General features: G+C 40.2%; 52 protein-coding genes, 1 tRNA gene and 1 pseudogene (1 of these 54 running past the window's edge). 26 read left to right on the top strand and 28 right to left on the bottom strand.

Annotated features, from left to right (window positions below; translation table 11 throughout):
- The first annotated feature begins 174 nt into the window (after nucleotides 1-174).
- From H6G74_RS09020 to H6G74_RS09030, 3 genes are all read left to right on the top strand, one after another.
- Nucleotides 175-840: a CHAT domain-containing protein gene (locus H6G74_RS09020; protein WP_313888472.1), complete on the top strand. Its 666-nt coding sequence runs from the start codon at nucleotides 175-177 to the stop codon at nucleotides 838-840.
- Nucleotides 828-1,250: a hypothetical protein gene (locus H6G74_RS09025; RefSeq protein WP_190967348.1), complete on the top strand. Its 423-nt coding sequence runs from the start codon at nucleotides 828-830 to the stop codon at nucleotides 1,248-1,250. Before H6G74_RS09020 ends, H6G74_RS09025 begins: the two co-directional genes overlap by 13 nt.
- An 80-nt stretch (nucleotides 1,251-1,330) precedes the next feature.
- Entirely contained in the window at nucleotides 1,331-2,680 is a 1,350-nt protein-coding gene (locus H6G74_RS09030) for a hypothetical protein (RefSeq protein ID WP_190967349.1), read from the top strand.
- A gap of 174 nt (nucleotides 2,681-2,854) precedes the next feature.
- On the opposite strand, the gene H6G74_RS09035 is transcribed toward H6G74_RS09030, so the two are convergent.
- The 5 genes from H6G74_RS09035 to H6G74_RS09055 all read right to left on the bottom strand — a co-directional run bounded on the left by H6G74_RS09035 (nucleotide 2,855) and on the right by H6G74_RS09055 (nucleotide 7,951).
- Entirely contained in the window at nucleotides 2,855-3,340 is a 486-nt protein-coding gene (locus H6G74_RS09035; protein ID WP_062294807.1) for a DUF3368 domain-containing protein, read from the bottom strand.
- Complete coding sequence (locus H6G74_RS09040; protein WP_190967350.1) at nucleotides 3,333-3,584, bottom strand: UPF0175 family protein; 252 nt, start codon at nucleotides 3,582-3,584, stop codon at nucleotides 3,333-3,335. The genes H6G74_RS09035 and H6G74_RS09040 overlap by 8 nt, the downstream gene beginning before the upstream one ends.
- A gap of 184 nt (nucleotides 3,585-3,768) precedes the next feature.
- Nucleotides 3,769-5,637, bottom strand: a complete 1,869-nt coding sequence (glmS, locus tag H6G74_RS09045; protein ID WP_190967351.1) for a glutamine--fructose-6-phosphate transaminase (isomerizing) — start codon at nucleotides 5,635-5,637, stop codon at nucleotides 3,769-3,771.
- Between the two features lie 825 nt (nucleotides 5,638-6,462).
- Nucleotides 6,463-6,708, bottom strand: a complete 246-nt coding sequence (gene psaC, locus H6G74_RS09050; protein WP_012411495.1) for a photosystem I iron-sulfur center protein PsaC — start codon at nucleotides 6,706-6,708, stop codon at nucleotides 6,463-6,465.
- 301 nt (nucleotides 6,709-7,009) lie between these two features.
- The gene (locus H6G74_RS09055; protein ID WP_190967352.1) at nucleotides 7,010-7,951 is read right to left on the bottom strand and encodes a Rieske 2Fe-2S domain-containing protein; all 942 of its coding nucleotides are present in this window, start codon (nucleotides 7,949-7,951) and stop codon (nucleotides 7,010-7,012) included.
- Between the two features lie 131 nt (nucleotides 7,952-8,082).
- On the opposite strand from H6G74_RS09055, the gene H6G74_RS09060 reads away from it, so the two are divergent.
- A complete protein-coding gene (locus H6G74_RS09060) occupies nucleotides 8,083-8,841 on the top strand; it encodes a TetR/AcrR family transcriptional regulator (protein WP_190967353.1) in 759 nt (252 codons plus the stop codon).
- A 252-nt stretch (nucleotides 8,842-9,093) separates the two neighbouring features.
- Here H6G74_RS09060 and H6G74_RS09065 read toward each other — a convergent pair whose 3' ends face one another.
- The 7 genes from H6G74_RS09065 to H6G74_RS31125 form a co-directional block, all read right to left on the bottom strand.
- On the bottom strand, nucleotides 9,094-10,524 hold the full coding sequence (locus H6G74_RS09065; RefSeq protein ID WP_190967354.1) for a sensor histidine kinase: 1,431 nt from the start codon (nucleotides 10,522-10,524) through the stop codon (nucleotides 9,094-9,096).
- On the bottom strand, nucleotides 10,521-11,234 hold the full coding sequence (locus tag H6G74_RS09070) for a DUF4079 domain-containing protein (RefSeq protein WP_190967355.1): 714 nt from the start codon (nucleotides 11,232-11,234) through the stop codon (nucleotides 10,521-10,523). The genes H6G74_RS09065 and H6G74_RS09070 overlap by 4 nt, the downstream gene beginning before the upstream one ends.
- A 152-nt stretch (nucleotides 11,235-11,386) precedes the next feature.
- Nucleotides 11,387-11,854: a DM13 domain-containing protein gene (locus H6G74_RS09075; RefSeq protein ID WP_190967356.1), complete on the bottom strand. Its 468-nt coding sequence runs from the start codon at nucleotides 11,852-11,854 to the stop codon at nucleotides 11,387-11,389.
- Between the two features lie 350 nt (nucleotides 11,855-12,204).
- Entirely contained in the window at nucleotides 12,205-14,850 is a 2,646-nt protein-coding gene (locus H6G74_RS09080) for a chloride channel protein (RefSeq protein ID WP_190967457.1), read from the bottom strand.
- A 136-nt stretch (nucleotides 14,851-14,986) separates the two neighbouring features.
- On the bottom strand, nucleotides 14,987-16,636 hold the full coding sequence (locus H6G74_RS31725; protein ID WP_190967357.1) for a B12-binding domain-containing radical SAM protein: 1,650 nt from the start codon (nucleotides 16,634-16,636) through the stop codon (nucleotides 14,987-14,989).
- 281 nt (nucleotides 16,637-16,917) lie between these two features.
- Entirely contained in the window at nucleotides 16,918-19,017 is a 2,100-nt protein-coding gene (locus tag H6G74_RS31120) for a WD40 repeat domain-containing protein (protein ID WP_242051189.1), read from the bottom strand.
- 134 nt (nucleotides 19,018-19,151) lie between these two features.
- A complete protein-coding gene (locus tag H6G74_RS31125; RefSeq protein WP_242051190.1) occupies nucleotides 19,152-20,573 on the bottom strand; it encodes an NB-ARC domain-containing protein in 1,422 nt (473 codons plus the stop codon).
- 465 nt (nucleotides 20,574-21,038) lie between these two features.
- Here H6G74_RS31125 and H6G74_RS09095 point away from each other — a divergent pair, with 465 nt between their 5' ends.
- The 3 genes from H6G74_RS09095 to H6G74_RS09105 all read left to right on the top strand — a co-directional run bounded on the left by H6G74_RS09095 (nucleotide 21,039) and on the right by H6G74_RS09105 (nucleotide 22,199).
- A complete protein-coding gene (locus H6G74_RS09095; RefSeq protein WP_190967358.1) occupies nucleotides 21,039-21,437 on the top strand; it encodes a hypothetical protein in 399 nt (132 codons plus the stop codon).
- A 259-nt stretch (nucleotides 21,438-21,696) separates the two neighbouring features.
- On the top strand, nucleotides 21,697-21,936 hold the full coding sequence (locus tag H6G74_RS09100; protein ID WP_242051191.1) for a hypothetical protein: 240 nt from the start codon (nucleotides 21,697-21,699) through the stop codon (nucleotides 21,934-21,936).
- Between the two features lie 83 nt (nucleotides 21,937-22,019).
- Complete coding sequence (locus tag H6G74_RS09105; protein ID WP_190967360.1) at nucleotides 22,020-22,199, top strand: hypothetical protein; 180 nt, start codon at nucleotides 22,020-22,022, stop codon at nucleotides 22,197-22,199.
- Between the two features lie 385 nt (nucleotides 22,200-22,584).
- On the opposite strand, the gene H6G74_RS09110 is transcribed toward H6G74_RS09105, so the two are convergent.
- Complete coding sequence (locus tag H6G74_RS09110; RefSeq protein WP_190967361.1) at nucleotides 22,585-23,256, bottom strand: hypothetical protein; 672 nt, start codon at nucleotides 23,254-23,256, stop codon at nucleotides 22,585-22,587.
- Between the two features lie 309 nt (nucleotides 23,257-23,565).
- Between H6G74_RS09110 and H6G74_RS09115 the strand changes: the two genes are divergently transcribed.
- From H6G74_RS09115 to H6G74_RS09125, 3 genes are all read left to right on the top strand, one after another.
- Nucleotides 23,566-24,651, top strand: coding sequence for a tocopherol cyclase family protein (locus H6G74_RS09115; RefSeq protein WP_190967362.1), 1,086 nt, complete (start codon nucleotides 23,566-23,568; stop codon nucleotides 24,649-24,651).
- 32 nt (nucleotides 24,652-24,683) lie between these two features.
- Nucleotides 24,684-24,757, top strand: a tRNA-Arg gene (locus H6G74_RS09120).
- A 278-nt stretch (nucleotides 24,758-25,035) separates the two neighbouring features.
- A complete protein-coding gene (locus H6G74_RS09125; RefSeq protein WP_190967458.1) occupies nucleotides 25,036-25,590 on the top strand; it encodes a YdcF family protein in 555 nt (184 codons plus the stop codon).
- A gap of 56 nt (nucleotides 25,591-25,646) precedes the next feature.
- On the opposite strand, the gene H6G74_RS09130 is transcribed toward H6G74_RS09125, so the two are convergent.
- Nucleotides 25,647-25,940 (bottom strand): DUF2288 domain-containing protein, encoded by a 294-nt coding sequence (locus H6G74_RS09130; RefSeq protein ID WP_190591543.1) that lies wholly within the window; start codon nucleotides 25,938-25,940, stop codon nucleotides 25,647-25,649.
- A 334-nt stretch (nucleotides 25,941-26,274) separates the two neighbouring features.
- Between H6G74_RS09130 and H6G74_RS09135 the strand changes: the two genes are divergently transcribed.
- The 4 genes from H6G74_RS09135 (at nucleotide 26,275) to H6G74_RS09150 (ending at nucleotide 30,208) form a co-directional block, all read left to right on the top strand.
- The gene (locus H6G74_RS09135) at nucleotides 26,275-27,300 is read left to right on the top strand and encodes a multicopper oxidase domain-containing protein (RefSeq protein WP_190967363.1); all 1,026 of its coding nucleotides are present in this window, start codon (nucleotides 26,275-26,277) and stop codon (nucleotides 27,298-27,300) included.
- 191 nt (nucleotides 27,301-27,491) lie between these two features.
- Complete coding sequence (locus H6G74_RS09140) at nucleotides 27,492-28,532, top strand: ComEA family DNA-binding protein (protein ID WP_190967364.1); 1,041 nt, start codon at nucleotides 27,492-27,494, stop codon at nucleotides 28,530-28,532.
- 152 nt (nucleotides 28,533-28,684) lie between these two features.
- Nucleotides 28,685-29,119: a ferritin-like domain-containing protein gene (locus H6G74_RS09145; protein ID WP_190967365.1), complete on the top strand. Its 435-nt coding sequence runs from the start codon at nucleotides 28,685-28,687 to the stop codon at nucleotides 29,117-29,119.
- 141 nt (nucleotides 29,120-29,260) lie between these two features.
- Nucleotides 29,261-30,208, top strand: coding sequence for an FTR1 family iron permease (locus H6G74_RS09150; RefSeq protein WP_190967459.1), 948 nt, complete (start codon nucleotides 29,261-29,263; stop codon nucleotides 30,206-30,208).
- Between the two features lie 45 nt (nucleotides 30,209-30,253).
- Here H6G74_RS09150 and H6G74_RS09155 read toward each other — a convergent pair whose 3' ends face one another.
- The 6 genes from H6G74_RS09155 to H6G74_RS09180 form a co-directional block, all read right to left on the bottom strand.
- Entirely contained in the window at nucleotides 30,254-30,886 is a 633-nt protein-coding gene (locus H6G74_RS09155) for an SMI1/KNR4 family protein (RefSeq protein ID WP_190967366.1), read from the bottom strand.
- A 6-nt stretch (nucleotides 30,887-30,892) separates the two neighbouring features.
- Complete coding sequence (locus H6G74_RS09160; protein WP_190967367.1) at nucleotides 30,893-31,804, bottom strand: ABC transporter substrate-binding protein; 912 nt, start codon at nucleotides 31,802-31,804, stop codon at nucleotides 30,893-30,895.
- Between the two features lie 275 nt (nucleotides 31,805-32,079).
- The gene (locus tag H6G74_RS09165; RefSeq protein ID WP_190967368.1) at nucleotides 32,080-32,688 is read right to left on the bottom strand and encodes a molybdenum cofactor guanylyltransferase; all 609 of its coding nucleotides are present in this window, start codon (nucleotides 32,686-32,688) and stop codon (nucleotides 32,080-32,082) included.
- 342 nt (nucleotides 32,689-33,030) lie between these two features.
- A complete protein-coding gene (locus H6G74_RS09170; RefSeq protein WP_190967369.1) occupies nucleotides 33,031-33,219 on the bottom strand; it encodes a hypothetical protein in 189 nt (62 codons plus the stop codon).
- 59 nt (nucleotides 33,220-33,278) lie between these two features.
- Complete coding sequence (locus H6G74_RS09175; protein WP_190967370.1) at nucleotides 33,279-35,336, bottom strand: thioredoxin domain-containing protein; 2,058 nt, start codon at nucleotides 35,334-35,336, stop codon at nucleotides 33,279-33,281.
- 256 nt (nucleotides 35,337-35,592) lie between these two features.
- Nucleotides 35,593-35,748 carry a hypothetical protein gene (locus H6G74_RS09180; protein WP_190967371.1) on the bottom strand — a complete coding sequence of 52 codons (156 nt, stop codon included), beginning with the start codon at nucleotides 35,746-35,748 and terminating at the stop codon, nucleotides 35,593-35,595.
- 376 nt (nucleotides 35,749-36,124) lie between these two features.
- Between H6G74_RS09180 and clpP the strand changes: the two genes are divergently transcribed.
- From clpP to H6G74_RS09200, 4 genes and pseudogenes are all read left to right on the top strand, one after another.
- Nucleotides 36,125-36,730, top strand: a complete 606-nt coding sequence (gene clpP / locus H6G74_RS09185) for an ATP-dependent Clp endopeptidase proteolytic subunit ClpP (RefSeq protein WP_190967372.1) — start codon at nucleotides 36,125-36,127, stop codon at nucleotides 36,728-36,730.
- Nucleotides 36,731-37,289: 559 nt separating this feature from the next.
- Entirely contained in the window at nucleotides 37,290-38,783 is a 1,494-nt protein-coding gene (locus tag H6G74_RS09190; protein WP_190967373.1) for a tetratricopeptide repeat protein, read from the top strand.
- A 33-nt stretch (nucleotides 38,784-38,816) separates the two neighbouring features.
- Entirely contained in the window at nucleotides 38,817-39,644 is an 828-nt protein-coding gene (locus tag H6G74_RS09195) for a HEAT repeat domain-containing protein (RefSeq protein WP_190967374.1), read from the top strand.
- A 181-nt stretch (nucleotides 39,645-39,825) separates the two neighbouring features.
- A pseudogene (locus H6G74_RS09200) lies at nucleotides 39,826-40,029 on the top strand (AAA family ATPase); the annotation flags it as partial.
- Between the two features lie 414 nt (nucleotides 40,030-40,443).
- On the opposite strand, the gene H6G74_RS09205 reads toward H6G74_RS09200, so the two are convergent.
- A complete protein-coding gene (locus tag H6G74_RS09205; RefSeq protein WP_190967375.1) occupies nucleotides 40,444-41,049 on the bottom strand; it encodes a DUF4360 domain-containing protein in 606 nt (201 codons plus the stop codon).
- A gap of 694 nt (nucleotides 41,050-41,743) precedes the next feature.
- Between H6G74_RS09205 and H6G74_RS09210 the strand changes: the two genes are divergently transcribed.
- Nucleotides 41,744-41,992, top strand: a complete 249-nt coding sequence (locus tag H6G74_RS09210) for a hypothetical protein (RefSeq protein ID WP_190967376.1) — start codon at nucleotides 41,744-41,746, stop codon at nucleotides 41,990-41,992.
- A gap of 11 nt (nucleotides 41,993-42,003) precedes the next feature.
- On the opposite strand, the gene H6G74_RS09215 is transcribed toward H6G74_RS09210, so the two are convergent.
- Nucleotides 42,004-43,680: a DUF1565 domain-containing protein gene (locus tag H6G74_RS09215; protein ID WP_190967377.1), complete on the bottom strand. Its 1,677-nt coding sequence runs from the start codon at nucleotides 43,678-43,680 to the stop codon at nucleotides 42,004-42,006.
- 343 nt (nucleotides 43,681-44,023) lie between these two features.
- Here H6G74_RS09215 and H6G74_RS09220 point away from each other — a divergent pair, with 343 nt between their 5' ends.
- Entirely contained in the window at nucleotides 44,024-44,164 is a 141-nt protein-coding gene (locus H6G74_RS09220; RefSeq protein ID WP_190967378.1) for a hypothetical protein, read from the top strand.
- A gap of 258 nt (nucleotides 44,165-44,422) precedes the next feature.
- Here H6G74_RS09220 and H6G74_RS09225 read toward each other — a convergent pair whose 3' ends face one another.
- Nucleotides 44,423-44,560, bottom strand: coding sequence for a hypothetical protein (locus H6G74_RS09225; protein ID WP_190967379.1), 138 nt, complete (start codon nucleotides 44,558-44,560; stop codon nucleotides 44,423-44,425).
- A 337-nt stretch (nucleotides 44,561-44,897) separates the two neighbouring features.
- Between H6G74_RS09225 and H6G74_RS09230 the strand changes: the two genes are divergently transcribed.
- Nucleotides 44,898-46,103, top strand: a complete 1,206-nt coding sequence (locus H6G74_RS09230; RefSeq protein WP_190967380.1) for a histidine kinase — start codon at nucleotides 44,898-44,900, stop codon at nucleotides 46,101-46,103.
- A gap of 126 nt (nucleotides 46,104-46,229) precedes the next feature.
- On the opposite strand, the gene H6G74_RS09235 is transcribed toward H6G74_RS09230, so the two are convergent.
- Complete coding sequence (locus H6G74_RS09235) at nucleotides 46,230-48,023, bottom strand: protein kinase domain-containing protein (protein ID WP_190967381.1); 1,794 nt, start codon at nucleotides 48,021-48,023, stop codon at nucleotides 46,230-46,232.
- 250 nt (nucleotides 48,024-48,273) lie between these two features.
- Between H6G74_RS09235 and H6G74_RS09240 the strand changes: the two genes are divergently transcribed.
- Both H6G74_RS09240 and H6G74_RS09245 read left to right on the top strand, forming a co-directional pair.
- Nucleotides 48,274-48,429, top strand: a complete 156-nt coding sequence (locus H6G74_RS09240) for an element excision factor XisI family protein (protein WP_242051192.1) — start codon at nucleotides 48,274-48,276, stop codon at nucleotides 48,427-48,429.
- Between the two features lie 721 nt (nucleotides 48,430-49,150).
- Nucleotides 49,151-52,624, top strand: a complete 3,474-nt coding sequence (locus H6G74_RS09245) for a CHAT domain-containing tetratricopeptide repeat protein (protein ID WP_190967382.1) — start codon at nucleotides 49,151-49,153, stop codon at nucleotides 52,622-52,624.
- Between the two features lie 124 nt (nucleotides 52,625-52,748).
- Here the strand turns inward: H6G74_RS09245 and bcp are convergent, their stop codons facing one another.
- From bcp to H6G74_RS09260, 3 genes are all read right to left on the bottom strand, one after another.
- A complete protein-coding gene (gene bcp / locus H6G74_RS09250) occupies nucleotides 52,749-53,228 on the bottom strand; it encodes a thioredoxin-dependent thiol peroxidase (protein WP_190967460.1) in 480 nt (159 codons plus the stop codon).
- Between the two features lie 235 nt (nucleotides 53,229-53,463).
- Nucleotides 53,464-53,889, bottom strand: a complete 426-nt coding sequence (locus H6G74_RS09255) for an NUDIX hydrolase (protein WP_190967383.1) — start codon at nucleotides 53,887-53,889, stop codon at nucleotides 53,464-53,466.
- A gap of 18 nt (nucleotides 53,890-53,907) precedes the next feature.
- Nucleotides 53,908-54,288: a hypothetical protein gene (locus tag H6G74_RS09260; protein WP_190967384.1), complete on the bottom strand. Its 381-nt coding sequence runs from the start codon at nucleotides 54,286-54,288 to the stop codon at nucleotides 53,908-53,910.
- A gap of 430 nt (nucleotides 54,289-54,718) precedes the next feature.
- Here H6G74_RS09260 and folD point away from each other — a divergent pair, with 430 nt between their 5' ends.
- From folD to H6G74_RS09275, 3 genes are all read left to right on the top strand, one after another.
- Complete coding sequence (folD, locus tag H6G74_RS09265) at nucleotides 54,719-55,594, top strand: bifunctional methylenetetrahydrofolate dehydrogenase/methenyltetrahydrofolate cyclohydrolase FolD (RefSeq protein ID WP_190967385.1); 876 nt, start codon at nucleotides 54,719-54,721, stop codon at nucleotides 55,592-55,594.
- A 133-nt stretch (nucleotides 55,595-55,727) separates the two neighbouring features.
- Complete coding sequence (crtE, locus tag H6G74_RS09270) at nucleotides 55,728-56,657, top strand: geranylgeranyl diphosphate synthase CrtE (protein ID WP_190967386.1); 930 nt, start codon at nucleotides 55,728-55,730, stop codon at nucleotides 56,655-56,657.
- Nucleotides 56,658-57,038: 381 nt separating this feature from the next.
- Entirely contained in the window at nucleotides 57,039-57,494 is a 456-nt protein-coding gene (locus tag H6G74_RS09275) for a divergent PAP2 family protein (protein WP_190967387.1), read from the top strand.
- A 55-nt stretch (nucleotides 57,495-57,549) separates the two neighbouring features.
- On the opposite strand, the gene H6G74_RS09280 is transcribed toward H6G74_RS09275, so the two are convergent.
- Nucleotides 57,550-57,671: the 3' portion of a hypothetical protein gene (locus H6G74_RS09280; RefSeq protein ID WP_190967388.1), read on the bottom strand. It continues 532 nt past the right edge of the window; 122 of the gene's 654 nt are visible here — the last part of the coding sequence; its start codon lies beyond the right edge, outside the window — the gene reads right to left on this strand; the stop codon is at nucleotides 57,550-57,552.

A 57,671-nucleotide genomic window follows, 5' to 3' on the forward strand; every position in this document is an offset into this window, starting at 1 on the left:
TTAAAACTGTTGTAATACTTACACAGTCTATGTTTTCAGCCTGAGCATCATTAAAATATAGTTACTAAAATTTACTAAACTTTATTACTCACCATAAAAATACCGGAAGAACCAAATTTACTTAGCATTGAACATCCCAGCAGTACAGATTATCCCTCATTAGACTTCGCCGAAATCGAATCGGAAGCTATCAGCCGAATGTTCCCCAACCCTACACATCTGCATTCCAAACAAGCCACACAAAAAGCACTCATAAATGCTTTGCCCCAAGGCTACAATATTTTTCACTTTACAGGACATGGTGTATATAACTTTCAAAATCCGGCGTTATCTTTTTTAGCATTAGCAGGTGAAGAAAAGTTAACTCTAGCAGATATCCACGGCTTTAAATTGCAAAGCTACCAACTCGTCACTTTAGCAGCTTGCGAAACTGCAATCACCGGAAATCATACCATCACCACAGAATATGTAGGGCTTGTCAGTGGCTTTATGGGTTGCGGTGTGGCTCATGTCGTCAGTACCTTATGGACAGTAGAATCAGCCGCTAGTGCTTTGGTGATGATTCAGTTTTACCAACTGCTGCAACAAAATAAACCAGAAACTATCGCCTTGGCTGAAGCTACCCAATGGTTGCGAAATGTCACCAATGCAGAACTAGCACAATGGTATGCAGCGCAAATTGCTAAACTTCCTGAAAATCAAGGACTCCTTTACAATTTCTGGTCACGCCATTTAAATAAACTTAAGAATAACCCAGAACCTAGTAAACAACCCTATAATCACCCTTATTTCTGGGCAGCTTTTACCATTACTGGCAACTTTTCATTATGCAACCATTAGAAGCATCAGAACTAAAAGCCTTTATTTTTGCACTCTCCCAACTTGATTCACCATTACCAAATCATATTCAGGCGCAACTACAGACAATTAATATTCCTGACGATATCGATCAACTATATGCGATCGCCATCAGTCACCCTTCCCTAAAAGCAGCCTACGAACGAGTATATGACAATATAGATGCGATCGCTCAATTCCGCAGTAAAGGTGTGGAAAGTTTACCTCAATATAAACCAGATTCCATAAATACAGAAATTGAAAATGCTTCGAGAGAAGTTGAAGAGCAGCTAGTCAAATTTGAGCAAGAAGTTGATCAAAATAAATTAGCAGTAATAGCCAAGCAAATTTTTCAGGCGTTAAATCCTGTAAAAACAGCGAAAGAAGTCATTAACACCATTCTTTCTTTATGAATAGAATAGACTTCTTGCAAAAGTCATAATTCTAGCGTCTTTCTTTGCGTCTTTGCGCCTTTGCGCGAAACAAAAACATTATGAATCAAAATTATCAATTAATTTATCCAACCCTCGATTTATTTCTTTATGATCTCAAAACTGGTTTGGGACAGGATGAAGAAAAACTCGAACAAAATCGTCAACTTTTTTGGCAAAAAATTTATGGTAATCAGTTAGATAGTAAACAGCTTGCAGAACTAACCCAAGCAGAAACAGATAGTTTAGATTATATTGAATTACTAGGTAATAAAAAATATGAAATTTTTCCCAGTCCTTTAAATGGTTATTACTATCCCGTCCAACTGGGAGACACTTACGCACTGCAAGTAGACTGTACTGCTAACTATATATCCGATTACAAATACTCTCCACAATCCATTGATTGTTTGCATAATTTACAAACAGAAATTCTGACTAAAATCAATCATCAAAATGGCAAACTTGGTCAAAGTTGGTTAATTTGGGGTCAGTTAGCTATAGATAATCAAGATCCCCAAGCCACAGCTCAAGAATGTTTTGCCCAATTAAAATTACATCCGCAGCAAAATTGGCAGAAGGATTTTATCGGTCAAGGCAAGTTTTTTGGTGGAACTATATTTGAACTGCAACGACTTCCAGCAAAATCACAAAACTTGCATGATAGTTATCATCTATTAATTTGTTTGTTTCCCTATCAAATTAAAACCGATGCAATTAGAGAAATTAGTAGCAAGTTATCTCCTCAATTACTCCAACTTTTAAGATACCGCCATAAAATCCATTGGGCTAATTCTCAAAGTCGGGAAATTAAAGATAATTTAAAACAAGCAGCTAAACTAGCACAAGCTATTGTGAATAATCTGAATGCTAACTTGAAAAAACCAGATATTAAAATTAATGAATTAGAAACCTTCCTCAAAAACACACCAGAAATTTTATTAAAATATACTAATAACTTAGCGTATTTAGATGACCAAAGACGCACAATAGAAGTAAATATCAATAATTATCAAAAACGTTACCAAGAACTTATAAAGTTAGATAGTAATAGTGATTGGGAATTTTTGCAAGTATTCAGTAACTATGCTAAAGAAAAGTTTTTAGCCCAAATCGAAACTGACCAAGCTAACTTTAGCCCTGGTTTAACATTAATGGAAAATTACATTAAGACCATCCAAGGTATTATCGCTATTGAGCAAACTAAAAGCGATCGCAACTTAGAAAATCTTATCGGTAGTGTTGGTATCGGGTTAGCCATCAGCCAAATTGCATCTTCAATATTAGTCAGTCAATATCCACCACAAAAAGAAACACCATTTTTCCTGACAACAGTCTTTGGCGGCAGCGTTGTTGCTGGAGTGCTTACCAGTATAATCGCCTGGATATTATTTAAAAAAATTCGCCGCTAATAACTCTTTCTTGTGCGCTATCGCTTCCTACCCTGCGGAAAGGCTTACGCCTACGTAATGACAAGTGTTTAATCGGACTTGATATAACTGGTTGAGCAATTTGTATTCCTCAAACAATTAATCTCTCGTAATTAATAAGATTAAGCAGTTAAACAATTTAAACGCACTCTCTGTTTACTCCCCTACTAATGCCAATGCTTGATTGATTACTCGGTCAGACAGATACATTCCACAGAGACGCAGCTGTTCAACCACAGGACGCGCTGCTGGAATTACCCCTCGTTGTTTGGCAGTGAGAACGATGCCTAGAGTTCCCCGTACTGGGATTCCCAAAGCTACTGCACAATAACGGGCTGCTAAATCATCAAGTATTACCTCTGTGCCAGTATTTACATAAGCCCAAGTTAACACAGCCGATTCACCAGCACCTAAATCCCAGCTTTGAATAATTGCGGGAACGGATGGTGTCGCAACCTCTACCAGCCAAGAAGTAGTTGCTAACGCCATTGCAGTTACATCCGTCTGCCCGTATGCTTGAATTTCACTGGCTACAGCCTGGGGGACAATAATTTCTGGACTGACTATCTGCAATAGGTCGAGAAAGCCACCCTTGGTTAAAAAAATCAGTGGAGAGGTGTTGATTGCAGGACGTTCAGCCACGGTTTAACTCTTGTTGCAAATCATCAAAGTCTACGGTAAACACATCTACTTGCTCACGGGTAAGGGCTGCAAGAAAATCACGGCGATTTAAACCTGCAATTTGAGCAGCTTTTTCCTGGGAGACTTCACCCTTTTGATACCAATAGATAGCAGCAGCCAACCGCATATCACGCACAAATTCATCTGGGGGAAGACGGCGGGCTGAGAATACTTCTTCGGGTAAGTCTAGATTTACTCTGGTCATAGGTTTCTCCAGTTAATTAAAATCCAAGACCTTTCTTTCTTGCTATTACAACTCAGTGTTGGTGTTGACACAGCATTATTGTAGACAATGCCCAAAAAAATAATTCTGGATGTAATATAATAATCACATCCAGAAATAATCTTATCTACTCTACAAATATTACTTAAAGAAAACCAAAATTAATTTATTCCACAGTTACTGATTTTGCCAAATTTCGAGGCTGGTCAACGTCCAAACCGCGACGGGCGGCGATATGATAAGCCAATAGTTGCAGAGGTACAACTGTAAGTATTGGCGATAGTAATTCATCCACTGATGAAACGGGGAGTAAATCATTAAAGATTTCCGCCGCTTCGCCATCTTTTACAGGTGTTACACCAATCAACCGCGAATCTCTGGCTTTGGCTTCTTGGGCGTTGGAAATTACCTTTTCATACACATTACCAGGAACTGCGATCGCCACTACCGGAACTTTCGCATCTAATAATGCAATGGGGCCGTGTTTCATTTCGCCAGCCGGATAACCTTCGGCGTGAATATAGCTAATTTCTTTTAATTTCAAAGCCCCTTCTAAAGCAATGGGGAAGTTAATTCCTCTCCCTAAAAAGATGAAATCTTGGGTATCAGCAAATTCATGGGCTAAATGTTCTGTTAAACGTTCTTGACTTGCCAATGTTTCTTCAATTTCTTGAGGAATTTGTCGCAGTCCGTTAATAATTTGCTTTATAGTTTCTTTGGGAATTGTTTGATGACGGGCAGCTAAATCTAATGCCAAAGCATAAAATGCCATCAATTGGGCAATAAATGTTTTTGTTGCTGCTACGCCAATTTCTATCCCTGCTAAGGTACTAATAATATTAGGAACCATGTGACCAAGGCTACTTTCTGGGCGGTTGGTAATCCCTAAAAGTCGCGCTTGATATTTCGCCTCTTGGCCTTGGCGGCGTTCTTTTTCCATTGCTAAAGCTGCCAAAGTATCAGCAGTTTCACCAGATTGGGTAACACCAATAATTAATGTATTTGGTGTTAGTGGTGATGGTGCATAGCGATATTCCGAAGCGTAGTGTACTTGGGTGGGAATTTCTGCTAATTGTTCTAATAAATGTTTGCCAACTAAGGCAGCGTGCCAACTTGTACCACAGGCGACGATGTGAATTTGTTCTAAATCTGCGTAGAGTGATTCAGACAAGCCGAGGTTAATAGGCGACACAGACGCATCAGTTGAATTATCAAAATATGCTTCTAAATTAGCTCTTACTACTCCTGGCTGCTCATAAATTTCTTTGAGCATGAAGTGTTTGAATCCCTGCTTTTCTACCATTGTGGGACTCAAGTTGAGCATCCGGGGTTGTTTTTTCAACCTCTCGCCAGCAAAGTTATAAATTTCTACGCCTAATGGTGTGAGGCGGGCAATTTCCCCATTTTCTAAGGGTAATACGGCACGGGTATATGCAACGATCGCCGGGGTATCGGAAGCACAGAAAAATTCACCCTGTCCAAATCCAATTACTAAAGGTGCTTGTTGACGCACCACAATTAATTCATCTGGATAGTCAGCCGAAATAACTGCGATCGCAAATCCACCTTCTAGCTGATTAGCAGCTTGACGAACTGCATCTAAAAAATTTAACTCTCGATTTTTTAATAATTCTGCAATCAGATGGGGAATTACTTCTGTATCAGTTTCCGAACGAAACTCATGTCCTTTTTGTTTTAAGTCTTCCCGTAACTCGCGGTAATTTTCCACAATCCCATTTTGAACTACCGCAATGCGTAGTGCTGTATCCAAATGGGGATGAGCATTGTACTCTTCTGGTTTACCATGAGTAGCCCAGCGAGTGTGACCAATGCCAATTTGAGCCGGATTTTCTAGCTGTTCGAGTTTAGAACGTAAATTATGTAGTTTTCCTTTCGCTCTAACACAATTAACTTCACCTTCCCAAATTGTGGCGATTCCCGCAGAATCGTAGCCTCTATACTCTAGTTTTTCCAGTCCAGACAGTAAAATTTCTGTTGCTGCTTGAGTGCCGATATACCCGACGATTCCACACATTGCTCACACCATTTTGGTTTTAGGATTATTAAATCCAGTATAGATGTTGGCAAAAGGGGTGTATGGCTATAGGGGTATAGGAGGAGAAATACATTAAACTCAGCCAAAATTAAATAACTAGCCCACTCAATCTCATTACAAGTCCGTTTTATACCTAACTACGAGTGCTGCTTTGTCCTGTGCGTAGTTCTAATAAATCTGGTGTAGCAAAAAAGCCAAAGTAAATAGCGATCGCAGCAGTAATTCCATGAAGCCAGACACCATTCCCAAAAAGGTTTTAGAGGATGTTTGAAAAGTATTGGGCGAATAGAATTCGGTACTACACAAGCAAAGTCCACACTTCGACAAGCTCAGTGACCGCCTACGTGGACTAACACAAAATCAAGGTTTTCAAACCTACGTAGGTGGGTTTCGTCTGTGTAGCCGCGATTTCCAATCGCCCTTTCCAAACATCCTCCTATATCTGTTAACAAAACCGACAAATAACAAATAATGACTCCACAGAAAACGCAAAAATGATTTTGGAGGGGGCTTGGGGGACGCAACCGTCCCCCAATCGGGGGCGTGGGGGAGAATCCCCCAAATCTTGTTCCTTATCTGATAGGTAGAGGAGAAATTGAGAAATCAACTCTCATCACCTTAACTGAACCTAAGTTCTCACAAAAAAAAGGAGCAACTTGCTCCTTCTGCCACTAAGGTATGTTTATGGTTTTTGAAGTGTTTACCCTAGTAAGGTGGGCATAACCCACCCTACAGTGCTAAAAAAGCTTGCTATGGAGACACTTAATTGAGAGTCTGATGAGAAATTTTAGAATAAATTCCGCATCAATAAGCTAGACCCATGCTGCGAGTTGTTTCAGCGCCCAGATAAACCCGGATGCTCAAAAAGTCGGTGGGGCAGGCAGTTTCACAACGTTTGCAGCCAACGCAGTCTTCTGTGCGGGGAGAGGAGGCAATTTGAGCGGCTTTACAGCCGTCCCAGGGTACCATCTCTAGCACGTCGGTGGGGCAGGCGCGAACACATTGAGTGCAGCCAATACAGGTATCGTAGATTTTTACGGTATGAGACATTGAAAAAAGGCTCCTTTCGAGTTCTCTTCTCTGCGAAAGAATCATAATCAAGGCATAGTTTACCGCAGTGGCTTATCCAGAGTAAGTAAAAGGCTACATAACTTTAAACAATGTAATAGGCACGTTTTAAAGTTAAAATTTGCGAAATTTCTCTGTTTCCTTATAAATCAGCTACAGAAGAGCAGCGTGTTTCCCTCATTTGTTAACTACCTTCAAGACTTGGTGTAAAGATATGTGAAGAACGCAACTGTCGAGGGTAGGAGCGCACAGATAATTTCAAACATTCAACCGGACTATCATATTACCAATCTTGATATAGTTTTTGAGCATGAAACATAATTTCCTCTTTTGGTAAGCGAATTTTGGGTGTTTGGCGAGGATAGGATGTTTCAATGGCGCGTGTATCTTGCTCAACAACAGTTGTGACTGCGCTCAACATTGAGCGTCTCAATAAAGGTAGCAAAATTGGGTGTTTGGGTTTGCTGAAGACCAACACAAAGGTTTTAGTGTTGGTTTCTGTTTCGGGATATAAGATATGCACCTGCAAAATTTCTCCTAGTAAAAAAGAGGTGCGAAAAGTTATCAGTGTGGGAAACGCATATTCTAAAATGCCAGTGTAGGTTTTAGGTGCGGTCAAAACAACAGGATTGCGGATGATATCATTCCAGGTGCTATCTTCACGCTCTAGTTCTTGGACAACTTTCACCCAATATCCTTCATGTTCAAATATCGGCACGCGATTAGCTTTAATGCCAAATAAGTCGCGGTGTGTGCCGCTTTGATGATTGTAGTCATAGTTAATTAACAAGTTATCTAAAAAAGTGCCGCAGATGCTTTTTTCCCCAGCTACACCAACAAAACTCATACCTGCACTCACTTTTGAGATGAGGTCTGGGACTGGAATTTTTGGAATATGACCAGCATAAGTCCAAATACAGTCATCTTTGATGATCAGTTCTAGGGGCGTGAGCAGTGATTGACCGGACTGATGCAACCTTCCTTGTCCATCAAATTCTAAGGCATGAAAGGGACAGGCAATTGTATTCCTTTCTTGACAAATCCAGCCATCAGATAAAGGTGCTTGCATGTGAGGACAAACGTTATCTAGGGCGAAAATTTCACCTTGCTGATTTTGCCAGAGGACATAATCTTGACCATTCAGCGCCACTTTATAAGGCTTGTTAATGCCCAGCATGGAACGGTGGGCAATTAACCAGGGTGCGCCAGGGAGAATGACTGCCATAAAAGCCTCCTAGTTAAAGTTATGTGAGACTATAGCGATCGCTATAATCTCCCAAGGTTTAAGGTAAATTGTGACAAAACTTTCATATTTGTATTCAAAATACGACAAATTATTCGTGTTTGTCAAGAATTATGGCTATAAGTAAACCTGATCTGATGCGCCGTCAACCCAAGCAAAAACGGAGTCAGCAAAGAGTTGAAAAAATCCTCAAAGCAGCAGCCGAAGTTTTTGCAGAGGTGGGTTATGAAGCTGCAACTACTCATCAAATTGCGGCGAAAGCAGAAACGGCTATTGGTTCGCTGTATCAGTTTTTTCCCGATAAACTCGCCATATTTCATGCACTCGAAGCTATACACATGGAACGGGTGACAGCAATTTTGAGCAAAATTATGCAGTCAACCGAGAAGCATCAGTCATTATCTGAGTTTATTGAGTTTACAGTGGATATCCACGCCCAATATTTTGCAGATCCCATCCCTCGCGTTGTCTATATTCAATATTTTGTCGCACCAGAATTATTTAAATTATTTGACGAAACCTTTGATAAGCAACTAATTCAACAATTCGCCGCCTTTTTTCGCCAGTGGAACCCAGACTTAACTTTAGAAAAAAGTGAACTCCTATCTGAAACAGTGCATCGAACTTATAACGCTTTGCTGTTGAATGCACTCAAACAGGATGAGAGTAAACGTCAAGCCCTTTACGCTGAACTCAAAACATTGTTAATTGCATATTTAACACCATACACTTTGCCGCATCAAGTAATGAAAGTAATGATATGCCCTCATTGTCAGTCATCACGGTTATCCAAAAATGGGCATCGTCACGGAAAGCAACGCTATCTCTGTAAAGATTGTGGTAAACAGTTTTTGGAAAGGTTGAGTTTGTAGTTATAGCTTTTTCCAGTCTACTGAGGTACAAATTTATCTGTTTCTATCTGCGTTCATCTGCGTCCATCGGCGGTTAATTATTCTTGCTTGTACTTCACTAGAATGAGAAATGCCATATACCAATTTAATGTGAAGTTGTTTGTGGAGATGGGGTGTACTTCGACCCTTCTCCTGCCGGAGACGCTACGCGAACGACAGGCTCAGGGCGGCGCTGCGCTCAGTAAGCAGGGTGAAAAGGAGACAAGGGCTTGTCTAATTTGATGAGTAAGCTGGTAGGGTAATTGTAAATATACTGCCTTCACCTAAACGCGATCGCACTGTTACATGACCATTCATACCTTCGACTAGGGTTTTGACAATGGATAGTCCTAAACCACAGCCACCTGTGGAACTGCTACGGGCTTCATCGATGCGGTAAAATCGCTCAAAAATCCGTGACTGATGTTGTAAAGGAATACCATAGCCTTGGTCGCAAATTTCGATAATGGCTTGGTCGGCTTGTTGATAAAATTTGATGGTTACAGGGGTTTCTGGCGCAGAATACTTAAAGGCGTTATCAACTAAATTAATTACAACTTGTTTGAGGCGGTTGTAGTCAGCTTTAGCGGCGATTGGCTGGTTAGTTGATTCAATGGTAATCTGGCGATCGCTATAAGTTTTCGCCATCACCACAACTTCAGTAATTAAGTCATTTAATGGGCAACTTTCGAGGCGAAATAGCAAATTACCACTATCTGCCCTGGCTAAATCAAGTAAATCTTGTAATAGTCGAATGGTGCGTTCGGCTTCGGCGGCGGCGGTGGCTAAGGCTTCTTGCTGCACTTCGGTTAAATTATGCTGTCGTCGCAAAACACTTTGTAAATAACCATGTACGATGGTCAGGGGTGTGCGTAATTCGTGAGATACATTACTGACAAATTGTCGCTCTTGCTCCCAAGATTGGAACAGCCGCGATAACATCATGTTGTAGGTTTGAGTTAATTCTCGAACTTCGCTAGGGGCATTTTCTAAATACAGTTGTGCTTGTCCTAAATCTCCCAGGGAAATGACTTCTGTCATTTGACTTAACTGACGTAGGGGTTGCAGGGAACGTTTAATGTAAAATGCGATCGCAACAGAAATAATTGTAATGGTGATAATACTGCCAATTCCCAAACTCTGCACAATCACTAAAAACATGCTTTGTTCTTGGGTGACATCCTGCACAACAAATAAGGTTCCCACAGTCTGACCTTGTAATCTCAAAGAATTGCCACACATCACAAAGTAGCTTTTACCCATTTCTTGCGCTATGGGTTTCATGGATGTATAAGTTAAATCCATTAACTCAGCTACTTTTTTTGACGGTAACTTATTTAAGTTATCTGACTTAGCTATTATCTGATTTTTAGGATTTTTCACCCATAAATATGTATTTGTAGTACTTAAATTATTAATCGCTCTTTGCAGCCCATTTTCTTCAGGTAAAATTTCTGTATAAAGCTCTACATAATAAGGTAAATGTTGGGTAATTTGTTGAATATTATTTTTATAATTATTAATTAAAAATTGCTGCATTTTCCAGCTTGTCCAGATAGCTAGGCTACCTAATCCTAAAGCCGAAACCGCAGCAATACCAATTGTCAATCGAACACGTAATGAGAAAGGATCAATGACCCGAAATATTTTCTGAATTTGGTTCACTTCGGTGCTTGAGGGTTGGGTGTTAGACAAGTTTTATTGACATAATCGCACTGATAAATATAAGGTTCTTGCCAACTCAAGGGAATTTCTAATAAGTCTCTTGTACCTGTTAATCCTTGTCCAATAAACAGTAAAAGAGCAACACAGTTTAATATTGTATGAATTACCCGCCAGCGATGAGACTTATAAATATCTTGCACAATTGCTAAGGAAAAAACCATCAGTAGGGATGCAGCAATGCCAATGTAGTAGTGTGACCAATACCATTCATTAGTCCGCCGATAAACTCCATCTTGACAGCCAAGAACTACTAAACCAATACCAGTTAAGGTCGCAAAAATCGCTCGCCATGTTTTATTTTTGGCTTGATAAAGTAGTACTAAAGAAGCAACAGTCGCCACAAACATTAATATGATAAAAATCACTTGGAAATTAGCAGTATTCCACAATTGCTTTTTGATAATATTTTTACCAATGGGATAGGCTAAACCGATTAATGTTAAGCCAACAACAGCACTGGTTAACCAATCACCCAATTGTTTATGCTCTTTACCAACGACTGGCGGAATTTTACTCTTACCTGCGGTTGAATTTTGTAAGCGTCGTTGACGAGTTTGCCAAGCAAAGTTAACAACATTCCCAATTAACGGAAAGACAAAAATAACTGCGATCGCTGGATGCAAAAGCCCAAGAAAATCTGCTGTTTCCATAAATCTTTTGTATTATAACTATTTTTAATTTGCAATGTGTTTAGTATTTAAAATTAAAAATTTTACCAAAAACATACTAAATATTACTCAACATTACAATCTGAAATATTCAAAGCTCAACCCATACAGTTAGTTATGGGTTGATATACTGTTTAACCCCCTAAACTGGCATAACCAAAAGTAGCATTAAATTTCCGACACCAAACCGCTACTGATCTATATCCAGACAAGTTAAGGTTTCCCGGTAAAGCATAGCTTTGACTACCGCTAAATCTTCTTAAGCGACCAACTAAAACGTAATCTTTTGCTTTTAAACCATAAATTTGGGGTGCAGCAGAACGATGTAGAATCACGTACACATCAGGGCCGCTACTGGTTTTAAAATTCCGACTAAATTGTAAATATCTGGTTCTGTTTCTGTTAACAATGCTAACTGTTCCGCGAGTTGCGTGTTCGCCATTACGAAAGTTAGCAGACTGACCTACAGCCGCAGCTAGTTGATTAATTGAAGTTTGAGCAACAGGTGTAGAAGTTGATGTCTGATATGCGGTTACTTCTTGAATAGAACCAAGACTAACAGTTGCAATCATTCCTAGGATAGCTAAAAGATTGAACTTCATATTGTTTACATCCTCAATTACTGCTATATGAGAGAAATTTATAGCTGTCTTTGATGATGAATATTAAATTACGCTGAGAATTAGCTAAAAATTTAGTTCAGCCATTTTTATCAGAATTTAATTCTAGTTAATTTCTCACTTAATTCTTAACAAAAGAAATAATAAGCTGATGCTCTTCTAGTAGGATAAGCAAAGTCTACACACTGCAAAATTTAGTGATTATTTGTGTCTTGTTGTTGACTTAACCAAACTTCTAACTCGGCATGTGAATTGGTATAACTCCCGATCATCTGCTTCTGTATTATGATTAATTCGCAAGTTTTGTTGCAAGTTATAAAGCAATTTTAGATTTAAGTATTAATTGCACCGCGTACTAAAATGACTGTACTCTCTACACTAGAGGCGATCGCTTCTGGAATATTACCTTGAATTGCCTGTTGTAGTAAGCCTTCGCGGGTAGCACCCAAAACTACGACATCAAACCCTTCTTGTTCCACTAAGTGAATTACACCTTCAGCTACGGAATCAGCATATACTGGTGTAGCGACAAATTCAGTACTAGATAAGTGACGATGACGCATCAATTGATGAATGGCTTTATCTAAAATTTGGATATCTGGTTTTGATTCTGATGGCTTGAATACTTGTGTTAAGTGAATTTCCGGGTCATTTCCTAATGTTACCAATGCTGGGATTAATTTCAGCGCAAATTTAGAATTAGGGCCTCCAGCCATTGGGATTAACCAACGGTTGAATTGGAGAGTGGGAGGAATTTTTGACAATTGATTATTGATGTTGGACTCTTGATGATTACCTAGTTTTACTAGTACTACATCACAGGTGGCTTGACGAATGATGGTATCTACAATATTGCCAAAAATTCGCCCTGGGGTGGATGTGCTACCTTTCCAACCCATTAAAATCAAGTCTATGTCACGTTCTTGGATTGTTTCTAAGATTGCTTGAGAAGCATCATGGGCGACGCGAATTTGTGTATGTAAGGGAATGTGCCATTTTTTCGCTAAGATTTCGGACTGTCGCAGTAAACGCCGACTTTTGGCAGTTCTGACTGGTGTTTCGGCTGGGGAACTGTGGCGCGATACTAATATGATTTGGACGCACTCTATTTCATAATGGCGTTCTTGGGCAATGACTGTAGCCATTTGTAGTAGAGTACCCACAGTCTCAGGATTAGCGATGGGGACTAATAATCTACCTCTACCAATACTGGGCGATCGCGTCTGATAAACTACATAAGATGGTTCTGCTTGTGGCGCTGGGGTGATGTTTTTACCGTTGAGATGGTCAGCTTCAGCACGAATAATATCGGCGCGGGTAATAATTCCAAGTAATTTTCGCTTATCTACTACAGGTAAACGACTAATTTGATAGCGGTCAAGTAAATACAATACATTACTCAAGTTATGTATTGGCGTGACCGTTATCGGCGCAGTGGTCATAATTTCTTTTAGTAAGGTATTGTTGGGCAAATTGCGATTAGACAATTTTGTTAAATCTGATTGGGTAACAATCCCAACTAATTTGCTATTTTTGACTACGGGAAAACCCCGGTGATGAGAACTGGAGAATGCTTGTTTTGTTTCTTCTAAAGTCATGTCTGCATCCAAAGTTTCCACTTGCTTTTGCATAACATCTTTAGCTGTTAATGTGGTTAAAATAGCTTCTGTGGGGGCGACTTTGCTCAGATTAATACCTTTTAATTGCAACAGTCGATCATAAAGTGAACCCGGCATGACTTTATCTGCAACTAAGTATGCGACTACAGCCACAATCATTAAAGGTAAAACCAAGTTAAAGTCTGTAGTCATTTCAAAGACAATCACAATTGCGGTGATGGGAACTTTAGAAACGGCGCTAAAAAATCCCCCCATTCCCGCCAAAGCATAAGTAGGTAGTGAACCTACTCCCAATAAATGACCTTCCCAAACACCAACAACATGCCCCAAGCAAGAACCTAAAATTAAACTCGGTGCAAATAATCCTCCCGGCGCACCAGAACCAAAGGCAATTAAAGTGAGGACAAACTGAGCAATAAATGCGATCGCCGCCACAGAACCGCTAGAACGGCTGGTAATTATATATTCCCGTAAGCCAGTATTATTCCGAAAATATTCTGGCAACATAGCTACGATGATTCCCGAAATCAAACCCGCCAAGGCAACTTTGAGCGGCAAACTAATATGTAATCTCTGATAAGATTTGATACTAAAAATTAAACCGTAATTAAATAACGCCCCTAATAAGCCAGCAACAATACCTAAGATTAAAAAAAATGGCATTTCTGGTAGAGAAAACTGACTTGAAGATTGGAGCATTTGCAGATTTAAGTGTAAACTGCGACCACCCAATAATCGTGAGACAACACCGCCAATAAATGAAGCGATAATGGCGGTTCCTAAAGTTATGCCAGATAAATCTTGCAGTAATTCTTCAATAATAAATATGACACCTGCTAAGGGGGCATTAAAAGCTGCTGCTAAACCTGCACCTGCACCCGCAGCTATCATCTGTCGCCGATGATCTGGGGAAGTGGGAACAAAGCGACTCATCCCCGCCGCTAAACTTGCACCAACTTGTACAGTCGGGCCTTGTCTACCTAAAGTTAACCCCGAACCAATGACAATCATGGCACTGAGTAACTTTACAGCTGCTACCCGCCAAGATAATTTTACGGGTACATTAGCTAAGTTAGCCTTGACTTGGGGAATACCACTACCAGAAGCTTCTGGCGCTAATCGTTGCACTAACCAGCCAGCCAGGTAGCCAAACACTAAACCTACTGCTGGTAATGCTATCCATGCAGGGAGAATATGGGAAGTTTGTACGCGCCATGCTCCCAACCATCCAGAACTGAATTTTAAGAATACCGCAGATAAAGCCGCTACAATCCCAATGATAGAAGCTTCCGCGATCGCTAAACCTTTTCTTGGCTGCCACCAACGACGTAAACGCTGACTCAGAGCAGGAAGCAACATCATATAAATTTAATAATTTATTTATGATTTCTATTCATAGTTATAACTTGAAAAGAGTATCTAATAAATTTAACCAGTTCCAAAATCCTTGTATGGCCGTGACACACCCTACGTATCTTTGCTCAATGCTCAAAAATTAAATGTTGGCAAAGTCTCCTATAGGTGCGATCGCATATCTTCCTTGTTCATCTTGAGTGACTAAACCTAATGCGATTAAATCTCGATCAATAAATAACTTTGTCGCTTTACCACCTGCGTCAATTTTATGATTAATTAACTGCATTGCATAGCAAATTGTATCGTAAACTCTTTGAGGATTCACCGCAGTTGTAATTGGTTGAAATCTACTCACCGATTCACATAATCGATACACACCGCGTTCTTGAAATTGGGGATAGCCATAATAATTGACGGCGCGTGGTAAAAAATATCCAGCAGTAATTGGCTTTGTTCCTGACGGACGCACACAGGCGTAACTACAATCACCAACTGTATCAGCCGCCATACTCCCAGGCATAAATCGCAATACATTGAAATTCAAAAAATCTGGGTTACACTTTTCAATACCAAAACGAATCGCCTCGATATCATCTTCAAATGTCGTTGGTTCATATCCCATAATTTCAGTTTTATGAGCATTTAATTTAGATTTCGGTAAACCTAAAATTAAAAAATAACTACTAGGCAATCCAGCTTGATTCATTTCTTGAAAAACCCTGACAATCTTGGCTGGATAATCAAAAGCTTGCTTAATTTGACTGGCAATAGAACCGTTAAATTTATGATTAGCTAATGAAACTTCTGGTAAAGTATGCTCAACCCCAAAAAACATATATACACAATTATGTTCTACTAAATAACGCATCTGCTCATAGTTGATTTTATCGATGCGCGTATTAGAACCCCACACAAAGCCTTCTTCTTGGAGAATTTCAGCTTCGCGTCTAGCTGCATAATCATGCACTGTAAAAGTATCAACATCTAAATAAACTGCTTCATAACCACGCTGTTTTAATTGTTGTAGTTGTCTCTTAAAAGATGTTTCGCTTAACCTAATCACATTATTACTTTCACTACTTTTATTACAAAAACCACATCCCCAAGGACAGCCGCGCTGAGTAAAAAGTTGGGCGGTTTTTAATTGTCTACCATCTGAAGCTTTAAAAATATCCATATCATGTACTTGGTGTACATGCACTAAACCAAAGTTTTGGTCAACATCATCAAAATTATTTACTCTCGTTGCAATAGTCCGATGAAATCTCCCCTCCTGAGTTATAAAACACAACCCTGGTAAATTTTGCATCTCTTGATAAAAAGTGCCTCTCGCAACTGCGTAAGCAATCTCGATAATTGATTCTTCGCCTTCACCATCACAAAAAGCCGTAATCCAAGGTGTAATGCGGGCAATATCTTCAACGCTTTTAGTTGCATAACCACCAACTAAAATCGGTACATTTTTTCTACCATATTTTTGCAGTTCGGCAAAAATTTTACTACTATGATTGTCAATCTCTGGCCATTGAGTTGTCAGACAACCAGAAAATATAATCAAATCAGCATCTCTGATTTCAGATAAAACATCATCAATAGATAAATCAGGACGTTCTAAATCTAGTTGTAAAACTTGCCTAAATCCAGCATTAAATAAACTCGAAGCTAAAACGGGCAAGGCTTTATTGGCACCGTTAAAGCTTCTGTGTTTGAGAAACTCTCCAATTAAAACTATTTTAATTGAATTAATTAGAGTTGATATTTGTTGAATTTTAGTTTGAGATAATAACACTAATACATACCTAAATCTACAATTTTGGTCGATGTAGACACCTGGCTATAGTAGGTTTGCTGGAGAGAAGTTATATTCTGTTCATAGAAAACCACAAATTTTTGAGACTGCACCCAAACTAGAAGTAAAAATAAAACAAGGCTCAAAAAATTAGCTTAATAACTGAACAGAAAAACAGAATAATGGACTTGCATTCATATATCCTCAGAAGGATTTAAGACACAAAATTCCATCATTCATGTATTCATTTTGAAAAATCTATAGCCGGAAAGCAGAGAACTTTAATCAATAGCCCCCAAAATTTTTAAAGAAGCTTTTTCCGCATCGGTCAAGCCTGTGGTGTTGCTAATATCCATGCGTTCGTATAGGCGGTCTGGTTTAAGCGATCGCACTCTACTACCAGTTTTCACATCCCACAGTTGAATTTTTTCGTCTTCACCACCACTCGCTAAGAATTTGCCATCGGGGGTAAAAGCTAAAGAACGAATTGCGGCTGTATGTCCCAATTTGAAGATGTCGAAATTCTCACCTGTACTCACTAGCCACAGCATCACAGTGGTATCAGCACCAGCACTAGCTAATATCTGTCCATCGGGACTAAAGGCGACGGAGTAGACTTGTTGCTGATGTCCTGTCAAGGTGTGAATACATTCGCCTGTGCTAATATTCCATAACTTCACGCTTTGGTCTTCGCTACCACTGGCTAAAAGCTGTCCATCAGGACTAAAAGCCACTGACCAAATCATGTCTTGATGTTCGGTCAATGTTTGCAGACATTCTCCATTTGTCACATCCCAAAGTTTAATTTCGCTGTCTGCACTACCACTAGCTAAAATCTGGCCTTGGGGATGAAAGGCTACAGTCCACACCCAATGGCTATGTTCTTTGATTCTTCTCACACATTCACCGCTAGAAACATCCCAGATGCGAATGCTACGGTCTTCGCCACTACTGGCTAGGGTTAGCCCATCGGGACTAAAAGCAACTGACCATACCCAGTTACTATGACCAATTAGGGTTTGTATACACCTGCTATGGTGAATATCTCTGATGTCCCAGAGTTTGATGGTGTTATCTGCACTACCACTGGCGAGGATTTGCCCATTGGGATGAAAGGCGACTGAACGAATCCGCCCTTGATGTTCTCTGATAATCTGACATTCTGATGTTTGTAAGTTCCACAGGCTGATGTTGTGGTCATCCCGTCCACTGGCGAGAATTTGGCTATCAGGACTAAATGCTACAGAATAGACATCACGGGTATAGCCTTGCAATACATTCAGGCAATCTCCTGTATTCACATCCCAAAGTCTAGCTGTTTGGTCATCACTACAACTAATTAAAGTGCGGCTGTCAGGACTAAATGCGATCGCCCACACCTGACTATAATGACCTTGCAAGGTTTTCAAACATTCACCCCGGACAATATCCCAGAGTTTAATGGTTCTATCTTCACTACCACTAGCCAAAATTTGCCCATCGGGGCTAAACCGCACGGAATAAACTTTTTTACTATGTCCCGCCAACATTTGCCGAAATTTACCTGTATTTACATCCCACAATCTCAAGGTAAGGTCTCTACTACCACTGGCTAACATTCGCCCATCAGGGCTAAAAGCTACAGAGTAGACATCACGACTATGACCTTGCAAGGTTTTTAGGCATTTACCTGTTTTGACATCCCACAGCTTGATTTTGCTATCGGCACTACCACTAGCCAATAACAAAGTATTTTTAATAGTTGGGGATGGTTGGAAGGTGACAGACCACACCCAACCATCATGATCAGTCAGTGTTTGCAGACAAACTCTGGTCGCAATATCCCAAATTTTAATTGTTTGGTCTTCACCTGCACTGGCTAATAAAGAACCATCGGGACTAAACCCTATGGAATAAACTTTATTGGTATGTTCTTGGAATGTGTGGAGACATTCGCCTGTTTGCACATCCCAGAGTTTCACTGTGTAGTCAGCACTCCCACTGGCAAGAATTTTACTATCTGGACTAAAAGCAAAAGCCCAAACCCAGGCGCTATGACCTTTGTAAATGCGAATTTGTTTAGTATCAGCAGTGCGCCATAATCGAATTTCTCCGGTGATTAAACCTGTGGCAAAAAATTTACCATCAGGACTAAATCTCACAGAAACAATACTAGAAAGGGTTTCTGTGAAGACAGAACCAGTCAAATCAGCATTGGCAAAGCTGGTATCTTTTAAGTTGACATCTTGGAGATAAGCTTGCCAAATAGTCAAACCCGAAAAATCACGCCCACTTAAATCAATTTCAGAATCAGGATGGGATTTATCTATCTGGAGTTGTCGCAGCAGATTGATTAAGTTCCCCGCCGCGTAACCTTTGCTTAAGGACGAATCTTGCTGCAAAGTCCGCAGCAATTTTCGTAAATGGGCTTCTAGTGCGGTTTTTGTGCTAAAAGCTTTGATTAGCTGTTGTTTGACTGGTTCTAGTATTAGTCGTTCTTGTATTTGCCGGATATAATCTAGCGATCGCGCCTGAATTAAAGGGTGGGCATTAATAAACTCCGGTTTTTTTTTTCACTCAAGTCACGAGTCACCTGTTCTATATAGCGGGCGCTGACATATTCCATCACTACAGATTGCTGACGAAATCTGCTGGCGTTTGCTTCTTTTTCAATGAGCGATCGCCTTAATAATGATTCAATAACTTCCAGGATTTTTGACTCTGCTTCTGTGTCTCTTAAATCATTTTTGAGTTGTGCTAGAGATACATATTCACGGGTAATTGCCAGCCGATACATCACTTGTTTTTCTAGTTCTGACAAGCGGTTAAATTGCTGGTCTAAAAGTGTGCGAATATCTCCATAAACAGCGTTTGCTTCTCGAATTTCTCTTAAAAATTCTGTAACATTATTGCCAAATAAGTCATAAACTGTAGTACCTACTATCTTTAAAGCTAAAGGATTCCCAGAATATCTGGTGACTAATTCTGCTAACTGCTCATCTGTAAATTCTGTACATCCTTTATCTAGCAAAATTTCTCTAGCTTCTGCTAAATCCAAGCTAGATAACTGCAAAACTTTCACTGGCAGATTTTTGCCTTCTAAGGCTGCTACTTCTTTTGGTTTTTCTCGACTAGTGATTAACAAACAACTCTCATGGGCGGTTTCAGCCACTTTTTTAAAAAAGTAGCCATAGTTTTCATAACCCTTTTCATATTCGCCAGCACATTCTTGTGTTTTGCCTTCGCCACTGCGTAGCACCGATTCGACGTTATCTAAAATGACTAAGCATCGATGTTTTCGCAAAACATCAATTAGCGCCAGGATTTTGTTATTTTCCCGAATAATTTTGTTATTTTCACTATTTTCATTAATTTTTAAGTATTCTTCCGCATCTTTAGGTAAAAATCGCAAAAGTTGGTTGAGAATTTCTTCTAGGGGTGGTGCATTGCGGAGCGATCGCCAAATCAAATATTTAAACTCAGACTTGATTTCTTGGGCAACTTTGGCAGCAATCACCGTCTTACCAATTCCACCTATACCTAAAACCGCTACTAACCGACACTGCACAGCCTGATCGCTGCCAACTATCCATTCCTTTAAATCTGTAACATCTTCTTCTCTACCCTTAAAACCTTCGACATCAACAGCTTCACCCCAGTCATCTTTTGATGAAGTCAGGTTTTCTGGAATACCTTGGTACTGAGCATATAGCTTTTGTTTTAAATTATAAATTTTTTTATTACCACTGCCTTCTATACCTAATTTGCGGTAACTTTCTCCTAATCTTTTTCTGACTGCGGGTTGCGAAATATTCAGCTTTTCCGCAATTTCTGCACCAGAATAATTTTTCAATGCTAATCGTAATGCCTCTAGTTCAGTTTTCGTTACATTATGTCTATTAGCAACATTTGTAATGAAATCATCAGGAAGCAGAGGCATATCTGCTGCGCTTGTCATCTCATCTAAGCTCCACACAATATATTTAACTTATCAGTATGTGAGAACATTTTTTTATAGCACGCCTGCTAAATCGAAAAAAGACTCTACCAATACAGAATCGCTAGTAAATACACAATTGTATTACTGGTTGATAGCTATCCTATTTCAGATTTTATCAATGTCAACTACATTTTTATCCGAAAAAATAAAAATTTAGCTGATTTTTTTCTCACCGAATGAGCTGTTTATAAAGATTTGTTGTATAAAAACCTACTACAAGTATAACTTTTTATATCTACGTGATATATATTAGATGCAAAATTTATACATAAGTTTACAGATACAAAGAAATCTTTAAGAAAAATTCTTTTTAAGAGCTTGCTTTTTTAATTGAGATGTGATTATCTTATGTACATAGAGGTATATGTGAGATATACAGATAAGTCACAACAACTAAACAGGCAACATCAGGGGGCAACAAAAATGAACAGCTGCTCACGACTGTCAGACTTTATCAGAACTGCCAACTCCGTCAAAACCGTCTTGAAAATAGGAGAACCATCCCCAGAAACCTCTTCTATATTCAAACCTCAAGAAAGAGGTAGCCCAGAAATTGTCCTCAAGCCTAAACAATGGTGTGAAGTTGAGTTACCACTTGTCTTTTCTCACATGAGCATTTTACTCATCGAAACTTTATCGGAAACTCAACATGGCGAGTTAATGGTTACCAGCCGAAAAGTCAACCACGAGACTGCTGTCAACTTGAAGAGTCACATGAGCCACCTCCACTATGTGAACCAAAAGCAACTACAAGAAATCCAGAAATTACACGATTACATTCTTGAAGCATGGATAGCTTATAGGCAGTCTCACAACCAATAATAATCCCCTCCATCGCCACAGCTATCACAAAGTCTAGAAGACTGGCAGCTTGGCGAGTTCATCAAGACAACTAAATATTTATTTCTCTAAAGAAATTTGGCTTTCGATAAATCAGAAGTTTACAAGCCAGATATGTAACCAAAATTACGTATCTGGCTTTTTGCTTAGGTTTTTCTATCAAGAAGGAAATTCTATGAGCAATCACAAACAGGATCAAGGGTCTCTCGTTCAACTCCCATCTGAAGACAGGAATAAAACTATGAAAACTAACCATCAAGAAAACCGCAATCCACTTTTAATCTTGACTGCCAGAGGATTGAAGTTATTTCTATGGACTTTGGCGGGTTTTGCGATCGCTTTTGTAGTGTTTCATATTTTCGGTGCGATCGCCATTGCCAATAGCCTGCTATCTTTTGATGTTTTGGTTTGGTTTATCCGGGGTGCAGCCTCGTTGTTTTGCTTATTTGCGATCGCCATGATCATCGAGTCCTGGCGTTAATTCCAATTCTGGTGCTGTTTTACATATCGCCTTTGGCTTGGTTTTCATTTAGCCAAAGGCTTCACATTACGGAGGTCATATTTATGTCCGATAACAATGGCTTCAAAGGTGACACACTCTCACCAATTTTAGTCATTTTAGTTGCAGGATCGATATCTCTGGCAATTGTCAATAAAGAGAATCATCCGGCTTACTTTGACATCGTAAAAATTGCAATGGCTTATAGCTTTGGTTCCCACAAGTCCAAAGGCAAACCAAAATAGTAATACCAAATTGAACAATGATTGCGACAAATGGATTGCTCAAAAGCTTACCAGTAGAAACTTTTTCAATCCAAAATCTAAAATCTAAAATCCAAAATGGTATAAGCTTGAGGTAGGTTTAGAGAAGGGTTTTGTACCAGCATAGGTGGTCACTGAGCCTGTCGAAGTATGTTTGTGTGCAGAATGAAATATATTTAGCCTGCGTGATGCACCAAGCACACCACGCAGGCTTTGTTTATGTAGCCCCAGACTTCTAGTCTGATACCATTTCACGAAAAAAATGATACAAATTCATGGTTTTTTTATTCTTTCCCCTTGCCCCCTGCTCCCTGCCCCCCTGCGGTCTATTTGTATCAAACTTAAAGTGAAACAGTATGAGGGGTAATTATCTAGACTGACTCTTCTCGCTACCAATATTATCAGTAGTAGAAGAATTGGTATTTGATGTGCCGTTGGGTTGATCTGAGCTTTGAGGTTCGACAGTTTTAGACGTATTAGTTTGATTCCCATCCCCAGAATTGTTAGTACTATCTTTGCGAGGAGTGGTTTGTGTTTCTGAATTGGATGGCTGTTGAGATGGAACGGTGATATTAATATCTGGTTGAGCAGGTATATTGACTGGTGGCACTTGCTGTTGAGGAACTACAATAGGTACTTCTCTGGTTCTTTCAATAATTGTGGTTTGTTGTGGTTGGGGGGCTGTAAGCTCACTGCTAGGTGAAGGAGTTACGACTGGTTGAGTTTCTTTAATTACTGTTTCTCTGGGTTGATTAAAGTACCAAAATGCACCAACAATTAAGCCAACTAAAGATGTGAGTAAAATTCCTAATAATAAGCCACGAGAGGCATTTTCATCATCACGGGCAGCTAAGTTAGCTTGTTGGTAATTACGCTCAATTTCTCTACCGTTGGCGTAACCGTTACTGTAAGAACTGACATTGTTGTTAACACTTTCACTGGTGCGGGTCACGTTGGTGTGAGTGTTACCGTAATTATCGGTGTAAGATTGTTGTTTAGTTTCGCTGTTATAAGTTTCGCGATCGCCTGAATTTGTCATAATATTAATTACACTCCTAAAATATCGGTTGACAAAGCTAAACCCTTGCTAAAAAAGCAATTGCCATAATAATCTGCAAAGAACTTCTAAAAATTTAGTTCTTTTTTTTACTTGGCTTTTAATGATATTCAGCATACATTCTGTAATTACATCGACGGTTCTATCTAGAGTCGGGAGTTTATCATCTGCCAAAAGAATGAGTATGAGGGAGATATATGCGGTTATTAGCTGTTACTTCAAAATGGTCAAGCTTGCTGACAGGCGATCGCGCATACTAAAAAATAGTCAATTAGCACACACATTAAATAGATGTTTTCTGGGCTGACAAAATATCAGACACCCCATAGCGGCTACCATCCCAATGGTAGCGATCGCCGTTTTTTTGAAGGCTGGTATTATCGTGTAACCTTGCCAGACTGTGGTCAAACCTTTGCTTTCATGTACTCCATTGAAGATCCCATTGGTGGTAAAGCCTACAGTGGTGGTGCAGCCCAAGTCCTCGGCCCCAATGATGAGTATTTATGCCGGACTTTTCCTGATGTAGAAAAATTTTGGGCTAGTCGAGATGTCTTAGCTTTAGGACATTGGGGAAAAACCAACCTCAACACTCAACCCTTCTACCTTTTACCCACAGAATTTGCACAACACATTCAAGAAGGTTATCAAGCCACAGCTAAGATTAATCAGGGAATTATCCGCGATCGTGCAACGGGTTTTTATTGTCGTTGGTTGTACGAAATTCAGCCGATATATGGTTGGGGAAATCAAAATAGCCTTCAGCAATCAACTGCTGGCTGGCTGTCATTTTTACAGATTTTTGAACCGGGCTGGCAAATTTTAATGGCGCACGGTTTGGCTAGTGGTTGGATAGACTGGAACGGCAAAATTTATGAATTTACCAACGCGCCAGCCTACGGTGAGAAAAACTGGGGCGGGGCGTTTCCGCAAAAATGGTTTTGGCTAAACTGTAATTGCTTTGATGGTGAACCCGACTTAGCATTAACCGCCGGTGGTGGTAGACGCGGTGTGTTGTGGTGGATGGAATCTGTCGCCATGATTGGAGTGCATTATCAAGGCAAATTTTATGAATTTGTACCGTGGAACTCCCAAGTGCAGTGGCAAATTCAACCTTGGGGTAGATGGCAAATGCAAGCTAGAAATTTAAACTACGAGGTTGAGTTGACAGGAACTACGCATCTACCAGGTACACCCCTACGTGCGCCGACAACAAATGGCTTAATGTACTGTTGTCGAGATACCATGCAAGGAAATCTGAATTTGGAGTTGCGAAAAATCAGTGACAAACAATCTCAAATTATCCTAAAATCACAGAGTTCTCTGTGTGGTTTAGAAATAGGTGGCGGTTCTTGGGACAGTTCGTGGCACTCTAGCTGAAACTACTGCTATTATATTTATGCTTCGTAGTTGGGGCTGTAGCTCAGTTGGATAGAGCGAGCGCCTCCTAAGCGCTAGGTCGTGCGTTCGAGACGCACCAGTCCCGTCGTTGTATCAAAGTAAAGTTCAACAAATTTGGTCAGCAGTTTTTACGGAATATTCCGAATTTGTGTGAATTTAACTCTTAAGTACCTGCTGATTGGTTTTATGTCCAAATCGGTAGGCATAAACAGCAAATTCCTGGGACAAAACAGGGTAGATTTGCTAAAAATCTGCTACTCTAACTTATACTTTTAGCTTATTCAGAGAATATACGTCTTAGTCACACGAAATCATAGAGCCTTGAAGAACAATTTTTTGTTTACAGGTAAATCTTTTCGGTTTATGGTTCTTACCTTACCGATATTAATTTGGTTCGGTTACAAAGAAATTCAAAAACAAACTCAGCCACCTCAAGCAGTATTGGTATTGGGTGGTTCAACCAAAAAATTAGAAAGGGAGAAATTTACTGCGGAGTTTGTACGTAAGCATCCAAAGTTACCCATCTGGATTACGGGTGGAAGTCCACCTAGAACAACTCGCAGTGTATTTGTCAAGGCTGGTGTTGATCCCAAGCGATTACACTTGGATTATGAAGCGGTAGATACAGTTACTAATTTTACCAGCTTAGTAGATGATTTGAAAGCCAAGGGGATAAAAAGAGTTTATTTGATTACGTCTGATTTCCACATGCGTCGTGCTTCGGTTATTGGTGAGATCATCTTAGGTAGCCGAGGAATTGACTTTCAGCCAGTTTCTGTTCCTTCAAAATCGCCGCCGGAACCAATAGAAAAATCAATCCGTGATGGAGCTAGAGCGTTAATGTGGGTAGCAACTGGTTACACAGGTGCGAATGATCCTAGCAAGGGTGGTAAATCCAGAATTGAGAGTAGAAGATAAAAAGTAAAAGAGCAAAAATCTATTTTTTACTTTTTACTTTTTACTTTGTTACTTGCCTATGCAGCCATTTCTTGTACTAGTACAAAGGGCTGTACAATTAGAGTATTAAAGCGTTTTTGCCGATCGCCATTCCATATTCCCACTTGGTCTACGGAAGGTTTAGTAATTAATTGCTCATCAATCCACTGTTGTACAGATTGGGTGTTATCATTAGCGATCGCTTCTCCTACATCTAACAAACTTAGCCCTTGTGCTACCAAAATCACTGCATCACGCTGCACATGGGGAATTAGCCAGTCCCATTCCGCCTCGTCTAAACCTTCTGTTAACTCTGCTCTTAAATCTGACATGATTGCACGTTCATCTTGATATACATTTGATTTTACATGAGAGGTTAGGGGCTAGGGTCTGGGGGATATATAGGCATCCTATTTTAGATATTAATCAGAGAGATAAGGGAGACACGGGAGACAAGGTAGATAAACGTTGGTAAATCATTTAGGTTAATTATCTACAGCTTCGCACAGATAAAATTCATGCCCATAACTAAGATTTCTAACTACAGATAGATGTCAATTTATCATCATCAATTATTGACAGTTATTCTTAATTCTTATACTATTGAAGAAATTAGTTGCAAAATATTTGCAACTTTTTTTGTGCCATTTTTGTGATTTTAAGGTGATGCCCAACAACTTCGTTCTGGGTAAAGAGCAACTATTCAGCCGTCGTCAACTGCTGAAACTGGGAATATGCGGTGCTGGGTTTGCTGGTACTGCGGCACTTTGGCATAATCTGAATGCACAAAGCAAGTCGATAGTCAAAGTCCCGCCGTTGGAAATAGCAGCAACAAACCAAGCTGTCAATCCTATGCAGATGCTACGAAATTTCGATTATGGCGTAGTCAAGCAGGAGAACGGACGGACTGTTAGAGAATTTCAGTTAACTGCGGGGACTTCTGTCATTCAGCTTAATAGTGCTGTTTCCTATAACGTTTGGGATTTAAATGGTCGTATTCCAGGGCCGACGTTACGGGCGAAGCAAGGCGAACGTGTACGGATACTATTTCTCAATAAGGCGGGACATTCTCACTCTCTACATTTTCATGGTGTTCATCCCGCAGAGATGGATGGTGTTCGTCCAGTCAGTAATGGTAGTGCAGCTATTTATGAGTTTGATGCAGAACCTTATGGGGTTCACTTATACCACTGCCATATTGCACCAGTCACTCGTCATATTGCCAAGGGTTTGTATGGGATGTTTATTATTGATCCTCCCACGCCGCGCCCCCCGGCTGATGAAATGGTGTTAGTCATGGCTGGATATGATGTCAATGATGACAGCCACAATGAATATTATGCTTTTAACGGATTACCGCATCACTTCATGGATAATCCCATCCCAATTTATCAGAATCAATTGATTCGTTTGTATGTTCTTAACATCATTGAATATGATCCGGCAGTGACTTTTCACTTACACGCCAACTTCTTTGATGTGTACCGCAGTGGAATGACGATGACTCCCAGTGAGAAGACTGATGTGATTACGATGGGTGTTGCAGAAAGGCACATTTTAGAATTTGCTTTCCGCTATCCAGGTAAGTATATGTTTCATCCGCATCAAGATGCGATCGCGGAAAATGGTTGTATGGGTCAATTTGAAGTAATTGCTGATAAATCTTCGCAAACTAATCGCAAAAGTTCTTAACTAAATTCAACGAGTGAATTTACTTCAAATCAACAACAAATAGTAATGTTAGTAGCTTTCTATCTCAAATATATTGAAAAAAACATTAAAATACATGCAAAATTTTAATCAGTAGTTGCTAAAGTATTGCATTAGCTGGAAAATGAGCATAGCCAAATCTACGACACTAAGTCATACAAGCTGTTAAAAACATGAAAAAATTTAAATACTTTTGTTTAACTATTGCTACTGCTGCAATTGTCAGCCTGAGTGCTTGTAACAACACTCCAACCGCAGAAAATCCCTCTGCGCCAGCAGCTACTTCACCATCAACAGCCCAAGTCACAGAAGCGACAACTCATAGCGGTCATGGTGGCAAAGCAAAAATTAATATTAATACAGCGATATTGTCAGAATTAGATAAATTTGAAGCAAAATTAGGTGTACCAGCTTTATCAAACAAAATTCAGGCTAGTCGTCCTTATGCAAGTCCAGAAGATTTAGTGACTAAAAAAGTAATTACGCAAGAACAGTTCGACCAAATTAAAGACCAAGTAACGGTTCAGGAAGTTGTGTTAACAGGTGAAGCCAAAGATGTTGATTACATGACCAAGTTAGGCTTAATGAAAGGACACCTGTTAGTCGCCCAAGAATTGTTAGACAAAAACCTGCCAAAACAAGCCGAACCTCATATTGGACACCCAGTTGAGGAAATTTACGTGGATGTCGAAGAGCAACTAAATGAACGCAAAGTTAAAGAATTCAAGACAACTTTGGTGAGTTTGCAAGATTTGGTCAAATCAAATCCCAAGAATGCCAAAGTTAAAACCAATTTTACCGCTTCTGTGGAATCTGTAGATGGTGCGATCGCGGTTTTACCAGAAGCGCAACGTAACAAACCGGGATTTGTACTTCAGGTAATTAATGGCTTGTTAGATGCAGCTAACTCTGAATATGGAGCAGCGATCGCAGATGGTAAAATAGCCGCAGCCATTGAATATCAGGACTCTCGTGGCTTTGTGGTTTATGCCGATGACTTATATAAAGGTATTTCTAGCCAAATAGCCCAAAGCAGTCCTGATGCACAAAAAGCAATAGAAGCTAGTTTCAGTGACTTGGTAAAAGTTTGGCCTAGCGCCGTTCCTCCTGCTAAACCAGTGAAAACCCCCGTGGAAGTGACTCAGTTAATCAAAACCATTGAGCAAAACTCTCAAAAAATCATTGATAAATCAAGTACACAAGCACAGCGATAGACTCTAAACTAACAAAAAAGTAGAGAGTCAAACGTTTAAAATAAGTGAGCCATGAGCAAATAATTAGATATGAAACGTAAAAGTTTCCTGTGCTTCATTCCTAATTAATGACTCATCCGGCTCCATTTATATATTGCTGAACTTAACAACTGATGCAAGAACTCGACCAAACTAAGACTATAGAACTCCTCAACACCATAATGGAATTTGAGTTAGCAGGAGTAGTACGCTACACACATTATTCCTTGATGGTGACTGGCCCGAATCGTATTCCCATTGTGGCTTTTTTTAAAGCCCAAGCCAGTGAATCTTTACTTCATGCTCAACAAGTCGGAGAAATTCTCACAGGTTTAGATGGACATCCCACCCTGAGAATTGCCCCAATGGAAGAAACTTATAAGCATTCTGTCAAAGACATTTTGGCAGAAAGCTTATCTCATGAAAAGAAAGCATTGGAATTGTACAAAAATCTCCTAGATACTGTCAGCAATGCTAGTGTCTATTTAGAAGAATTTGCTCGTGGCATGATTGGACAAGAAGAACTGCATAATCTCGAATTGAAAAAAATGCTGCGAGATTTTAGCTAATAGTCATTAGTGAGTTAGTGCGGTCTTGGGGGTTTCCCCCAAGACCGCACTAACTCACCCGAAGGGTCATAAGTCATCAGTCATTTGTCATGGCTTATGACTAGTGACAAATGACAAATGACAAATGACAAAGGACAAAAGATGAATTTTAGTACTGCTTTACCTACTTTTGTAATTACACTCCGCGAAGGAGTAGAAGCCGCCTTAGTTGTGGGGATAGTGTTGGCTTTATTGAAAAAAGCCAAACAATCTCGACTTAATTCTTGGGTGTATGCTGGTGTGGGCGTTGGTATTGTTGTCAGCGCCTTGATAGGTTTACTGTTTAGTGTGGTGATTAAAGCATTAGGTCAAATTAATCCACAATACACATCGGTAGTTGAACCGGGACTAGAAGGTGTGTTTAGTGTGCTGGCGATCGCAATGCTCAGTTGGATGCTAATCTGGATGACGAAACAAGCCAGATTTATGAAAGCCCAAGTAGAAGGCGCTGTCACCGAAGCACTCACACAAAATAGCAATGCTGGCTGGGGCGTTTTTAGTTTAATTTTAATCGCCGTAGTCCGCGAAGGTTTTGAAACCGTATTGTTCATTGCGGCTAACTTTCAGCAAGGTTTAATTCCTACAATTGGCGCTCTTGGTGGTTTATTAGTAGCAGCCACAATAGGCGTATTGTTATTTAAATTAGGTGTTAAAATCAACATCCGCCAGTTTTTTCAAGTCATGGGCGTTTTATTAGTGTTGATTGTTGCTGGGTTAGTTGTTTCTGCATTAAAACACTTTGACGATGCTTTTGCTAACTTAGCCCTCAGCAGCCGCGCTTCCGAAAGCCTGTGTTTTTACTATGAACACTTTACTAAAGTCCACTCCTGCATTTTAGGGCCGATCGTGTGGAATACTTCTAGTATTTTGCCTGATGATCAATTCCCTGGCATTATTCTGAAATCTTTATTTGGCTATAGAGAACATCTATATATTTTGCAAGCAGTGGGATATGTTTTATTCTTGCTAACTGTTGGCGGGTTATATTTCCGCAGTTTAGGTGGCGAAACTCCAAAACCTAATAAAAGTGTATCTCTTTTCCAAAAATAAACTGATAAGTAAATATATTGTAGGGTGGGCATAACTATGCCCACCCTACTTACTTTTAACAATCGTTTTTAAAGCATCTGATAAATGTGTGTTATCAAGTGCAAACATCTCTATTCCATCATCATCCAATTCAGTTGTTACTTGAATATTCTCCGCCAATTTTGTATCTAGCAGTTTCAACAATTCTCCCAAATTAGGAGCTAACACATACTTTTCATCTTCATCTCTACCAAAGTTGATAATTTGCCCAATACATCCATTAACATCAGGTGCTAAATCAATACCGATGTGATTTCCTCCCCCATCGTGCATCAGAGGTATCCATTTTTCATGTGCATAGACACTTTGAATAACTCCTTCTGGATAAGATGTGCAGAAATCATTTAAATCTTCTAAGCCATCTTCAATGATTTCCTTCCAACTTAACCAATTTCGCTCCACTTCAGACAGTGAGAGAAATTGTAACCCGTAAAAAATACCACGTCCTTTTCTAGACTCTCCATTATTGAGTTGATATAAAATTTGCATCTCTGCGGGAATTTCATAACCCAGTACCATTTGCAAGTGTAAAATTTCATCTTCACTTGCTGGTGGGTTGAGATACTTGTAATATTCAGGAAACCTATTACTAATCTTTTCTCGATAGCTTAACCAGGATGCACTAACAAGATTATTCATTTTAGATTAATTTGCTGTAAATAAATCTTTTTTAAGCTGCTGACAAGTTTGCTCAATTGCATTTATACTACCTGGATTCACTAATCCATAATAGTCAAAAATATAAACTCGGTTATTTTGTGTTGCTTTGAGTTTTTGCCAAAAAGGTTCTTTACTAAAGGATTCCAAAATCTCCTTATTTGATGATGCTTGGGGAGGGTTGATGACAATTATTGTGTCTGGATTAACTTCTAAAACTTTCTCTGCTGATAAAGTGACATAACCACCAAAAGGACTTTTACCTTGTAATTCGGCGGCGACATTCTTGAGTTGGAATTTTTCTAACAAGTTTCCTGCCCAACTGCTTTTATTTGGGGTGAGAATTGGTTGATTACTGACTAACACCAAAGTAGAAATATTTTGCTCTTGTTTTTCTGGTAAAAAACTTTTGTAGCGAGTTAACAAAGGTTCGGGGTTTGCACCAATTAAATCACCCAGTTTTTGAGTCAGACTTTCTAAGGAATCCCATGTTTTGAGTTGAGTTAGTAAAGTCTGAATTTTTAATTCTTGCAATCTTTGAATTACTTGGGTAGAAAAACCTTCGATACCAATGACTAAATCTGGTTTGAGAGCCACAATTTTTTCTAAATTAGGAGGAGTTTGACCTTCACTAACGCGAGGAATATCCTTCAAACCAGGTTCGTTTTTAAATAATGAATTTCCAGCAATACCTACTAGTTTGGTTTTATCGAGTTGATAAATAATATCTGTGGCTAGAGATGAAAGACTAACTACTCTTTTGGCTGTTGCTTGATTATTAGGGGTTGCTGTAATCGCAGGTGTTTGTACTTGTGGTTGTTGAGTTGTAGCAGTGCTACAAGCCATTAAAAATATACTGATGAGAATTGCTAATGCCGATAATATCAAACGATTATACATATAACAATAAACCTATAGTAACTATGAAACTTACTGACAAAAATGACGAGTGTAGACATAGTAAAAATTCCCCCAAGAATTTATAGCTATGCTACCTCGCCATTAAGTATACAAGGTTTATTGAGAAAAGCTTTACATACTATACATTAGTATGTTGTCGAACTATTGTTAATTAAATAACATTTGTTTGTTTTTGTAAAAAATTTATAGTAAAACTTTTTACTTGTGAGAAAGATTTATAAATACGAGATTAATAGCTGTCTGAAATGTTGTTTTTACTGCATCAATGCCCAATCTTCAGGAGTATTACAGTTAAGTAACATCTTAGTATCAGGCACAGCTAAAACCTGTACTGAATGTTGCTGAAGCCACTGCTGAAACGATCGCCCGCCTTGGTTGATAAAATCTAGTAGTTGCGGTAAACATCGCCGGCGATAAAAACCACACATAGGTTCCCAGCCTTTAGGATGATGCGCCAAAGCTGCGATCGCATCTTCCCCCACATTATCAAGTTGCGCCACCCATCTTTGCAATACCTCAACCTGCAACTTCGGTAAATCGCAAGCAAGTAACAACACCCAATCAGTTTGCACCTGTGCAAGTCCTTGTGCAAACCCCACCAACGGCCCGTGATTTACAGGCGCTTCTAAAATAAACTGACAACGAGGTAAAGTTAAATTTTGATAACGTTCTGGCCAAGGCGTGACAATATAAACAGTCTCAGCACAAGCCACCGCAATATGACAAACTCGCTGCAATAAAGGTACGCCGTCAACAGTCAGTAAAGCTTTATCCTGTCCCATACGGGAACTTTTACCACCAGCTAATACAATGGCTGATAAAAGTGCTGAGTGCTGAGTGCTGAGTGCTGAGTTATTTGTCATTGGTCATTAGTCGTTAGTCATTAGTCATTTGTTCTTTTATGTTCTTTTCTCCACCTTTACCCTGATGTCGTCACTAGCCCTGAAATATTCTTATTTATCAAGTTTCATCTTTATAACAGGACTTACGCAAAATTATGAAAAAACGAACCGCAAAGGGCGCAAAGGACACGAAGTTATAAGAGTTTGAGAGAGTTCTTGCGTAATTCCTATATAAATAATCTAGAATTTTGGCATCGATGCGTTCTTTATTATTGGGTAGTTTATTTAGTTGTTTTATCGCAACCTTGGGCAATTCAACTTGATACATTAAGCAGTTTCTTTGTTATATCCTTGATATTCATTCTAAAAAACAGTACCATTGATGCGTCTATCTTCTCTAGCTTCCTTAATAGCTTGTAAATCTTCCTCATCTTCCATATCATCTATTCTTTGTAAATACGTGAGGATTTCATCTAACACGCTGTTATAAGCTTGGTTTAACAACACATTGATAGATTCAATTATTGCTTTTCTTTCTTGTTCAGTTTTCATTGCTATTTTGCTTGATTTATTAGATAGACTTGATCAGTTTTCTGCTTCCTAAAAAGGAATCATCCTCTCGTTTGACTTTGCTGCACTTGCTGTAACATTTGCTCAACACTTGTCGCTGGTGCAAGACATTTTAAACCTTGGCAAACTAAGGCGATACTGCCTTCTGGGAGGTTAGATACGACAGAAAACGCTGCTACTGGCAAATATTGAGGAATGAGAGATTGAATTTGCTCGCTGGTGCTGCGAATTAGGGTAGAGTTACGATACCAATCCAAAGCGGTGAATAAGCTGGGGCAAGCTTGAGGATGACTAGCCATGATGCTTCGGAAAGCTTTTAAACCTTGCTCGGCTAAATCGAGATAATGCAGATTATCGGTGAGTAGTGATAACCTGACAAGATTTGCGATCGCCACTCCGTTAGCCGAAGGTGTAGCATTATCAGCATAGCTGCGTTCGCGCACAATTAATTCCTGACTAGCATCGCTAGATGTGTTAAAATATCCTCCTAGTTCTACACTCCAGAGAAATTCGTCGAATTCTTCTTGGATAGCGATCGCTTTTTCCAACCATTGTTTATACTCTGGGCTACAAGCTTGTAAGTCTAGTAACGCTTTAATAAAAAAGGCGTAGTCTTCAGACTGCGCTAACACTGTCGCCTCGCCTTGATAATTCAGTCTGTGGAAACGTCCATTAACAAACTGATTTTCCCAGATAAAATTAGCTGCTTGTGTGGCTAATTCCAAATATAGAGGTGATTGAAATACCCCACCTGCTCTAGCTAACCCAGAAATCATCAAACTATTCCAAGCCACAATCATTTTCGTATCTGTCACCGAGGGAATACGCCCCGGCCAGTTATGGGTTTTGGCTTCTTGATTATTCCGGGCTGGGGGAAAAGTCTTTAATGATTCTGGTGCATCACCATAACGCGCTGTAAATAATTTCCCTAATACCGTGTCTATTTCTGGACTCAATTCCCCAGAGTTACGCCTTTGCAATACATTCAACCCTTCAAAGTTGCCTTGAGGACTAACTGTAAACTCTTGTTGTAATTGCGTTAATTCTTCTGGTGTTAATAACTGTGCGAGTTCGCTGTAACTCCATACATAAAAAGCCCCTTCTTCTGGCTCGACTGCTTCAGAATTAATGAAACTATCCGCATCTTGAGCCGCGTAAAAGTAGCCTTCTGGGGCAATCATTTCTCTTTGCAGCCATTGTACAGTTCCCGCCACAGCCCTAACAAAAGCCGGTTCTTTGATACCCGCACTCCATAAATTTGCTAGATACTCGACAATTTGCCCATTGTCATAAAGCATCTTTTCAAAGTGCGGCACTGTCCAAGTGGGATCAACAGTATAGCGATGAAAGCCGCCACCGACATGATCATAAATACCGCCCAGGGCTAAATCTAGTCCGCGCTGAGTGCAAATTTGCTGACCATCGTACCGAGACTGCAAATTAAAGCGATTTCCTCGCAGTGCTAGTTCGGCATAAGGCATCATTGGGAAACTGTTACCGTATTGATTAGCAGTAATGATCCCCGTGCTAGTTTCCCAACCTTTGCCCAGTAATTCATTTTCTGCAACTGACTGGGGATCATCATTTTGCAAGACCGCAGAGGTGAGGAGCGAGTCTAAAATTACTGCTTTGCGTTGGCGCAAATCTTCTTTTTCGGTGTCGTAATAGCGCCGGAGAGCTTGCAAAACTTGTAAAAAACCAGGACGACCGTAGCGGGGATCAACCGGAAAATAAGTCCCAGCGTAAAAAGGAACCAAATCTTCCGGTGAGAGAAAGGCATTTAACGGCCAACCGCCTTGACCAGTCATCATCTGTAACGCCTGCATATAGATGCTATCGATGTCTGGGCGTTCTTCTCTGTCTACTTTAATAGGCAGAAAATTGGCATTCATGTAATCTGCGATCGCAGCATCAGAAAAAGCCTCACCTTCCATCACAGTACACCAGTGGCAACTAGAGTAACCAATGGAAAGAAAGATAGGTTTATTTTCTGCCTTAGCAGTGGCGAGAGCTTCATCACACCAAGGCCACCAATCAATCGGATTTTCGGCGTGTTTACGCAGGTACAGACTTTTGGCTTGGGCAAGGCGATTAGTCATGATCTTGTTGTGTGAGGATAGATGCCTTCTTTGCCCAGTCTACATTCTTGGAGTATTAAGCGAGATATACACCTAAACAAAACTCAACCAAAAACTTACACCAAAGTTTTGTCAAAATCACCCTACTATCCACAAAATTAGTGAAAAGCCCTTAAAACAGTAATTTTTGCCTTTTGCCTCTTGCGAGTTCGCCAGTTGCTTTATGCCGGGGAACCCGTCCACCGCACTGGCTCACTTTTTACTTTTGCCTTTTTAATTAGGGCAAAGAGCGCCACAGAAAGCTGATGATAGTTGTTGATGGTTCTGGTGCAGGTGGTTTAACCCTTGCTTGGATTTTGGTATTGTAATTAATTCCTGCTATCAGATGGAGCAAGAAAGTAATGATGGCGGCTTGCACAAGTTTTTCGAGCATGGCAGGTCTCCCTCAATTGATAGCACTGCAAGTAAAATCCTTTTTCTAAATACACCCCGTACTCATAAATTTCGTAATTTGACGGGATTTTCTGGAAAATTGCCCTGATTTTTGGTAAACAAACCTTGACAAAACCCAAATTTATAGCTAGTTGTATGACAGTTTCATGATCAGAGCGATCGCAGTTGTAGTTTGTTATTGCTCCTCTCTGGCACGAACCGAGTCAAATTTCTAGACGCTTTCCCCTATAAAAAGTGCCTGAGTTATGATTTACATCTGCCAGATAGAAGAGAAAATTAGCTCTCTGGCGGATGACGACAGCCATTAGCAGGTTGTCATCGATAAAATAGATGTAAATTAGCTACAGGAACGCTGCATGATTCCTATCGTTATTGAACAATCGGGTCGGGGCGAACGCGCCTTTGATATCTACTCACGACTGTTGCGTGAGCGAATCATCTTCTTGGGACAACAGATTGACAGCAACTTAGCTAACTTAATAGTTGCCCAAATGCTGTTCTTGGATGCAGAAGACCCGGAAAAAGACATTTATATGTACATTAATTCCCCCGGCGGTTCGGTAACTGCTGGTATGGGTATTTTTGACACTATGAAGCATATCCGCCCCGATGTCTGTACCATTTGTACCGGATTAGCTGCGAGTATGGGAGCTTTTCTCCTCAGTGCTGGAACCAAAGGTAAGCGGATGAGTCTACCCCATTCCCGCATTATGATTCACCAACCTTTAGGCGGCGCACAAGGCCAAGCCACCGACATTGAAATTCAAGCGCGGGAAATTTTGTATCACAAAAAGCGACTCAACGACTTTCTCGCCGACCACACAGGTCAGCCCATTGAGCGCATTGCAGAAGACACCGAACGCGACTTTTTCATGTCACCCGACGAAGCTAAAGAATACGGTTTGATTGACCAAGTAATTGACCGTCACGCGGCGGGTAGCCGTCCGATGGCTGTGGTTTAGTTATTTGTAATTGACTATTAAAGCTCCCATCAACACCTGGAAATTTTTACTTTTAAATAAGTAAACTCCTGGGGTTATGGGAGCCTTAGCTTATCTAAAGCTACCAAGGACAAGATATGATGAGTAGCGATCGCATCGACTAGTTGACAATCAAGACTAGTACAACAAGGCAAAAGTCAAAAGTCAAAAAGCTTAGAATACAAGCTTTTAACTAACTTAAAATAGTATCTTTCTTTCCGCCGACCTGTACTAAAAATTTGCTCATCCCAATTTAATCTGAAGCTGTACTCTATCAATCCTGTAGAGACATTGTATACAAAGTCTCTACAAAAACTGATAAATCCATTTTCATCCAGAAACGTTATCGGTCTACAGTTATTGAGAATGGTGGAATGTTAAAGTTTTAGCTATACTGCTTTATGCCCGTTCTGAAAATTAATGAGATGAATTAAGAATCTTCTGCGTCTTTGTATATTTTTTGTAACTATTGATCCCCACAAAAATTATACTGGTAATAATACTAGTATATAATTACTTAAATTCGTATAAAATCTTATATATGGACGAGCAAATTCTGGGTACACGTTACCGTATCCTGCAATTATTGTACATAGAGGAGTCGGTAAATATCTATCTAGTTGAAGATATTCAAATTCCTAATCAGTTATTTATTCTTCAGCAACTACGCCCAGAAACTCATCATCTACAAAATTTAGCCTGGTTGCGAAAGTCCTTTTTCCAAGAAGCTAAGATATTGAAACAATTAGCCCAGGAAAACGACAGAATTCAGAAAATAATTGATTATTTTGAATCCAATGAAGAATTTTATCTAGTTCAAGAATTAATTGATGGTCATCAATTAGCTGAAGAAATTTTAGTAGGGTTTCCGCTTAGAGAAGACCAGGTTATTAACTTGTTATTAGAAATCTTAGATATTTTACTATTTATACATCGTCATAATATCATTCACCAAGATATTCAGCCAGAAAATATCATTCGCCGACACTCAGATAATAAATTAGTTTTAGTTGACTTTGGCTCTCTGAAGGAAATGGTGACGACTACAGTTAGTAATTTAGAATATATACCTTTAGAGCAGTTACAAGGACAACCACAATATAACAGTGATATTTATGCTTTAGGAATGATTGCGATCGCTGCAATTATGGGCTTATCTTACGAAGAAGTATCAAGATTACAAAGTCAAAAGAACTTACTAACAGGCGAAATTATCTGGCGTGATCGAACGATAAAAGTCAGCCGAGAATTTACACGCATTATCAATCAAATGGTAAAGTTTGACTACCAGAAACGATACCAGTCTGTAACAGAAGTGATCAATGACCTGCAAGAATTAAAAAATCAGCAATATCAACCACAATCATTACAGATTCAAAAATTCAAATTTGTCATCTTCGGAATTGCTAGTTTGTTGACTGCTATGTTTATCGGCTGGTTTAGCCACTGGTTAACACCAGTTAATAGTGAACAGTTGTTTTATCAAGAAGGTGTCAGTGAATATGAGCAAGGGAACTATCAAGAATCTGTAGATAATTTAACTCAAACCCTGGAAATCAATCCCCAGAATTCTCTTGCTTATAATCATCGGAGTGATGCGTTTTCTCGCTTAGGAGATTATGAAAAAGCGGAAGCAGATTCGAGTCAGGCTATTGCACTGAATCCTCAAGATGCTAATGCTTATTATGACCGAGGATTTGCTTTATTTGGGTTGGGTAAATATAAAGACGCGATCGCAGACTACACAAAAGCGATTAAACTTAACTCTCAAAACCCCTACGCTTACTATGGAAGAGGTTTAGCGCGGGTGAAAGTGAACGAATATCAAAGCGCAATACTGGATTTTAATAGAGCGATCGCACTTAATTCTAGCTATGGTTTAGCCTACTATCATCGTGGCTTAGTCAACGTCCAACTAGGTAATAAAAAATCAGCAATGGTAAATTTTAAGAAAGCTGAAAAACTATTTCAAGAACAGGGGGATAAATCAGGTTATAACAAGATAATCCAAGAAATCAAAGCATTACAAAAATAGTTATTTTTGCTTGCAACAAACTTCTAATTAAAAATGCTAGAAACTAAAATTATTAACTATCTCTCCCATTTAGAAGACTCAGACTATATGGCTGAGGTGGTAACAACTCCTGGCGCAGCTGAGACTCTTATAAAAATCCTTCAAAATGATGATGATGAGATTATGAGTTATGCTGGTCTTTTTATTAGAGATTTTTTCTTAAGTTGCTCTCGTAATGAGACTTGTAAAATATCTTGGGAAACACAATTAAAACCTGTTATTATTCCTGAATTAGAACGTCTTATATTTGCAGAAAACCACTTCATTCGCAAACAAGTAATTTATACACTAGGAAAAATATGCAGCTATGATAGTGTGCCTGTTTTGCTACAAGCTTTCTATAAATATCGTGAAAGTGACCCAATTTTATTACCGCGACTCCTGGGTGAATTATTCTGGCTGGGTGTGGACAATTCGTGGGATTTACTTGAAAGTATGGTGAACAGCCAATATTACACAACTCGCTGGGCTGTTATCAACTTGCTAGGAGAATTTATTTACCATTCACCAAGTGAGGAGGATGGAACTTTTTCTATGAAATACAATTTTTCAGAAAAATTGCGAAATGATCCACATCCACTTGTAAAAGCAGAGGCAGAATATGAATATCAATTATTAGCATTAAATCATCGTAAACTACAAGAAAATATGGCTAAATCAGATTATAAAAAACAGAGAAAAGATTTGAAAAAATTAGAACCATGTTTGACATTTTTCAGAGTATCGCTACAATTCTCTCGTTATATGGTTACCAATAATATTTCCACATATACTATGCAAGAGTTAGAAACATTTATCGATAACAAAACTCAACAATTATAATTCTGACAAGAATACTATTTTTCTTAAAGTTCGTTAAAATTACTTTTGATATTTTAGTCATGCCTCCCCTCCTCTGTGCCTTGGCGGTTCGATAATTTATTCATACAACCTATTGCTAAATTTTCATTAATTGATACACTTGTTCTTCATTAGCCATTAGCCCAGTGAACCAGCGCCTACTATGGTGTACGTCAAGCGCGTGGAACTTACCAACTTCAAATCCTTCGGCGGTACTACATCAGTCCCTTTGCTGCCGGGGTTTACTGTCATATCTGGGCCGAATGGTTCCGGTAAGTCGAATATTTTGGATGCGCTGCTGTTTTGTTTGGGACTCGCCAGTTCTAAGGGAATGCGTGCCGATCGCCTGCCAGATTTGGTAAATAACGAAAACTAAATCACTACCAAACCAACAAATAATGACTCAACAAAAAACGAAAAAATGATTTTGGAGGGGGTTTGGGGGACGCAACCGTCCCCCAATCGGGGGCGTGGGGGAGAATCCCCCAAATCTTACTCCTTATCTGGTAGCTAGAGCAGAAATTGAGCAATCAACCCTCATCAGCATTGGGGTATAAGGCAATACGGTTCAGTTAGTAATTTTTTCTTCTCTTCGCGCTCTTTGCGCTATTTGCGGTTCGTTAAAAAAAATGACTTTAACAAAGAGTTTTAGTCTTAACTGAACTGTATTGGGGTATAAGGGTGTGAGGATTTTGAACACCTACACCCTTACAGAGAAGTCAAAATTCAAAAGTCAGAGAATTTTTGACTTGATTTTCCCCTATCCTCGTTTTCAGCCCATCTAACGACACTGACGATATTTGATGTGATACACCAATCCCCGGTGAGCCAAGTCGAAGGAGTCAACAGTCGCCATACCTGCGCCACTAGCAGTCATCGCTGCATTGACACGCATATTTACACTATCGCCACAGCGTGACCACACATCAGCAACAGTCACTAACTGATCTCGAACGTTGTAGTCAGTTTCGCCACGAAATGTCCGAGATAAAACAGGGCCACGTTGACCAGCAAAAAAGTATTCTGCTCTAAGTCTCCCAGTGGTACCAGGAGCAACATAGCCACGGTAATCAGCATCATAAAGAGAAATTTGGAATCCTTGAGGCACTTTAATTGGAATGCTCAAATTGCAGCTTTTACGCCTTTCGGATGATTTATTTCCTAAAGCAATAAACTGATCAAAGAGAATACTTAACTCTTGACCATCAGGACTCACGTTGACACTAGCAGAACCTTCAGGGCAACCGTTACCACCATATCCTGCACCCAGAATCTCAACTTTGTCAGCAGCAAAAGCAGGGCCAACAGAAGCTGAAATTAGTACTGCTCCTGCGAAAAAAGCTTTTGCAAAGTTGATAGATGTTTTCCTGATATTTTGATTGTTCATAACTCACCTCATTTGAGTAATTAGAAGTTATTTGGAACTAGATTTGTGATTGAAATTCCCGGTAAATATTTTCCATAAAATCTGCAATCGCTATCTTTATTCCTGAAAAATTGCAATATAAAATTCATGGCAAATTTTGAAAAAAGTGCCATAAAAAATTGCCAAAAGTATTTACCAAAATACTTTCGTGAGTACTCACAAGCTACTATTTATTAGCAGCGTGAATAGCTGTAATGCTTGAATTGCAATACGTATCAGACATCATCTGCAAATCTAAAAGCAGTAATTCAAGACCATGAATTTTACTTCTAGTCTCATATCTGCTGTCTCCGCAGAAGACTGTCAATTTAATTTCAGAGTTCCATTTATCTGTGGTGATACCAAAACCCTAATATTTCTCAATTGGTATCATGTTTGGCTTGTTTGCATCGACTATATTTTCTTACTGTTAGTTCCCGACAATTTTCATCGTCAGGCAACAATTTTCATTACTTAATAATTTGGAATATGGATGAGTTCGGTTTGCTTTACGAATTTACTTGTGTAGTTAGGGAGTAGGAAAAAAGCCTTATCCAAGTTCACTGATTTTTCCCACATCAAATATTAGTTCTATATAACTCAATACAGTTCAGTTAAGACTAAAAAGCAATTCTGGTGTAGGTTGGGTGGAGGAACGGAACCCAACAGAGTATGCGTGAATGTTGGGTTACGCTATCGCTACACCCAACCTACTATTCTCTTAACTGAACCGTATCGTAATAAAAGGGTGCAGGTGTTCAAAACCCTTACACCCAGTTTCAACAGAGAATTTTACCTGGATTTCTCTCTTGTGAGAAATCCAGGGGTGTGGGAGGCGTGGGAAGTGTGGGAGGATGGTGAAGAAATCTTTCCCCCCACACTCCCCACACTCCCCGCTCTCTCCACACCCGCTACCCATACGTGAGAAATTCGGGTTTACTGAGCTGTCACCAAATAAGGTGAGGTTATTGGTTGAGCGCGTCCAGCATTAACGAGAGCTTGGTAGACAAAAGCTGCTACTTCGGCTCTGGTTGCTTGCCGATTAGGATCAAGCTGTTTAACGGTAGGATAGTTAATTACTAATTGGCGGACAGTGGCTGCTGCAACTGGGCCAGTTGCATAATTAGGAATTTGCGCCGCATCATTGTAGAAATTCAGAACGTTTTGATTATTGGCGGTTAAGCCTAAACCATTGGCTAGGGCTACTAGTGCTTGTACTCTGGGAATTTGTTGCTGTGGTTTAAATGTACCATCAGGGTAGCCTGAAACAAATTGGCTTTGATAAGCGGATCTAATTGCAGCGAAAGCCCAGAAATTGCTAGGAACGTCTTGAAAGGTGATGGCACTACGTTTAGCGGTGGGATTTAAAGCTTTAGTAATAATTGTGGCAAACTGGGCGCGAGTTACAGGGTCATTTGGTTTAAATGTGCCATCTGGGAACCCAGCAATAATATTTTGTGCAGCTAAAGCTTCAATGTAGCTTTTTGCCCAAAAATTGCTCGGTACATCTTTAAAGGCGACAGCACCGCCCGTTGGTGGTTCGACTGTAGCTGCTACAAAGTCTACTTGACCAAAGATTTTTTTCTGATCAACATCATTACCAACAGCCACAATGGTATTAGTTTTTGTGGCGTTGTTTACGTCATAACGAGTATTACCACGAATCAGATTACCACCAGGATTTTCGTTTGTACCCAAGTCTGGTTGAGCAGTGGTAATGGCGACTACACCATCTCGCTTATTACTTTGAATGACATTCTTACGAAGTACGGGTTTAGCTGAATCGGAGATAAATAAACCATCTTGGTTTTGAATGATTTGGTTTCCTTCTACTAAAGTTGTGGAAGTTCCACCGATCGCCAAACCAAAACCTGTATCCTGAAATAAGTTATTTCTGACTACGCCCTGAGCAGATCTGGCAATAGAAACGCCATTACCTTTGTTCTGCACAAAGATATTACCTTCAATTCTGGGATTTCCTGTACCCGTGACAAATACACCTTCTCGACCATTAGCGGTAAAAGTGTTGTTTTGAATAACTGGGTTAGTAGATTCTACCCAAATACCTGTACCGCGTTGAGTCGGGTTGGTAACGGTGACACCTGCGATCGCGCTGTTGTTGTCAGCTAAGATGGTAATCTCTTGTCTCGCAAATGTGCGGCTGGTGTAATAGCCTGCACCAGTAATAATTATCCCTTGACCTTTGGTAGCTTCCTCACCTTGTAAAGTCACTCCTGATTTGATTAATAGTGGAAATGTTTCTCCAGTTTCTTGGTTATAATTTCCCGGCGCAAGTCGAATAATTGTACTTGGTTGAGCTTGGGTGAGTGCAAAGCTAATAGTTTTATATGGTGCGGCTGCTGTTGCACCTGCACTTGCATTATCTTGACCTGTTGCTGGGTTGACATAAATTACTTTTGCTGATGCTGGTGCTTGCGCTATCACACTGGGCGAAGCACCGCCATTTGCTGTCCCTATCAATAATGTCGAACCAGTTGCAGCTAATAATAAAGCTGTCAGTCCGGCTTTTAAGGATAAATTCAATTTCAGGTTTCTTCCAGAAATCGAGTAAATACTTTTGATGGAAGAAAAATGAAAATCTTGATATTTCATTTTTGTGTCTGTAATGTGCTGAATTATAGTTGGCTAAGAAGGGTTAGATGTGACAACTATCTAGCTGTCCATCCCCAGCAAAACTATAACGGATGACTAGCAAATAATCCCCTATGTTTCGCAATCAGACACGTAAATAAACAATTGCAAAATCGTGAAAATCCCAGATTCGCCAAAGAAAGTTAGTCCTCCTGGCGGTACAGTGCTAAACTAAGGAGTATATCCCCACTAGGGATCACCAAAAAACAAGAATGTTAAGTCAGGTAGAAATTTATTCTGGCTCTATCAATAAAAGAGCAGAAAAAAGTTTCTTAGCACTACTATCAACAACATCTTCCTATTTGTGCAAGTAAAAACAACTGCCTTGAGGAGTGCGATCGCATTAATTTATTCTGGTTGCAGCATTCTAGAGAATAACTGGGTAGTAGAAGCGAAGCAAATAGTGTTGTTACAAGTTCTGATGTTTTGTGGTGCTGCTTACTAAATCAAAGTTCCCGACTCTACATCACGGTTGCAGTTTTGCTTAAGACAGCAACTTTATACAAGGGTTAAGAACAGCATAAAAATTGCATTTTAATGATATCCATTCACACTGTTGAGAATGCAATTAGTTTAGTCATCGAGAATTTTGCATAAATCCTGACTCAAAGTTGACAAAAAGCAGTAAATTGGTTTCTGTAGCTTAGTAAATTGCTTAAGTTAAGGGGAAGCTGTTCTGAAAAATCGGCTTGAGTGCTGATAGTTAAGCAAAACTGCTAAAGTTTGGCTGGGAAAATTCATCATTCCCAGATAAACAGCTAGGTATGAACATATCTAGTTCATTGAAAGCCGCCTGAGTGCAAACCACCAAAGCTAACTTGAGTTGTATAAAAGTTTTCACCAATTAAATCTGCTCCTACATTGTGGTAAGACTTGTATACGCACTTATACTTATACCAGGTGACAAAATGATTGTGACAGATAGATTGCTGAACAGCTTACCAATCAAATCTTCCCCAATCCAAAATCCAAAATGGTATAACAGGTAGGTTGTTGATTGAGCAGCAAGTTAGTTAAAAAGAAAGCAAAAGTTGAAAAAAAGGTGTATCTTACATCCAAAACTTAGGGCGGGTAGGAGTATGAAAAATCTAAAATAGATATTAAATTGATAAAAACAACGACCATCGACAACCGTTAGTCAATTTCATCTTCTGCAAAGCGTTGCCAGGTTGTTACCAGTGCTGAAACACGATTACATGCAAGTTTCCCAGGATCAGCCTAATTATTTTGAGGCTCCTCTACAGTTGTTGCTATTTGTCGATGGCAGACCCCAGTCTCGACAACAGGTACAGCGAATACGCTCTTACTTAAAAGAGTTGCAGGCAGAGTATCACTTTGAAGTCCAAATTATTGATGTCGGTCAACAACCGTATCTAGCAGAACATTTTAAGTTAGTGGCTACGCCAGCGTTAATTAAGATTCATCCAGAGCCAAGGCAAGTTCTGGCTGGAAGTAATATTATTGCTCAATTAAAAAACTGGTGGCCGCGTTGGCAAACTGCTGTAGACGCTTATTTAAAATTGCAAGAAGATTTTCAAGAACGTATCGATGAAAATAGTCGGGTATCACCACCCAAATCAACAATTAATTCTGTTGCTGTTTCCGCCGAACTGATTAAACTTTCTGATGAAATCTTTCATTTGAAACAAGAAAAGGAAAAACTTCAGGAGCAATTACAGTTTAAAGATCGAGTCATAGCGATGTTGGCTCATGACTTGCGGAATCCTTTAACGGCGGCGGCGATCGCTATTGAAACACTGCAATCTAATTACAATATAGAATCAGGTAGTTTTCAACGCCTCAAGCCAGCAATGGCCGCCCATTTGTTAAAACAAGCTCGGACTCAAACCAAATTAATTGACCGCTTAATTGCTGACTTATTACAGGTAGGCAGAGGTAGCGATAAAGAGCTTCCGATCATACCGCAAAAAATCGAACTTGGACAACTTTGTTTAGAAGTTTTAGAAGAATTGCGCGATCGCTACACCGCCAAATCCCAAACCTTAGAAACAGACATTCCCTCAGACCTGCCTTGCGTCTATGCCGATCCAGAACGGATTCGCCAAGTCGTCGTCAACCTCTTGGATAATGCCATTAAATATACACCAGTAGGCGGTAAAATTACTGTTGCTGGCTTGCACCGCACCACCCAAAAAGTGCAGTTTAGTGTGGGTGATACTGGCCCTGGTATTCCCGCCGAAAGTCGTGATCTCATTTTTGAGAACCACTTCCGCCTGCAAAGAGATGAAGGTACTGACGGATATGGCATTGGTCTATGTTTATGCCAGCGAATTATTCGGGCGCACTATGGTCAAATTTGGGTAGATTCTACACCCAATGGTGGGGCATGGTTCCACTTTACATTACCAGTGTATCCATTTTAGGGCTGAGTTTGAGTGGTATTAGACAAAGAGAGGGGGTAGACAAGGTAGAGGGGGGAGACAAGGAAGAAGAAATATAGTTTCTACCTTGTCCACCTTGTCCCCCTTGTCTCCCTTCCTTCCCGTATTTTACGAACACTGTTTAGCCGCCGATGGATCGCCAATGGGATGTAAGTCTGCTTCCCAGATACTGATATAAATAAAATCACAATTCTGGCGGACGACTTGTCCTTTCACAGAGCCTAAATTAAAACTAAAATCATCTCTCTGACCTTGCTGGAGTTGTTGGAGTTTTTGCTGAATTTCGGGAGTGACTCGACCGTTGAGCATTCCACTTAAAGTATTTTGCATCACTTGTGGGTCTACTGATTGAGCAAATGCGGCTTCAGTTTGCACTAATCTTCCCGACTTACGGTCGAATAAATAGCCCAAGTCGATTTGATTTGGGACTACTTTGTAAGTGACAGCGCGAGTATCACCCCACAAACCTCTTAAATTCTTTTTTGGTCTGCCCAGAGTTGCTTCTACGGTGCTTCTGTCTGTCCCTGTAGGAAAGGCGGGAACGCTTTGAAGGCTAGTTGTACTAACTTTTTTTCGGTTATTTGGTTTTTCTGGCTCTACCGGGGGTGCTTCTGGTGTGGGACTGACTGTGGGTTGAGAATCAGTTGTGGTTGGGGAATTGTCAGGTTCTGAATTTACAGGCTGTTCATCGGTGATGACTGGAGATTCATTTGGAGAGTTAGAATCTGTTGTGCCGTTGTTAGCGGATAAAGTATCTGAATTGATTGGTTGTTGTGGGGGAGTGCGGGGTGTAGGAGAAGATGGGATGGCTGGTGGCTCGTTGGGTTCTAAAGATGAAATTGGAGATGGTGGAGACTCGGAATTGTTGGTGATGGGTGATTCCGACGGTTGGGGACGGGTTAAGCGAGCTAGTCCTATCCCAGCCATTAAACCAAAGACGATTAAGCCACCAACTATCCAAATTGGTTTTTGGGAATTTTGCGGTGAAATTTTTGGGGGAGGAGAAACAGCTTGGGTTTGCTGAGTTGATGCTGTTTCAGGTGGACGAAAACTGCTAGTAGGGGATGGAGGCAGATTAGCTGTAGAGTTTAAAGCATAAAGCATTTTACTAGCAGTACTGTAGCGATCGCTCGCCTGGGGTTTAATTGCCTGATTCAGCACCATTGCTAGTTGGGGTGACACTGGCGGCGCATAATTTTGCCAGAGAATTTCCCCGGTTTGTTGATGTGTGGGTAATTCTGAAGGCTGTTTTCCAGTCAAGAGATAAATCGCTGTTAAGCCTAAACTATAAATATCTGTAGCGTAAACTGGCCGTCCAATTGCTTGTTCGCTCGGCATGTATCCTGGTGTACCAATCACCATTGATTGTGTTGGATATCCTGGTTTAACTGCTACAGTGCGGATGGTTTCTTTGACTGCACCAAAATCAATCAACACAGGCTTGCTATCAACAGAGCGCAGAATAATATTATCTGGTTTGATGTCGCGGTGAATGATGCCCTTACTATGCACATAATCTAATACCGATAGCAGACTCAAAAGAATTTCTCGGACTATGGTTTCACTTTGGCATCCTTTCGTTTCGACAACATGAGTTAAGGTTTCACCGTGAATCCATTCTTGTACCAGATAAAACAGCCCATTTTCCGAAAAATAAGCATGGAGTCGAGGAATTTGGTCACTACTTTCGCCAAGATACTCTAAAGTAGCGGCTTCTCTTTCAAAACGTTGCTGAATCAAGGTGTAGGTTTGGGGATCATTGGCAATTGGTTTTAATTGCTTAATCACACAGCGACGGCGAGAAGGCATATGGGTATCTTCTGCCAAAAAGGTTTCCCCAAATCCACCAGCACCGAGTACCTGGATAACTTGATAGCGATTATTCAGCAGAATAGATGTCATGAACAGTTCAATATGTCCGCCATATTTAAATGTACATCACGATGTCAAAACAAATAATGTTCCCTTGTGTGATTGTGAGAGTGTATAAGCCGTTAAACATTTATTCTGCACATTGAAGCCGCAGGGGAGCAGGGGGTAGGGTGCAAGGGAGAGGGTTTAGAGCTTTATTTACCATTAAACATAGTGTAATTTAACTGACCATTAGCTTATAAAATAAACCTGGGCTGGGAGAGTTAGAGGTGATTTCTCAATGGCTGTAGAACAATATTGCCAATACATCAAACATCTTCTTTCTGAAAGACAAAAAGGAGCTGCAATTCAACAAAAATTGACTGCCGAAGAGTATGAAGTGCAAACAATTTTTGACGAACGGCAAGACCACTATCAATTACTTTATATTGGTTGACTAGTTAATCAACGTGATTTTAGCTGTATTTCACATCTTGATATTAAAGATGGCTAAATTTGGATTCAACATGAAAGTAATTTGGCATTTTGAGTAAACGTTTTGCCAAAATGAGAAAGCAATATGCCTTTTTGTCAACTCTCACTCTCAGCACCTCAGTACCTCTGAGTGAAAGCCAAAACTTCTATTAAAAACATCAGCCATCACATCACATAGAAGTATGCAATGAAGAGTGTTGAGTTAAAAGACTGCCCACAATTCAGCGTGGTATCAACTTTCTCCCGGATACAAAGATTCCGCCCACAAAGAGCAGAGCTTTTACCTGAGTGCTAGAGTATTTGAGTAAGAAAAAGTACTCAGCATTCAGCACTAAGTTTTGGAAACATTGCCTAAAAACCGCATACAGAAACACAAAATGCAACCCACGCTACGGCAAAACAAGGATTAGTAGGCTTGACAAGTAGATGAATATATGCGGTTGATTCTAGAGTCTTAGTGAGTTTGTGGAGCGTAGATGAAGTGATATCTAATACAAAGATTTTTCAGAGATAGGTGATAGTATATTCCAGTTTTGAAATTTAAAGCAATTGTTCCCTATTGAAATCACAAAAAATAGTAATGTCATCTATCTATAGTTGGGTTTTTTCATTAAAAATTTCCAGCTTGCCAATGCTTAAAAGTATAGTGAAGCAGACACAACTTCTTGTTAAAAAACGCTGTTATGACTAAGAGAATCGAACGTCACCAGAAGCCAAGAAGATTTTTAGTAGCGTTTACCAGTCACCTTTCGCTTCTCTTAGTCAGCATCACAACTTTTGCTGAATCAGGTGTAGCTGCTAGAGATTATGCCCCTAAAATTACCATACAAGCACAAATAGATTCATCAGTAGTTAATAGTTCTAATGCCGAGCAAATATTTCAGGAAGGAGAAGAATTGCTCAAGCTAGGAACAGCAACATCTTTTAGGCAAGCGATCGCTAAATTTGAAACCGCCTTAAAACTCTGGCAACAAACTGGAAATATCAAACAACAAGCCACCACACTTAACGAACTTGGTTTTATCTACAATGCTTTAGGCGATAAACAACAAGCTTTAATATTTTTCAACCAGTCCTTATCTCTGACAAAGCAAATCACAGATATAGCCGGTCAAGCAGTCACTCTCAATAACATTGGTGGCGTTTATGATGCCTTGGGAGACAAAAAAAAAGCATTGGATTGCTATAACCAGTCTTTATCTCTATCACAACAACTAGGAGATTTAATCTGGCAAGCAATCACCCTCAATAACATCGGTAATGTCTACAACGCCTTGGGAGAAAAACAGCAAGCACTGAAATATTATAATCAGTCCCTACCCATCTCCCGCAAAATGGGCGATAAAGCTCAAGAAGCAATCACTCTCAATAACATCGGCGGTGTTTACGATGCCTTGGGAGACAAACAGCAAGCTTTGACATACTACAGCAAATCTTTACCTTTATCACGACAAGTCGGAGATAAAAACGGGCAAGCAGTCACTCTCAATAACATTGGTGGAATCTATGATGCGTTAGGAGATAAACACCAAGCATTAATGTACTATAACCAATCTATGTCTTTAAGACGGCAAGTCGGCGATAAAACAGGCGAAGCCATCACTCTCAACAATATTGCTGGGATCTATGATGCGTTAGGAGACAAACAGCAAGCACTCAACCATTACAATCAGTCTTTGAACTTATCCAGAAAAGTCGGAGATAAAACTGGACAAGCAGTCACTCTCAATAATATTGGCCGTGTCTATGATTCTCTAGCAGACAAACAGCAAGCACTCAAATACTACAATCAGTCTTTGCCCTTAAGACGACAAGTCGGAGATAAAACAGGCGAAGCTACTACTCTCAATAACATTGGTGGAGTTTACGACGGGTTAGGAGATAAACAGCAGGCGCTGGAATTTTATAATCAATCCCTAGCTTTATCACAAAAAGTAGGGGATAGAGCCGGCGAAGCTACAACCCTGAACAACCTTGGCGGTATTTACTCTACTTTGGGAGATAAACAGCAAGCTTTAAAATACTACAATCTATCTCTACCCTTGAGGCGGCAAATTGGAGATAAAACAGGCGAAGCAGTTACCCTAAATAATATCGGCCGTGTCTACGATTTATTAGGAGACAAACAGCAGGCACTCAAATACTACAATCAATCAATGCCCTTGAGACGGCAAGTCGGGGATAGAACAGGCGAAGCTGTTACCCTGAATAACATCGGCCGTGTGTATGACTCATTAGGCGAAAAACAAGAAGCACTCAAATACTACAACCAATCTTTATTTTTATCACGGCAAGTCAGAGACAAAGCCGGAGAAGCAACAACCCTAAATAACATTGGCGGTGTCTACACTGTGCTTGGAGACACACAAAAAGCTTTAGCATACTACAATCAATCACTGCCCCTCAGACAGCAAATGAAAGATAAAGCCGGGGAGGCCATCACCCTCTATAACATTGCTTATTTAGAACGTAATAGAGGTAATTTCCAAGAATCCCTAGCTAAAGTTGAAGCAGCTATTAAAATTATTGAAAACCTACGGACTAAAATTACCAACGAACAACTACGTACATCTTATTTTGCTTCCCAACAAACCATTTACGAGTTTGCCAATGATTTATTAATGCAGTTGCATAAAAAATATCCCCAGCAAGGCTACGATGCGTTAGCATTACAAAACAGTGAAAAATATCGTTCTCGCAGTTTGTTGGAACTACTCACAGAAGCTAATGCTAATATTCGTCAAGGTGTGGAACCTAAATTACTAGAAACCGAACAAAACTTGCAACAACGATTGAATGCAACAGAGAAACTGCGTTTAGAACTTTACAACAGTGGTCAATACACACCAGAACAAGCCCAAGTCCTAGAAAACGAATTAACTTCACTTCTCAAAGAATATCAAGAAGTCCAAGCCAAAATTAGATTTACCAGTCCCAAATATGCGGCACTCACTCAACCCCAACCCCTTTCTCTCAAAGAAATTCAACAGCAAGTACTAGATGAAGAAACACTGTTATTAGAATACGCCTTGGGTGAAGAACGCAGCTATTTATGGGCAGTTAGTAAAAATAGTATTAGTAGTTATGAGTTACCTAAACGCGCAGAAATTGAAAAAGTCGTTAAGCAATTTAACTATTTATTGAAAATACGTTACTACAACCTGACAGCCAATATAAAAATCGATGCAAGTTCTGGTTTAGGTGCTTTTAGTAGTTACGAAGTACTAGAAAAACTCAATCAAATGTTGTTAGAACCAGTCGCAGCAAAAATCAAAAACAAGCGCCTGGTAATTGTTGGTGATGGTGCATTACAATATCTACCATTTTCTGCACTACCTCAACCCGGAACATCAGGTAAAAACATCAAACCTCTGTTAGAAAGCAACGAAGTTCTTTATATACCATCCGCTTCTACTCTAGCAGTCATCAGGCGCGAACACAAAGAACGCAAAATACCGCCTAAAACCTTAGCTGTGATTGCAGATGCTGTATTTAGCTATGATGATGAACGCCTGACTAGAATTATCCATAAACCCATACCCAAGCCAAACATTCCCTTCATCAACCCTAATTTCTCTTTTGAGCGTTTATCTTTCACTCGCCAAGAAGCCGAGGGAATTTTAGCTTTAGTCCCCAAATCTCTCACTCTGCAAGCATTAGACTTTGCAGCTAACCGAACTTTTGCCACTAGTTCTCAGCTGAGTGAATACCGCATTATTCATTTTGCCACCCACGGCATTTTAGATACCAAAAATCCGGCTTTATCTGGTGTAGTACTGTCACTATTTGACGAAAAAGGAAGGTTGCAAAATGGTTTTTTGCGATTGCAAGATATTTTTAATCTCAAACTACCAGCAGAATTAATTGTCCTCAGTGCTTGCGAAACTGGCTTAAGCCAACAAATCAAAGGCGAAGGATTAGTAGGATTAGCCAGAGGATTTATGTACGCTGGGAGTCCGCGTGTGTTAGTCAGTTTATGGAATGTTGATGATGAAGCGACATCCCAATTGATGAAAGCATTTTATACTAAAATTCTCAAACAAGAATTAACCCCGGCGGCGGCACTGCGAGAAGCTAGGTTAGAACTGTGGCGAGATGAAAATTATTCTGCACCTTATTATTGGGCTGGTTTTACCTTACAAGGTGAGTGGAAATAATAATATCGTGTCCGGTAAAAGAATATCATCAAGACCGCAGGGGGCAGAGTGAGAAAGAGTTTTGTCTTTCTGCACAGATGCTAAATCATCATTGATTTGCTGGACATGATCAGCTGTTAAACGTTTAATGATTTGCTAATTCTGATAGTTTATTAAGTACAGCTTGAGCATGACCTTTGGCTTTGACGTTTGGCCAAGCATAAGCAATGATTTTATCTGGGGAAATGAGGAAAGTGGAGCGCACAATTCCCATATATTCTTTACCCATAAACTTTTTTAATTGCCACGCACCATAGGAATCTGCTAGTTGATGTTCTGGGTCACTCAACAAGGTAATTGACAAGTTATGTTTGTTGATAAACTTGCAATGAGACTTAATCGAATCGGGACTTACGCCGATGATTTTAGCTTTCAATTTGCTAAATTCTGCATTTAATTGGGTAAAGTCTTGGGCTTCTGTGGTGCAACCAGGAGTGTCATCTTTAGGATAAAAATAAAGGACAATCCATTGACCATTAAAATCATCTAGACTTACTAAATGATCATTTTGGTCTGGTGTAGAAAAAGTGGGGGCAGGTTGTCCAGCTTGGGGAATGTTGCTCATGGTATGACTAAAAAATAGCGATCGCCTCAAAATTTTACCTAAATTTGGCGATCGCACTCACCCGAATTTCTCACGTATGGGTAGCGGGTGTGGTGAGTTTGGGGAGTGTGGGGAGTGTGGGAAGAGAGGGGGGAAAGATTTCTTCACCATCCTCCCACACCTCCCACACCTCCCACCCTTCCCACACCCCTGGATTTCTCTCTTGTGAGAAATCCAGGACTCAGCACTCAGCACTTTACTTACTCATAAAATCCAGCATAATTTTTTGGTGCATTGTCCCCAATGGTCGAACTTCGCCGGCTACAGCTGAGTAACAATTACCACGGCGAATGTCTTCGGCTGTTAACAGTCCCATGTCCCAGCCTTCATTGAGTACTAGTTGATTAATATCTACCAACAAAGGCGCTTGAAAAACATGGCGGATGACTTTTTCATCAGGGTAACAGCCAAATTCAGCGAATGTTGGCAAACGATAACCGATTTCTTCCAGAATTTCCCTTTGGACGGCGACGGCTGGTGTTTCACCGGGTTCGATGTGTCCGCCAAAAAAAGCCCAGCAACCGGCAGCCGGAATATTGGGGATATTGTCGCGCAGTTGCATGAGATACTTGTTGTCTTGGTAAAGAATAGCGATCGCTACTTCTGGTAATTGATTGGTCATAAAATTGACACTTAAAAATTACTCTTCTGTTATATATACTTCGCCAAAATCTTGCCCAGCGATAGGGATACTTTTGTAGCTAACTTTACCTTTTAATACGACTTGAGTGCCTTTTTGCAAATTGCTTTGATTAGTAATTACCCAAATTTTGCCAGTAGAATCATCAATTTGGTACGCCCACTGCTTCATCAGTGGTACTTGCTTTTCTACCTTACCTTGGATATACACAGTATCCGGTTTTTTGGGTTTGGCTTGAATGTCAGCAATTTGAGTCACATTGCTACCAAAGATAAAATTGCTACCTTTGATTTCTGGCAGTCTCCAAGCCGCACAACTAGAAAGCCCCGCCACTAGGACAAAATAGCAAAGTATACGGTAATAATTTGGCGATTTGTGCATCCGTCTCATAAGTAATGGGGAGTTGGGAGTAGAAAACTTTCCTTCTGTTTTACTATTACCTGTTGACTTTTAGCCCTTCCCTGTTCCCTGGTTGATGATTTTGGTGAAGGAGAAGTGAAAGGAGACAAGGGCGACAAGGAGACAAGGAGAAAATGATTGTAATTTCTCCTCTCTTCAACCCCCTGCACCCTGCACCCTTGCCCCCAGCCCCCTACACCCCATTCCCAACTCCCAACTCCCCACTCCCTCCCACTAAGATTTCATAGTTTTATCCGTCAGATTCGACAAGGGATCTGAGAAGATGAACAAGTATGGTCTTGTGGTAAAAGAGGTGCAACAACAATTAACAGCCAAAAACCTTTCAAACCGTTGACTCCGCTACAGACAATTTACATTTTGGATTTTAGAGGCGAATCTTCTGAGGATTCTCATGGAAACAACAACTGCCAAACTTCTTGATGGTAAAGCGTTAGCAGCAAAAATTCACCAGCAACTTAAAACCCAAATTCACCAATTACAAGCCAAAGTAGGCCGCCCTCCTGGTTTAGCCGTGTTGATGGTTGGTGATAACCCCGCATCAGCAGCTTATGTCCGCAATAAAGAAAAAGCCTGCGCTAAGGTGGGTATTGCTTCTTTTGGTAAGCATTTTCCTCAAGAAACTAGCCAACAAGAATTAGAGGCGGTGATTGCCGAACTCAACGAAGATCAACGAGTTGATGGAATTTTGGTACAGCTACCCTTACCTGACCATTTAGATGCAGTCTTCTTGTTACATCAAATACATCCCGATAAAGATGCGGATGGACTGCACCCAGTTAATTTAGGGCGATTGGTACGCGGTGAAAGTGGTTTACGTAGTTGCACTCCTGCGGGAGTCATGCACTTGCTGGCAGAATATAATATTCCTCTGCGGGGAAAAAATGCAGTGGTGATAGGGCGCAGTATTTTAGTAGGGAAGCCAATGGCTTTGATGCTACTAGAAGCGGATGCTACTGTTACCATTGCCCATTCGCGATCGCAAAATCTTGCCAGCATCACCAAGAATGCCGATATTATCATCGCCGCCGTTGGTCGTCCAGGACTCATTACCGCCGACATGGTAAAACAGGGTGCGATCGTGGTAGATGTGGGGATGAACCGCGTCACTGATGCCAATGGCAATAGTCGCTTAGTCGGCGATGTCGATTTGGAATCAATTGCAGGTGTGGCAGAATATTTCACCCCAGTTCCTGGTGGTGTCGGCCCTATGACCGTTGCCATATTATTGCAAAACACATTTACTAGCTATTTGCGGGCTACAAGCTAGTCAAAAGAAAAGTTATCAGTTATGAATTTTTAACTCCCGATTCATCCTGCATAACTTTTCAGCACCAAAGCCCCGTAAAATTGTGACGTATAAGACAAACAGCCAAAAGCCAAAAATTGAAGGAATTATAAGAATGGTAGCAGCTGATAACCTTCAGAAGATGCCAGAAACAGCAACCTTTAACCTTGCCGCTTATCTCAAAGAACGTCAAAAGCTTTGTGATACTGCTCTGGATAAATCTATGCCCGTCATATATCCAGAAACAATTTATGAATCAATGCGCTACTCTCTCCTAGCTGGAGGTAAGCGGGTACGTCCCATTCTCTGCCTTGCTACCTGTGAAATGATGGGCGGTACCATCGAAATGGCTATGCCTACAGCTTGTGCTGTAGAAATGATTCACACAATGTCATTAATTCACGATGACCTACCAGCAATGGACAATGATGATTATCGTCGTGGTAGATTGACGAATCACAAAGTCTATGGGGATGATATTGCCATTTTGGCTGGCGATGGCTTACTCGCCTTTGCTTTTGAACTGGTTGCCACTCAAACACCAGAAAATGTTCCTAGAGATAAAGTTTTGCAGGTAATTGCTCGCTTAGGCAGAGCTTTGGGCGCAGCAGGTTTAGTTGGTGGGCAAGTGGTAGATTTGGAGTCAGAAGGTAAATCTGATATTTCCCTCGAAACCCTCAACTTTATTCATAACCATAAAACTGCTGCCCTTTTGGAAGCTTGCGTCGTGTGTGGTGGTATCTTAGCCGGAGCCGCAGCAGACGACATACAAAGATTAACTCGCTACTCACAAAACATCGGTCTGGCATTCCAAATTATTGATGATATTTTGGATGTCACTGCCACTCAAGAACAATTAGGTAAAACTGCTGGTAAAGACCTTGTAGCCAAAAAAGTTACCTATCCTAGCCTGTGGGGAATTGAGGAATCACGCGCTAAAGCTCAACAACTAATTGAGTCAGCTTGTGCAGAATTAGAACCTTATGGTAGTCTGGCACAACCACTCAAAGCCATAGCCCACTTTATTGTGAATCGCAATAACTAGGACACAGCAATTGGATTTTAAATTTTGGAGCCGCTACCTTGTGGTGAATCAGCATTACTGGAAGTTAAGTCACTTCTCAGTGAATATTTTACAAAAGTTAGATTCATAGTCTTGACTAATAGGCTACTCCAAAAACCTCACACAATATTTGGAATTCGAGCAGTCAAAGCATAGATTAAAACTATGTTTATGGCTGAAACTCCTGAGAACACTGAGTTTATCCTCAGCAACGCCAGTTGCTACAACTTTGAAAACCAAAGCAACACACTGGCTCCTCAGCACTTTGCTATGGTTCCTTTTGAGATTTAGAATTTTGGGTTGCGTCTAAATTTTTACTTACAAAATAATTACGCTAATTTTAACTAACTGAACTAAAACACCATGCAGGACTTAGCCGATATATTAAACAACCGGGTGCTGCTGGTAGCCCTGGTAGCCTGTTTCATTGCTCAAGCTTTGAAACTGGTTATCGATGTCGTCAAAAATCAAAAACTGAATGTCCGTGTTTTAGTCACGACTGGCGGTATGCCTAGCGCCCATTCAGCTTTAGTGACAGCCTTAGCCGCAGGTATCGGACAAACTGTCGGTTGGGCATCCCCGGAGTTTGCCTTAGCTACAGTGTTTGCCATCATCGTGATGTACGATGCGGCTGGAGTCCGCCAAGCTGCTGGTAAACAAGCACGAATTCTGAATCAAATGATTGCGGAATTATTTGATGAAAAGCACGAGTTTAGCCAAGACCGACTCAAAGAGTTACTGGGACACACACCAGTACAAGTCATCGCTGGTTCAGCTTTGGGAGTCACAATTTACTGGTTAGCCAGGACAGCTTATTAGTTAAGGATCAAAGTCAATACTCACCTTGTCCCCCTTCTCTCCTTCTCTCCTAACACTACTGAACTTTGACGGCGGAACGCAGTAACACGACTTTGCGACTATCAACGAGGATGGCAAAAAAGCCGCGTTCGTTGAGTTTTTGTAGGGTGTTGTATGCTTGTTGTTGGTTGGTAGTGT

It is taken from the genome of Nostoc spongiaeforme FACHB-130 (genome assembly GCF_014698475.1).
Classification (GTDB): Bacteria; Cyanobacteriota; Cyanobacteriia; order Cyanobacteriales; family Nostocaceae; genus Nostoc_B; species Nostoc_B spongiaeforme.

What these genes read in the sequence shown, in the direction of transcription:
- H6G74_RS09275 (WP_190967387.1), top strand. Translation starts at nt 57,039, where the DNA reads ATGCAGGACTTAGCCGATATATTAAACAACCGGGTGCTGCTGGTAGCC.
- H6G74_RS09235 (WP_190967381.1), bottom strand. Translation starts at nt 48,023, where the DNA reads ATGACATCTATTCTGCTGAATAATCGCTATCAAGTTATCCAGGTACTC.
- H6G74_RS09195 (WP_190967374.1), top strand. Translation starts at nt 38,817, where the DNA reads ATGCTAGAAACTAAAATTATTAACTATCTCTCCCATTTAGAAGACTCA.
- H6G74_RS09040 (WP_190967350.1), bottom strand. Translation starts at nt 3,584, where the DNA reads ATGACCAGAGTAAATCTAGACTTACCCGAAGAAGTATTCTCAGCCCGC.
- psaC (WP_012411495.1), bottom strand. Translation starts at nt 6,708, where the DNA reads ATGTCTCATACCGTAAAAATCTACGATACCTGTATTGGCTGCACTCAA.
- H6G74_RS09130 (WP_190591543.1), bottom strand. Translation starts at nt 25,940, where the DNA reads ATGTCAGATTTAAGAGCAGAGTTAACAGAAGGTTTAGACGAGGCGGAA.
- H6G74_RS09160 (WP_190967367.1), bottom strand. Translation starts at nt 31,804, where the DNA reads ATGTATAATCGTTTGATATTATCGGCATTAGCAATTCTCATCAGTATA.
- H6G74_RS09215 (WP_190967377.1), bottom strand. Translation starts at nt 43,680, where the DNA reads ATGAAATATCAAGATTTTCATTTTTCTTCCATCAAAAGTATTTACTCG.
- H6G74_RS09255 (WP_190967383.1), bottom strand. Translation starts at nt 53,889, where the DNA reads ATGACCAATCAATTACCAGAAGTAGCGATCGCTATTCTTTACCAAGAC.
- H6G74_RS09075 (WP_190967356.1), bottom strand. Translation starts at nt 11,854, where the DNA reads ATGAAGTTCAATCTTTTAGCTATCCTAGGAATGATTGCAACTGTTAGT.
- H6G74_RS09175 (WP_190967370.1), bottom strand. Translation starts at nt 35,336, where the DNA reads ATGACTAATCGCCTTGCCCAAGCCAAAAGTCTGTACCTGCGTAAACAC.
- H6G74_RS09060 (WP_190967353.1), top strand. Translation starts at nt 8,083, where the DNA reads ATGGCTATAAGTAAACCTGATCTGATGCGCCGTCAACCCAAGCAAAAA.
- H6G74_RS09170 (WP_190967369.1), bottom strand. Translation starts at nt 33,219, where the DNA reads ATGAAAACTGAACAAGAAAGAAAAGCAATAATTGAATCTATCAATGTG.
- H6G74_RS09105 (WP_190967360.1), top strand. Translation starts at nt 22,020, where the DNA reads ATGTCCGATAACAATGGCTTCAAAGGTGACACACTCTCACCAATTTTA.
- H6G74_RS09140 (WP_190967364.1), top strand. Translation starts at nt 27,492, where the DNA reads ATGAAAAAATTTAAATACTTTTGTTTAACTATTGCTACTGCTGCAATT.
- H6G74_RS09145 (WP_190967365.1), top strand. Translation starts at nt 28,685, where the DNA reads ATGCAAGAACTCGACCAAACTAAGACTATAGAACTCCTCAACACCATA.
- H6G74_RS09115 (WP_190967362.1), top strand. Translation starts at nt 23,566, where the DNA reads ATGTTTTCTGGGCTGACAAAATATCAGACACCCCATAGCGGCTACCAT.
- H6G74_RS09080 (WP_190967457.1), bottom strand. Translation starts at nt 14,850, where the DNA reads ATGTTGCTTCCTGCTCTGAGTCAGCGTTTACGTCGTTGGTGGCAGCCA.
- H6G74_RS09070 (WP_190967355.1), bottom strand. Translation starts at nt 11,234, where the DNA reads ATGGAAACAGCAGATTTTCTTGGGCTTTTGCATCCAGCGATCGCAGTT.
- H6G74_RS09155 (WP_190967366.1), bottom strand. Translation starts at nt 30,886, where the DNA reads ATGAATAATCTTGTTAGTGCATCCTGGTTAAGCTATCGAGAAAAGATT.
- H6G74_RS09135 (WP_190967363.1), top strand. Translation starts at nt 26,275, where the DNA reads ATGCCCAACAACTTCGTTCTGGGTAAAGAGCAACTATTCAGCCGTCGT.
- H6G74_RS09245 (WP_190967382.1), top strand. Translation starts at nt 49,151, where the DNA reads ATGACTAAGAGAATCGAACGTCACCAGAAGCCAAGAAGATTTTTAGTA.
- H6G74_RS09150 (WP_190967459.1), top strand. Translation starts at nt 29,261, where the DNA reads ATGAATTTTAGTACTGCTTTACCTACTTTTGTAATTACACTCCGCGAA.
- H6G74_RS09240 (WP_242051192.1), top strand. Translation starts at nt 48,274, where the DNA reads ATGGCTGTAGAACAATATTGCCAATACATCAAACATCTTCTTTCTGAA.
- bcp (WP_190967460.1), bottom strand. Translation starts at nt 53,228, where the DNA reads ATGAGCAACATTCCCCAAGCTGGACAACCTGCCCCCACTTTTTCTACA.
- H6G74_RS31125 (WP_242051190.1), bottom strand. Translation starts at nt 20,573, where the DNA reads ATGACAAGCGCAGCAGATATGCCTCTGCTTCCTGATGATTTCATTACA.
- H6G74_RS09095 (WP_190967358.1), top strand. Translation starts at nt 21,039, where the DNA reads ATGAACAGCTGCTCACGACTGTCAGACTTTATCAGAACTGCCAACTCC.
- folD (WP_190967385.1), top strand. Translation starts at nt 54,719, where the DNA reads ATGGAAACAACAACTGCCAAACTTCTTGATGGTAAAGCGTTAGCAGCA.
- glmS (WP_190967351.1), bottom strand. Translation starts at nt 5,637, where the DNA reads ATGTGTGGAATCGTCGGGTATATCGGCACTCAAGCAGCAACAGAAATT.
- H6G74_RS09025 (WP_190967348.1), top strand. Translation starts at nt 828, where the DNA reads ATGCAACCATTAGAAGCATCAGAACTAAAAGCCTTTATTTTTGCACTC.
- H6G74_RS09030 (WP_190967349.1), top strand. Translation starts at nt 1,331, where the DNA reads ATGAATCAAAATTATCAATTAATTTATCCAACCCTCGATTTATTTCTT.
- H6G74_RS09180 (WP_190967371.1), bottom strand. Translation starts at nt 35,748, where the DNA reads ATGCTCGAAAAACTTGTGCAAGCCGCCATCATTACTTTCTTGCTCCAT.
- crtE (WP_190967386.1), top strand. Translation starts at nt 55,728, where the DNA reads ATGGTAGCAGCTGATAACCTTCAGAAGATGCCAGAAACAGCAACCTTT.
- H6G74_RS09190 (WP_190967373.1), top strand. Translation starts at nt 37,290, where the DNA reads ATGGACGAGCAAATTCTGGGTACACGTTACCGTATCCTGCAATTATTG.
- H6G74_RS09110 (WP_190967361.1), bottom strand. Translation starts at nt 23,256, where the DNA reads ATGACAAATTCAGGCGATCGCGAAACTTATAACAGCGAAACTAAACAA.
- clpP (WP_190967372.1), top strand. Translation starts at nt 36,125, where the DNA reads ATGATTCCTATCGTTATTGAACAATCGGGTCGGGGCGAACGCGCCTTT.
- H6G74_RS09205 (WP_190967375.1), bottom strand. Translation starts at nt 41,049, where the DNA reads ATGAACAATCAAAATATCAGGAAAACATCTATCAACTTTGCAAAAGCT.
- H6G74_RS09125 (WP_190967458.1), top strand. Translation starts at nt 25,036, where the DNA reads ATGGTTCTTACCTTACCGATATTAATTTGGTTCGGTTACAAAGAAATT.
- H6G74_RS09100 (WP_242051191.1), top strand. Translation starts at nt 21,697, where the DNA reads ATGAAAACTAACCATCAAGAAAACCGCAATCCACTTTTAATCTTGACT.
- H6G74_RS09165 (WP_190967368.1), bottom strand. Translation starts at nt 32,688, where the DNA reads ATGACAAATAACTCAGCACTCAGCACTCAGCACTCAGCACTTTTATCA.
- H6G74_RS09260 (WP_190967384.1), bottom strand. Translation starts at nt 54,288, where the DNA reads ATGCACAAATCGCCAAATTATTACCGTATACTTTGCTATTTTGTCCTA.
- H6G74_RS09055 (WP_190967352.1), bottom strand. Translation starts at nt 7,951, where the DNA reads ATGGCAGTCATTCTCCCTGGCGCACCCTGGTTAATTGCCCACCGTTCC.